This window comes from Pseudoalteromonas sp. SWYJZ98 (genome assembly GCF_015864495.1).
GTDB lineage: Bacteria > Pseudomonadota > Gammaproteobacteria > Enterobacterales > Alteromonadaceae > Pseudoalteromonas > Pseudoalteromonas distincta.
Map to the genome: position 1 here is coordinate 57672 of NZ_JADYXA010000009.1, position 50095 is coordinate 107766.

Annotated in this window: 45 protein-coding genes and 6 tRNA genes (1 of these 51 running past the window's edge); 34 read left to right on the plus strand and 17 right to left on the minus strand. The window is 39.7% G+C overall.

The annotated features are described in order from the left end of the window. The 13 genes from lysS to I6F10_RS08580 form a co-directional block, all read left to right on the plus strand. Window positions 1–485, plus strand: partial view of a lysine--tRNA ligase gene (gene lysS, locus I6F10_RS08520; protein ID WP_002961420.1) — the end only. 1051 nt of this gene lie to the left of the window's left edge; only the last 485 of its 1536 coding nucleotides appear in the window; the start codon falls outside the window, past its left edge; it ends in the stop codon at window positions 483–485. Window positions 486–806: 321 nt separating this feature from the next. Next, window positions 807–989, plus strand: coding sequence for a hypothetical protein (locus tag I6F10_RS08525; protein WP_010553261.1), 183 nt, complete (start codon window positions 807–809; stop codon window positions 987–989). Between the two features lie 128 nt (window positions 990–1117). Further along, window positions 1118–1210, plus strand: a tRNA-Ser gene (locus tag I6F10_RS08530). Window positions 1211–1248: 38 nt separating this feature from the next. Further along, window positions 1249–1325: transfer RNA gene (locus tag I6F10_RS08535), tRNA-Arg, on the plus strand. Between the two features lie 138 nt (window positions 1326–1463). Beyond that, window positions 1464–1540 (plus strand) — tRNA-Arg (locus I6F10_RS08540). Window positions 1541–1591: 51 nt separating this feature from the next. Further along, window positions 1592–1668 (plus strand) — tRNA-Arg (locus I6F10_RS08545). Window positions 1669–1719: 51 nt separating this feature from the next. Next, window positions 1720–1796, plus strand: a tRNA-Arg gene (locus I6F10_RS08550). A 115-nt stretch (window positions 1797–1911) separates the two neighbouring features. After that, a tRNA-Arg gene (locus tag I6F10_RS08555) sits at window positions 1912–1988 on the plus strand. Between the two features lie 1038 nt (window positions 1989–3026). Next, the gene (locus I6F10_RS08560; protein ID WP_165744131.1) at window positions 3027–5711 is read left to right on the plus strand and encodes a TonB-dependent receptor; all 2685 of its coding nucleotides are present in this window, start codon (window positions 3027–3029) and stop codon (window positions 5709–5711) included. Between the two features lie 76 nt (window positions 5712–5787). Then, complete coding sequence (locus I6F10_RS08565) at window positions 5788–6564, plus strand: family 16 glycosylhydrolase (protein ID WP_165744130.1); 777 nt, start codon at window positions 5788–5790, stop codon at window positions 6562–6564. A gap of 50 nt (window positions 6565–6614) precedes the next feature. Beyond that, the gene (locus tag I6F10_RS08570) at window positions 6615–9143 is read left to right on the plus strand and encodes a glycoside hydrolase family 3 protein (protein ID WP_165744129.1); all 2529 of its coding nucleotides are present in this window, start codon (window positions 6615–6617) and stop codon (window positions 9141–9143) included. 133 nt (window positions 9144–9276) lie between these two features. Beyond that, window positions 9277–10260 carry a sensor histidine kinase gene (locus tag I6F10_RS08575; RefSeq protein ID WP_165744128.1) on the plus strand — a complete coding sequence of 328 codons (984 nt, stop codon included), beginning with the start codon at window positions 9277–9279 and terminating at the stop codon, window positions 10258–10260. Then, on the plus strand, window positions 10260–11054 hold the full coding sequence (locus I6F10_RS08580) for a LytR/AlgR family response regulator transcription factor (RefSeq protein ID WP_165744127.1): 795 nt from the start codon (window positions 10260–10262) through the stop codon (window positions 11052–11054). Before I6F10_RS08575 ends, I6F10_RS08580 begins: the two co-directional genes overlap by 1 nt. Window positions 11055–11144: 90 nt before the next feature. On the opposite strand, the gene I6F10_RS20455 is transcribed toward I6F10_RS08580, so the two are convergent. Further along, window positions 11145–11369, minus strand: coding sequence for a hypothetical protein (locus tag I6F10_RS20455; RefSeq protein WP_331461825.1), 225 nt, complete (start codon window positions 11367–11369; stop codon window positions 11145–11147). A 72-nt stretch (window positions 11370–11441) separates the two neighbouring features. Between I6F10_RS20455 and I6F10_RS08585 the strand changes: the two genes are divergently transcribed. The 4 genes from I6F10_RS08585 to I6F10_RS08600 all read left to right on the plus strand — a co-directional run bounded on the left by I6F10_RS08585 (window position 11442) and on the right by I6F10_RS08600 (window position 17833). Then, complete coding sequence (locus I6F10_RS08585) at window positions 11442–12617, plus strand: exo-beta-N-acetylmuramidase NamZ family protein (RefSeq protein WP_165744126.1); 1176 nt, start codon at window positions 11442–11444, stop codon at window positions 12615–12617. A 9-nt stretch (window positions 12618–12626) separates the two neighbouring features. Next, complete coding sequence (gene pbp4b, locus I6F10_RS08590) at window positions 12627–14285, plus strand: penicillin binding protein PBP4B (RefSeq protein WP_165744125.1); 1659 nt, start codon at window positions 12627–12629, stop codon at window positions 14283–14285. A gap of 191 nt (window positions 14286–14476) precedes the next feature. Beyond that, on the plus strand, window positions 14477–15853 hold the full coding sequence (locus I6F10_RS08595) for a Na+/H+ antiporter NhaC family protein (protein WP_165744124.1): 1377 nt from the start codon (window positions 14477–14479) through the stop codon (window positions 15851–15853). A 237-nt stretch (window positions 15854–16090) separates the two neighbouring features. Next, window positions 16091–17833 carry a potassium/proton antiporter gene (locus tag I6F10_RS08600; RefSeq protein WP_165744123.1) on the plus strand — a complete coding sequence of 581 codons (1743 nt, stop codon included), beginning with the start codon at window positions 16091–16093 and terminating at the stop codon, window positions 17831–17833. 277 nt (window positions 17834–18110) lie between these two features. Here I6F10_RS08600 and I6F10_RS08605 read toward each other — a convergent pair whose 3' ends face one another. From I6F10_RS08605 to I6F10_RS08615, 3 genes are read right to left on the minus strand one after another with little or no spacing between them, the layout of a single operon-like run. Further along, window positions 18111–18734, minus strand: a complete 624-nt coding sequence (locus tag I6F10_RS08605; RefSeq protein WP_165744122.1) for a hypothetical protein — start codon at window positions 18732–18734, stop codon at window positions 18111–18113. Beyond that, window positions 18721–19329, minus strand: a complete 609-nt coding sequence (locus I6F10_RS08610) for a sigma-70 family RNA polymerase sigma factor (RefSeq protein WP_165744121.1) — start codon at window positions 19327–19329, stop codon at window positions 18721–18723. The genes I6F10_RS08605 and I6F10_RS08610 overlap by 14 nt, the downstream gene beginning before the upstream one ends. A 13-nt stretch (window positions 19330–19342) precedes the next feature. Beyond that, window positions 19343–19972, minus strand: coding sequence for an energy transducer TonB (locus I6F10_RS08615; RefSeq protein WP_165744120.1), 630 nt, complete (start codon window positions 19970–19972; stop codon window positions 19343–19345). A gap of 156 nt (window positions 19973–20128) precedes the next feature. Here I6F10_RS08615 and I6F10_RS08620 point away from each other — a divergent pair, with 156 nt between their 5' ends. Beyond that, complete coding sequence (locus tag I6F10_RS08620; RefSeq protein WP_024606258.1) at window positions 20129–20635, plus strand: DUF3087 domain-containing protein; 507 nt, start codon at window positions 20129–20131, stop codon at window positions 20633–20635. A gap of 34 nt (window positions 20636–20669) precedes the next feature. Beyond that, window positions 20670–21119: a low molecular weight protein-tyrosine-phosphatase gene (locus I6F10_RS08625; RefSeq protein ID WP_165744119.1), complete on the plus strand. Its 450-nt coding sequence runs from the start codon at window positions 20670–20672 to the stop codon at window positions 21117–21119. A gap of 50 nt (window positions 21120–21169) precedes the next feature. Here I6F10_RS08625 and I6F10_RS08630 read toward each other — a convergent pair whose 3' ends face one another. Continuing rightward, window positions 21170–22282 carry an energy transducer TonB gene (locus I6F10_RS08630; RefSeq protein ID WP_197098724.1) on the minus strand — a complete coding sequence of 371 codons (1113 nt, stop codon included), beginning with the start codon at window positions 22280–22282 and terminating at the stop codon, window positions 21170–21172. 249 nt (window positions 22283–22531) lie between these two features. On the opposite strand from I6F10_RS08630, the gene I6F10_RS08635 reads away from it, so the two are divergent. From I6F10_RS08635 to csrA, 6 genes are all read left to right on the plus strand, one after another. After that, window positions 22532–23155, plus strand: a complete 624-nt coding sequence (locus I6F10_RS08635) for a GTP cyclohydrolase II (protein WP_165744117.1) — start codon at window positions 22532–22534, stop codon at window positions 23153–23155. 81 nt (window positions 23156–23236) lie between these two features. Beyond that, on the plus strand, window positions 23237–24025 hold the full coding sequence (locus I6F10_RS08640) for a BPSS1780 family membrane protein (RefSeq protein ID WP_024595741.1): 789 nt from the start codon (window positions 23237–23239) through the stop codon (window positions 24023–24025). Continuing rightward, on the plus strand, window positions 24025–24477 hold the full coding sequence (locus I6F10_RS08645) for a regulatory protein RecX (protein ID WP_002961933.1): 453 nt from the start codon (window positions 24025–24027) through the stop codon (window positions 24475–24477). Before I6F10_RS08640 ends, I6F10_RS08645 begins: the two co-directional genes overlap by 1 nt. Before the next feature lie 19 nt (window positions 24478–24496). Beyond that, window positions 24497–27097, plus strand: coding sequence for an alanine--tRNA ligase (gene alaS / locus I6F10_RS08650; protein WP_165744116.1), 2601 nt, complete (start codon window positions 24497–24499; stop codon window positions 27095–27097). Window positions 27098–27103: 6 nt separating this feature from the next. After that, window positions 27104–28321, plus strand: a complete 1218-nt coding sequence (locus I6F10_RS08655) for an aspartate kinase (protein ID WP_024597680.1) — start codon at window positions 27104–27106, stop codon at window positions 28319–28321. A 91-nt stretch (window positions 28322–28412) separates the two neighbouring features. Then, the gene (gene csrA / locus I6F10_RS08660) at window positions 28413–28604 is read left to right on the plus strand and encodes a carbon storage regulator CsrA (RefSeq protein WP_004587515.1); all 192 of its coding nucleotides are present in this window, start codon (window positions 28413–28415) and stop codon (window positions 28602–28604) included. A gap of 50 nt (window positions 28605–28654) precedes the next feature. On the opposite strand, the gene I6F10_RS08665 is transcribed toward csrA, so the two are convergent. The 3 genes from I6F10_RS08665 to I6F10_RS08675 form a co-directional block, all read right to left on the minus strand. Then, a complete protein-coding gene (locus I6F10_RS08665; RefSeq protein WP_165744115.1) occupies window positions 28655–29122 on the minus strand; it encodes a YcxB family protein in 468 nt (155 codons plus the stop codon). Between the two features lie 133 nt (window positions 29123–29255). Beyond that, the gene (locus I6F10_RS08670; RefSeq protein ID WP_002961938.1) at window positions 29256–29447 is read right to left on the minus strand and encodes a hypothetical protein; all 192 of its coding nucleotides are present in this window, start codon (window positions 29445–29447) and stop codon (window positions 29256–29258) included. A 57-nt stretch (window positions 29448–29504) separates the two neighbouring features. After that, complete coding sequence (locus I6F10_RS08675; RefSeq protein WP_002961939.1) at window positions 29505–29678, minus strand: DUF1328 domain-containing protein; 174 nt, start codon at window positions 29676–29678, stop codon at window positions 29505–29507. A gap of 518 nt (window positions 29679–30196) precedes the next feature. Here I6F10_RS08675 and I6F10_RS08680 point away from each other — a divergent pair. The 5 genes from I6F10_RS08680 (at window position 30197) to I6F10_RS08700 (ending at window position 34683) form a co-directional block, all read left to right on the plus strand. Further along, on the plus strand, window positions 30197–30442 hold the full coding sequence (locus tag I6F10_RS08680) for an OadG family protein (RefSeq protein ID WP_165744114.1): 246 nt from the start codon (window positions 30197–30199) through the stop codon (window positions 30440–30442). Window positions 30443–30453: 11 nt separating this feature from the next. Next, the gene (oadA, locus tag I6F10_RS08685; protein ID WP_165744113.1) at window positions 30454–32235 is read left to right on the plus strand and encodes a sodium-extruding oxaloacetate decarboxylase subunit alpha; all 1782 of its coding nucleotides are present in this window, start codon (window positions 30454–30456) and stop codon (window positions 32233–32235) included. Between the two features lie 13 nt (window positions 32236–32248). Then, window positions 32249–33379, plus strand: a complete 1131-nt coding sequence (locus I6F10_RS08690; protein WP_008134608.1) for a sodium ion-translocating decarboxylase subunit beta — start codon at window positions 32249–32251, stop codon at window positions 33377–33379. Window positions 33380–33521: 142 nt separating this feature from the next. Beyond that, window positions 33522–34493, plus strand: coding sequence for an aldo/keto reductase (locus tag I6F10_RS08695; RefSeq protein ID WP_165744112.1), 972 nt, complete (start codon window positions 33522–33524; stop codon window positions 34491–34493). Between the two features lie 13 nt (window positions 34494–34506). Beyond that, a complete protein-coding gene (locus tag I6F10_RS08700; RefSeq protein ID WP_165744111.1) occupies window positions 34507–34683 on the plus strand; it encodes a hypothetical protein in 177 nt (58 codons plus the stop codon). A gap of 74 nt (window positions 34684–34757) precedes the next feature. Here the strand turns inward: I6F10_RS08700 and I6F10_RS08705 are convergent, their stop codons facing one another. After that, on the minus strand, window positions 34758–36071 hold the full coding sequence (locus tag I6F10_RS08705) for a peptidoglycan DD-metalloendopeptidase family protein (protein WP_002962558.1): 1314 nt from the start codon (window positions 36069–36071) through the stop codon (window positions 34758–34760). 323 nt (window positions 36072–36394) lie between these two features. On the opposite strand from I6F10_RS08705, the gene tyrS reads away from it, so the two are divergent. Further along, window positions 36395–37594, plus strand: coding sequence for a tyrosine--tRNA ligase (gene tyrS / locus I6F10_RS08710; protein ID WP_007585427.1), 1200 nt, complete (start codon window positions 36395–36397; stop codon window positions 37592–37594). 64 nt (window positions 37595–37658) lie between these two features. Here tyrS and I6F10_RS08715 read toward each other — a convergent pair whose 3' ends face one another. The 4 genes from I6F10_RS08715 to folE2 form a co-directional block, all read right to left on the minus strand. Further along, the gene (locus I6F10_RS08715) at window positions 37659–38603 is read right to left on the minus strand and encodes a cobalamin biosynthesis protein CobD/CbiB (RefSeq protein WP_165744110.1); all 945 of its coding nucleotides are present in this window, start codon (window positions 38601–38603) and stop codon (window positions 37659–37661) included. After that, window positions 38604–39311 (minus strand): 5'-methylthioadenosine/S-adenosylhomocysteine nucleosidase, encoded by a 708-nt coding sequence (gene mtnN, locus I6F10_RS08720; protein ID WP_024597687.1) that lies wholly within the window; start codon window positions 39309–39311, stop codon window positions 38604–38606. It abuts the gene before it with no gap. A 122-nt stretch (window positions 39312–39433) separates the two neighbouring features. Next, window positions 39434–40030: a DUF2726 domain-containing protein gene (locus tag I6F10_RS08725; RefSeq protein WP_165744109.1), complete on the minus strand. Its 597-nt coding sequence runs from the start codon at window positions 40028–40030 to the stop codon at window positions 39434–39436. 116 nt (window positions 40031–40146) lie between these two features. Then, on the minus strand, window positions 40147–41067 hold the full coding sequence (folE2, locus tag I6F10_RS08730; RefSeq protein ID WP_024605360.1) for a GTP cyclohydrolase FolE2: 921 nt from the start codon (window positions 41065–41067) through the stop codon (window positions 40147–40149). 231 nt (window positions 41068–41298) lie between these two features. On the opposite strand from folE2, the gene arcB reads away from it, so the two are divergent. After that, entirely contained in the window at window positions 41299–43617 is a 2319-nt protein-coding gene (gene arcB, locus I6F10_RS08735; RefSeq protein WP_165744108.1) for an aerobic respiration two-component sensor histidine kinase ArcB, read from the plus strand. Between the two features lie 16 nt (window positions 43618–43633). On the opposite strand, the gene arcA is transcribed toward arcB, so the two are convergent. From arcA to trmB, 4 genes are all read right to left on the minus strand, one after another. Beyond that, window positions 43634–44350, minus strand: coding sequence for a two-component system response regulator ArcA (gene arcA / locus I6F10_RS08740; RefSeq protein WP_002962549.1), 717 nt, complete (start codon window positions 44348–44350; stop codon window positions 43634–43636). 490 nt (window positions 44351–44840) lie between these two features. After that, entirely contained in the window at window positions 44841–46445 is a 1605-nt protein-coding gene (locus tag I6F10_RS08745) for a sensor histidine kinase (protein WP_197098725.1), read from the minus strand. Between the two features lie 151 nt (window positions 46446–46596). Next, the gene (gene rsmC, locus I6F10_RS08750) at window positions 46597–47622 is read right to left on the minus strand and encodes a 16S rRNA (guanine(1207)-N(2))-methyltransferase RsmC (protein WP_165744106.1); all 1026 of its coding nucleotides are present in this window, start codon (window positions 47620–47622) and stop codon (window positions 46597–46599) included. A gap of 62 nt (window positions 47623–47684) precedes the next feature. After that, window positions 47685–48410, minus strand: coding sequence for a tRNA (guanosine(46)-N7)-methyltransferase TrmB (gene trmB, locus I6F10_RS08755; protein ID WP_007582957.1), 726 nt, complete (start codon window positions 48408–48410; stop codon window positions 47685–47687). A gap of 161 nt (window positions 48411–48571) precedes the next feature. Here trmB and mutY point away from each other — a divergent pair, with 161 nt between their 5' ends. After that, window positions 48572–49633, plus strand: coding sequence for an A/G-specific adenine glycosylase (gene mutY, locus I6F10_RS08760; protein ID WP_165744105.1), 1062 nt, complete (start codon window positions 48572–48574; stop codon window positions 49631–49633). A gap of 35 nt (window positions 49634–49668) precedes the next feature. Further along, window positions 49669–49941, plus strand: coding sequence for an oxidative damage protection protein (locus I6F10_RS08765; RefSeq protein ID WP_002962543.1), 273 nt, complete (start codon window positions 49669–49671; stop codon window positions 49939–49941). Window positions 49942–50095 lie beyond the last annotated feature (154 nt).

Genomic DNA, 50095 nt, shown 5'->3' on the forward strand with positions numbered 1-50095 from the left:
TTGAAGAGTTAAAAGCGTACGCTAAACAAGTGCACGTTAAAATTCCTGAAAACTGTGTTTGGGGTCCAGGTAAGTTTCTTTGTGAAATATTTGAAGAAACAGCAGAGCACATGCTTATTCAACCTACGTTTATTACTGGTTACCCGTGGGAAGTATCACCACTTGCACGCCGTAACGACGAAAACCCATTTGTTACCGACCGTTTTGAGTTTTTTGTTGGCGGTCGTGAACTTGCAAATGGTTTCTCTGAGCTTAACGATGCACAGGATCAAGCTGAGCGCTTTACTCGTCAAGTTGAAGAGAAAGACGCAGGCGATGATGAAGCAATGCACTACGACGAAGACTACATACGCGCACTAGAGTACGGCTTACCGCCAACGGCTGGTGAAGGTATTGGTATTGACCGTTTAGTAATGTTGTTTACTGATTCATCAACAATTAAAGACGTTATTTTGTTCCCGCATATGCGTCCACAAGCTGACTAATCTTTAGTAGAACAAAGTAAGTTAATAAACGCCGCTTAATAGCGGCGTTTTTTTGCTTATAATTAGTGTTTTAATTAATAAGTACTACACTAAAAATTAAAGGTAATTATTAGTGCTGATTAATGTGCAATTCAGCTTCACTAACTTATTGTTATTGGAAGTTTTTAATATTAAAACTAACAGTGCTATAACTTTTTAGTATGATTGTTTTTTAAACATATGTTGTGTTTATACAAAGATTTTAGCTAGAATACGCACGAAATTTACACTGCTGGTATTTAGCAGTTAAATATAGATTCTTAAAGGACTTAGAATAATAGTATGAAAGACAAACGAGTAGATGATTTATCAGAAGAATGCACATCAGAGCAAGAACGAAACGCTTACTACCGTGCTTGTATCGCTGAATTTCAACAATTAGGTTACCAAGAACAGTATTTGGCTCAGTTAACTGATGACTTAGTTCCCGTGCTAGGTGTTAATCCTTCAAATAAAAATACGTAACCCGCTTAAATTTCAAACTAATTACACTTTTAAACCAAGCATATGTGCAATCTGTAACCATATAGTCGTTTTTGGTAGAAAAGTGTTTGACATATTTTCTGAAATCTTTATTATACGCCCCACAAGACGGAGAGGTGTCCGAGTGGCCGAAGGAGCTCCCCTGCTAAGGGAGTATAGAGTTTGTAGCTCTATCGAGGGTTCGAATCCCTCCCTCTCCACCATTTCTTTTAATGGCGTGTTTTGTAAAATTTTAAAGTATGGGTGCATAGCTCAGCTGGATAGAGTACTCGGCTACGAACCGAGCGGTCGGAGGTTCGAATCCTCCTGCGCCCACCANAGCTGGATAGAGTACTCGGCTACGAACCGAGCGGTCGGAGGTTCGAATCCTCCTGCGCCCACCATACTTTAATAACTCGCTTAGAGTCTAAATAAGCAAAAGCTCTACTTAGAGTTAAAATAAGTAAACTATAAAGTGGGTGCATAGCTCAGCTGGATAGAGTACTCGGCTACGAACCGAGCGGTCGGAGGTTCGAATCCTCCTGCGCCCACCACTTTATAGACTCTCACTTAGAGTAAAAACAAGTAATAGTAAAAATGAAAGCGGGTGCATAGCTCAGCTGGATAGAGTACTCGGCTACGAACCGAGCGGTCGGAGGTTCGAATCCTCCTGCGCCCACCACTTTATAGACTCTCACTTAGAGTAAAAACAAGTAATAGTAAAAATGAAAGCGGGTGCATAGCTCAGCTGGATAGAGTACTCGGCTACGAACCGAGCGGTCGGAGGTTCGAATCCTCCTGCGCCCACCACTTTCATGTTTTCATACACTTTTAAGTGTAAGAAAAATAAGCCGATGGAAATCGGTTTTTTTATGCCTGAATTAATACGCTCTGCTTAGAGTTTAAATAAGCAATCTATGAAAGTGGGTGCATAGCTCAGCTGGATAGAGTACTCGGCTACGAACCGAGCGGTCGGAGGTTCGAATCCTCCTGCGCCCACCACTTTCATAAACAAGCCGACATTAAGTCGGTTTTTTTGTGCCTAAAATAAAGTGAAATAAAGTGAAGTGTAGGTTTAGGCGAATTGAGAACCAAGCAGTCGGAGGTTCACTCTTACAAGATACGTCCTGCGCCCACCACTTTCATAAACAAGCCGACATTAAGTCGGTTTTTTGTGCCTGAAATAAAGTGAAGTGTAGGTTTAGGCGAATTGAGAACAAGCAGTCGGAGGTTCACTCTTACAAGATACGTCCTGCGCCCACCACTTTCATAAACAAGCCGACATTAAGTCGGTTTTTTTATGCCTGAAGTGTGAGAAAGTCTTCAGCTATCAGTTAAACCGAACTAAACACCACAGTTAAAATTCCAAGACGCACAGGCAAGCTCACTGACTTCGATGTGATAAATGATAGCTAATCATTTATCAATGAGAGATACAAGACGTAGGGCTTGCTTACGTTAGAAGCGCAGCTTCTGATTTATAATGTTTTAATCACTTCTCTAAAAGCGCAGCGCCTCTTAACCTCTTTGTGAATAACGCCCTTAAAAACTAAAATGCACAAAGAAAAGTGAAAGAGGAGTAAATGAGAAGTCCAAAATCACCATGAGTATTTAAACGCCTTTAAGCTACGATCTACAAATAATACCACCGCCAACTTTTCAATGTAGGCGAAGAGCTTACTCACGTAGAAGTGCCGCTTCTTCTAGCTACGAATCAGACGGTCATAGGTTCACTCTTACAAGATACGTCCTGCGCTTAGCATTTCTATTACTAATTAGGTTAATAGAAAATAAACCGATGAAAGTCGGTTTTTTATTCAAAGTAAACTGTAAAATAAGGCGTAAGTTCGCTTTGAGTTCATAAAATTGAAGGTCTACTGTTTAAAAACTCTAATCCAATACGTTCTAATATCGGCTTGTATTATATCTAACTCGCTTTGGCGTATTTGACTAGTATTCAAAAAAGACCCTATGGATACTGTGAAGCTGTTACATAAAAGTTACAAAATTAACGTTCACACACACATCAAAAGGTCGAACATGCACACAATAAATAAAACAGCATTATCAATAGCCGTTGCATTGGCTTGCTCAATGCCACTTCATGCTCAAGAGGCTTCCACTGAAGAAATACAAACACCAGAGAAAAAAGCTAGCTCGTTAGAAATTATTTCTGTAACAGCAACTAAACGTAAAACTAGACTTATGGAAACCCCAGTTGCCATTACGGCATTGACTGAAGCAGAACTAAGACAAAATGGGGTTAACAGCGTTAAAGATATAGCTAACCTAGTGCCAGGGTTAGATATCTCCACAGCGACGGATCAATCAGCTCCAGTTATTTCTATGCGTGGTGTACGCTCTACTAATATTACCGAGCTTGGCGACCCTGCTGTTGGCGTTCATCTTGATGGTATTTACTCACCAAGAATGCAAGGTGCACTTGCTTTAATGTATGACATTGAACGAGTTGAGGCATTAAGGGGGCCACAAGGCACGCTATTTGGTCGAAACTCTACAGTTGGTAGCATTAATGTTATTTCAGCAAAACCGGAGTTTACTCACTTATACGGCAATGTGAACGTTGAAGCAGGTAAATACAACAGCAAAAATATTGATGGCGTAATTAATATTCCAATTAATGACGAATTTGCAGTACGGTTTTCTGGCAAAGGATTAAAACGAGATTCTTACCTTGAAGGTTACTACGATCCTAACCAATACGACTCAAGACGATTAAGCGACGATATACTCAATGCTCCTGTTATCTCAGAGGATTCTTATCAAGGTATTGGCCAAACAGTCACGCAGCGAGAAAACTGGTGGATTGATGGTGCAGGCACAAATCCAGAGGCGCAAAAAGTTCGCCAATTAACCCCCGCAGAAAAAGACGACTTTTATAACAACGCTAATGAATACTCTTTCAGAATTAGTACGCTTTGGGAGCCGTTAGATGGTGGCTTTTCAAATCATACCGTTTTTCAAAAGTACGTAAATAACAGCAACAATAATCTCGATTTAGTTAATTGCGATAAAATTCGCGGTAGAAGTGAAGAGCTGGGCGGCGATTGCGCAAACTTTTTACCTAGTGACAATACATATCAAGCTGTTGTAAATGTGCCAGGTAAGCTTAATTTAGATATCACCTACCTTAGAAATACCCTTAACTACGATATCAGTGATGAATATTCGCTTGTATGGCTACTTGGGTATGAGGATATGGAACGCTCTTCAGCACAAGATAGCGAAGTCGGCCTCGATCCTTGGGATGGGGCAACGTACTTTTTAGATGGCACTGGTGCTGAATCTTTTTCTACAGAAGTGCAATTACAATCTGACGAATACGGCGATTTTATTTGGATTGTTGGTGCTAACTATTTCCACGAAAAAACCACGACCTTAGGTTATTACGATAACCCAATGGACGATAAAGCCTTTTGGGATCAACCTGATCGCTCTACAGACGCATTCGCTTTGTTTGGCCAAGGTACATACAATTTAACTGAAAAATTACATCTAACACTTGGTTATCGTTTTAGTGATGAAACGAAAGAAGATAAAGGAGGCAAAACATACCGCTGCTCTAATGCCGATGGTTGCGCTGTTGGTTGGTTAAATAGAACAGATCTAAATAACTTACCAGTTGATTACTACGAAGATCCTTCAATTTATGCGTCATACTTTGCAAACGATAATAAAGGAAGTTGGCAGCATCATGACTTTCGTGTTGGTTTAGACTACGACATTTCACCTGAAACGATGGTTTATACCTATCTTGCCAGTGGTTTTAAAGCCGGCGGAATTGGTGATGTATATGAAGTCGTAAATGATAGAACGGGTGACGTAACACGCTTTGAAACTAAGTTCGACCCAGAAGAAGTACTTACATGGGAGCTTGGCGCTAAATCGAGCTTTTTTGATAATTCATTAAACTTAAAAGCCGCGTTTTTCTACACAGATTACACCGACATGCAATACGCATCAGTGGGCTCAATCGGTAACGTAGAGCGCTTATCTGTGGTAGAAGATGAAGATGGCTCTCCCGTTTTAGATAGCAATGGCGAGCCTGTACTTGATTTTCAAAACAAGCCTGTGATTGCTTATTACACACAAAATGTTCCTAGTTCAACAATCAAAGGTATTGAGCTTGAGTTTGATTGGAAGCCATATCCAAGCGGGCGTATCACCGGTTATGTAACCTGGACCGATGCCAAAGTGACGGACGATTGGAATACTAAGTGGGATTACGATGCTGAGTATCTTTTTGATATTTCTTATGAGGAATCAAAAAATCCTGAAAATACACTGCTATCAACCAATCTTAAAGGCAATAACCTAGCGATGACGCCTAAGTTCACGGCAAACATCAGCTACACACATACATTTGATTTAGGTGAATATGGTTTTATCCATAGTTGGCTTAATGCGAGCTGGAAAGATGAATCGTACTCAACAGTATGGAATGTTGATAAACACTTAGATGATATGGACTTTAGCGTGTCGGACGAGGCGACAAAATACATTGACGATAGCCGAGATGCATTTGCAGTCTATAACGCGTCAATTAAATATGAGCCGCAAGGACAAAGCTGGTACGCAGAAGTATTCGTTAATAATGCCTCTGATGAAACTATTCAATATTGGAATAATACTAGCAAAGGAATTCCAAAAGGCAGCTTTGGCATGCCAAGGTATTACGGTGTAAGAGCTGGTTTTTCATTCTAGATAACCTAACCACAATTAAACTTCCCACAGTCAATATACCACTGTGGGAGGTGTACAATTTAAATAAGGATCAATAATGAAAACTAAGCTTATTAGCTCGTTAGTTGCAGGTTGTGTGTTTATCTCACCTTTTACATATGCCAATTATTTTAAAGATAATTTTTCATGGGGTTACGATAATACCATTTGGAATGCGCGAAGTGGCGACAATGGCTCGCCTTTTGGCTGTGAATTTTCCCCTGCAATGATTAACCCAAGCCAACAGGGGATCACGCTTTCATTATCGCAAGGCGCATGTGCCGAGCTGCAAAGTAATAATTTTTATGGCTTTGGCAAAGTGCAAGGCAGTGTTAAGTCAGGAAATACACAAGGCACTGTGTCTTCCATTTTTACTTACACATCGTGGTGGGATTCACCCGGCAGAGCATGGCAAGAGATAGATATTGAGCTTTTACCCTCCCTTGGGAACGTTGTTCATACCAATGTGATTTATCAGCCGCAAGGTGGCACTTATCAAAGCTGGGAAAAGGACATCGACTTAAGTCAGTTTGGGCTTGATTACAGAGAAAACTTATTAACTATTGGCTTTGATTGGTCTAGCAACTCGATTCGTTGGTACTTGTACGACGCTCAAGGAAATGAGCAAACATTAAGAGTGCTCTACAAAGACAATGGCGATGGTCATTTAGCTGAAAATGAAATTCCCGCGTATGCATGGCCGATGGATAATACAAAAATAATGATTAACCAATGGAATGGTGATAACTCAACCGAAGGCTATTACTTCCCAGGTCAATACTATGGCAGTCCGTCGTGGGCCTATTATGATTTTATTGAATATATTCCAAATTAAATCAATCGCTTCATGTTTTTTAAAACGATATTTTTACTCGAAGGTTTTTAATGTTTCAGATCAAAAATTCTAAATTATTACGTTGCCTATTTTCGTTAGTTGCCGCGTTAACATGTCAGTATTCATATAGTGCTGAAAATGTGCAGGTAAAATGGCCGAATGTGAACACTAAGCTCAAACGCGATCCCGCTGTAGAAGCGCAAATTGAACAGCTGCTCGCAAAGATGACCATAGAGCAAAAAGTAGCACAAATGATTCAGCCCGAAATTGGTTACTTAAGTGTTGAGCAAATGCGTAAATATGGGTTTGGTTCATACCTCAATGGTGGTAATACAGCGCCCTATGGCGACAAACGCGCTGATCAGGCCACATGGTTAAAATATGCGGATGAAATGTACCTAGCATCAATGGACTCAACGAAAGACGGTATTGCAATACCGACTATTTGGGGAACCGATGCCATGCATGGGCATAGCAATGTTTATGGCGCTACGTTATTTCCGCACAATATTGGCTTAGGAGCTGCGCATGATGCCGATTTAATTAAACGCATAGGCCAAGCAACAGCGAAAGAAGTGTCAGCCACTGGGATTGAATGGAGTTTTGCTCCTACTGTCGCTGTAGTCAGAGATGATCGCTGGGGCAGAACCTATGAAAGTTACTCAGAAGACCCTGAATTAGTTAGGCTGTATGCGGGTAGTATGGTGACAGGTATTCAAGGTGATATAGGCGCTGACTTTTTAAAAGGCAGTAACCGTATTGCCACCGCAAAACATTTTGTGGGCGATGGTGGCACTGAGCGAGGCGTTGATCGCGGAAATACGCTTATCGATGAAAAAGGATTAAGAGATATTCATAGCGCAGGTTACTTTTCGGCTATTAATGAAGGTGTGCAATCAGTGATGGCATCCTTTAATAGTTGGAATGGCAAACGTGTGCATGGCGATAAACACTTATTAACGGATGTACTTAAAAACCAACTTGGTTTTGATGGGTTTGTAGTCAGTGATTGGAATGCTCACAAGTTTGTAGAAGGCTGCGATTTAGAGCAATGTGCGCAAGCAATTAACGCCGGCGTTGATGTGATTATGGTACCAGAGCATTTTGAAGCGTTTTATCATAATACTGTTAAGCAAGTGAAAGACGGTGTAATAGCCGAATCAAGAATTAACGATGCCGTTAGACGTTTTTTAAGGGCTAAAATCCGCTGGGGTGTTTTTGTTAAAGGAAAGCCATCTTCACGACCTGAATCACAACACTCACAGTGGTTAGGTGCCTCCCAGCATCGTACGTTAGCAAGAGAAGCGGTTCGTAAGTCACTCGTTCTATTAAAAAACAACGAAAACGTGCTGCCAATCAAAGCGAGTAGCCGCATCTTAGTTGCCGGCAAAGGCGCGAATGCAATTAATATGCAAGCGGGTGGCTGGAGTGTTTCTTGGCAGGGCACAGACAATACCAATAGTGACTTTCCTAATGCGACCTCTATTTATGCAGGTTTAAAGTCGCAAGTATTAAAAGCAGGCGGTGAAATAAGCTTAAGTGAGTCTGGTGAATATAAAACCAAGCCAGATGTAGCCATTGTTGTTATTGGTGAAGAGCCTTATGCTGAGTGGTTTGGTGATATAGAAATGCTAGAGTTTCAGGATGAAAGCAAACATGCCCTTGCACTGCTGAAAAAACTTAAGGCAGACAATATTCCGGTAGTTACCGTATTTTTAAGTGGTCGCCCGCTTTGGGTCAGTAAAGAGCTCAATGCATCGGATGCCTTTGTTGCTGCATGGTTACCAGGCTCTGAGGGTGAGGGGGTTGCAGACGTATTATTAACAGATAAAAACGGTAACAGCCAGTTTGATTTTACCGGTAAGTTGAGTTTTTCGTGGCCTAAATACGACAATCAATTCAGCCTTAACTTAGGGGATGTAGATTACGACCCGCTCTTTGCCTACGGCTACGGGCTAACTTATCATGACGCAATAAATATGCCTATTGTGAGTGAAGCAACGAGCCCTAAAAAAATCGTTAAAAGCGATGCACATCCACTGTTTGTAAAAAGTTTAGCTAAAAATGTCACATGGGCGTTGGCCGATACAACAGCAAAGGTTTTAACTAGTGGTTCATCGGCCACCAGTGGCGATAAAAAAAGTTTGTTAATGCAATCGGTTAATTTATCGTATCAAGAGGATGCAAGGCAGTTTAAGTGGCAATCTCAATCCTCAGATGCAACGCTTAGCCTAAGTTACTTAAAACCTACGCTACTCGAACGCAAATTTAAATCAGGTTACCTTGAGCTAAAAATGCGATTAGATAAAGCTCCAGAGCAAGGTGCACAGTTACAAGTAATGTGTAATTTAGATAACTGTTTAAGAAGTATTGATTTTTCATCGTTTGAAAAAACAATGGTAGATAAGCGCTGGCATACTTTATCAATCGCACTCAATTGCGCCGATAGCGAACTGATTGAACAAACCATGTCAGATGTAATTCGTATTTCAGCTCAGCGTTTAAGTTTAGCAGTTGCAGATATCGCGTTGACTGCAAAACCTAATAATGACGCATTATCAATCACGTGCTCAAAATAAATAAGGCAAAGGCAGTTGATAATAAGTAAGCTATTCAACTGCCTTTAAAGTTGGACGTATTAATTTGAATTCCAAAAATCCCAGAAGTCATCTTTTCTGGTTGTTTCAGAGCTGCGGTTGGATTGTGTATGCAATGTTGACCGAGCTAATGATAAAAATACCAAGCGACGAGCCATGGTCGATACACATTCCGCATTTAATTATTGATGTAGCGTGTGGCTTTTTAATCACCTTACTTTTAAGAAGGGCTTATAACTGCTCAAATAGGCAAGGGATTAAAGTTAAAATAGCACTGCATCTGGTGCTGCTGTTAACTGCCACATTCATTTGGACACAAATTAAATGGGCGTCTTTGCAGTGGTTATATGGCAATTGGTGGCTTTCAATGACATGGTTTGACTTTGGTACATGGACGTCTGCATCGTTAACTATGCTCTCAACGTGGACTGCTTTTTATTACGGGATCAAAATATATCTCGACAATTTAGAGCAAACTCAAAAAGCCGCTGAAGCGACACACCTAGCGAAAGAGTCACAGCTAAAAATGCTTCGATATCAGCTTAATCCGCATTTTATGTTTAACAGCATTAATGCTATTTGCACCTTAATCTTAAAAAAAGAAAGTTTGCAGGCAGTTAATATGCTCGAAAAGCTTTGTGATCTACTGCGCCATAGCTTGTATACCGATCCACTTGAAAAAGTAGCGATTAAAGAAGAAATTGCCATATTAAAAACCTACTTAGATATAGAGCAATGTCGATTTGCCGACCGGTTAGAGGTTAATATTAGCGTTGATGAACCATGCAACGATTTATTAATACCTTCTTTATTAATTCAACCATTGGTAGAAAACGCGTTAAAACATGGTATGCGAGCAGATCAAAAAATGGTGATCACAATTAATGTTGAAAAAACAAAATCCGCATTGCTCATTAAAGTTGCAGATACTGGTAAAGGGTTTGACGACAATAAAAAATCTAAAAGGGGCATTGGCTTGGCTAATTGCGAGCAACGCTTAAAATTAATGTATGGAAATAGTCATCGCATTGAAAAAGGCAATGCCAAATCAGGCGGCGCATGGCTTTGTATTTCTCTTCCTATTAATGGTTTGCAATAATGATTCAATTAAAAACATTACTTGTTGATGATGAATACAGCGCTATTGAAGGCTTGCGTATTCGTTTAGAAGCCTTTGCTGAAATTGAAGTGATTGGCAGTGCACAAAGTGTTGATGAAGCTATTAACGTACTTAACAAACATGACGTTGATTTAGTTTTTCTAGATATAGAAATGCCAACAAAATCAGGCTTTGAACTAATTAAACATTTTCAACCAGAAAGCTGCCCAGCGGTTATTTTTGTTACTGCGTTTCACCAGCATGCCGTTAAAGCATTTGAGGTAAGAGCCCTTGACTACTTACTCAAGCCCGTTAAATTAGCTCGCCTATCAGAAGCCATAGAAAGAGTAGTAAAAACAGAGCAACTCCACAGAAAAAACACATTGATTGAAGTACACCAATCGCTGATAGAAAACGAGCATCAAGAATTAGAAAGCTCAAAAAACTCAGAGTATAAATTTGAAGCCGAAAACTTGGTCATCCAAGATGCTAAAAACCCAATTCAAATAATTCCGTTTAAAGATATTTTATGGATTGATGCCGCAGGCGATTATATGTGTGTTCATACACTGGCTGAAACCCATGTAATGCGAGCGCGTTTAAAAGATCTTGAAAAAAATACCCTGCCAGAAGACTTCTTACGCATACATAAATCAACGATTGTTAATTTAAGCCACATTAAACAGCTCAACCCATTACGTAATTCTGAATATATGGCGGTGTTAGATAACGAAAAAACACTCAAGGTAAGTAGAACGTACAGTAAAAACTTAAAGAGCTTAATAAAACAATAACGGTGGTTTTTTAGTTACACCATCGTCAACATTATCAATGTGGACGTAGTGCTTACTCACGTTAGAAACACAGTTTCTCATTGCTAAAACCTAAAACCTAAAACCTGCGCGAGGTAAACTCCCGCCTACAATATAAAAATTGCGCTTGCAAAAGGCTCGGTGTTTTATTTTTATTACCTGACCGCTGACCGCTGACCGCTGACCGCTGACCGCTGACCGCTGACCGCTGACCGCTGACCGCTGACCGCTGACCGCTGACCGCTGACCGCTGACCGCTGACCGCTGACCGCTGACCGCTGACCGCTGACCGCTAATTCTTAAAACCTGAGCTGCTCTTTAAACTTAGCTATGTTATTTTAAACGCCTTGTTTAAAAGGATATTGCAGTATGTTTAAAACCCTATTTATTACTTTATTTTTTATTTTTAGCGCCATTTTTATTGCAAGCGTGCACGCCCACGAAGTTAATAACTCACTTGTAGTAGGTGCGCAACAATATGCTAAATATTTACCGCAGTTAAAAAATAAACGTGTAGGGCTAGTCGTTAATCAAACATCAATGGTGGGGCAAACTCACTTAGTAGATGCGCTGCTGACTAAAAATATTAATATAACTAAAATTTTTGCACCTGAGCATGGCTTTCGTGGCGATCACGATGCGGGCACCCATGTGAAAAATGCCGTTGATGGTAAAACAGGTATTCCACTTATTTCTATTTACGGTAAAAATAAAAAACCAAGCCAAGCTGCTTTAGCCGATGTTGATGTGATTATTTTTGACATTCAAGATGTGGGAGTGCGTTTTTATACCTACATAAGCTCTATGCACTACATGATGGAAGCCGCTGCAGAGCAGGGGATAGAATTTTTAGTGCTCGACAGGCCCAACCCAAATATTGCCTACGTTGATGGGCCAATATTAGAGCCAGAATTTAAATCGTTTGTAGGAATGCACCCAATTCCTGTTTTACACGGCATGACCGTTGGCGAACTTGCCAAAATGATCAAGGGCGAGGGCTGGATCAATAAAGCGCCCGATTTAAAATTAACGGTGATCCCTGTTGATCATTACACTCGCAAAAGTACATACAGCTTGCCTGTAAAACCCAGCCCTAACTTACCTAACGATCAAGCCATTGCGCTTTACCCATCACTTTGCTTTTTTGAGGCAACGCCTATTAGCATTGGTAGAGGCACCGACTTTGCATTTCAAGTAATTGGCTATTCGCCAGTAGCATTAGGTGATTTTAATTTTACACCGCGCGCAATTAAAGGCGCTGCTTTAAACCCTAAATTTAAAAACCAAACCGTGCAAGGGCTCGATTTAAGACAAGCAAATATTACAGGTTTAAATTTAACTTACTTAATAAATGCGTACACGGAGCTTAGTAAAAATAACATCTCGTTTTTTGAGCGTGCTGACTTTATGGATAAGCTAGCGGGTACTAATAAATTGCGCTTAGCTATTGAAGCAGGGCAATCAGAAGCGCAAATAAAACAAAGCTGGCAGGCGGGACTTGCACAATTTAAAGCGCAAAGAGCGCCTTACTTGTTATATAAATAAGGGCTAAGCATGTTTATTGCTTTAAAAAATCAAAGGTATGGTTATATCAAACAAGCATTTATAGTGGCATTGAGCTTTATTATTGTGGGTTGTAGTACACCACCTGAGCCTATTAGCTCGGTGCTACCACTTACAAAAAGCCAGCTTGTAGAGCTGCCTAATGCACAAGTGGTTGTAACGTTTCCTGAGGTAAATCCAAGTAGCCGGTTTTATGTAAATAACCGAGGAACGTTTAAAGCTTACAAAGGGCGCGGGCAATTATTAATACAAAACCACAACGCACAAAGCGCCGATATTTACATTAATAATAAAAAGCTCGACGTTAACCAACTAAGCGCCAACACCTTATACAATTACAGTTTGGCAAAAAATACTCACAACGGTGTTAATACCTTTAAAGTTGAAAATATTCTCCCTGCTGGCGCAAGTTTAACGCTGCGTTTTGCATTTCCTACTTTAAGCGATGAACCAAAAAAGCATATAGATTTCAATGAAGTAGACACATTAATTGAACGCGATGTAAAAGCAGGTTTTCCTGGGGCTGTATTGGCCGTTATTAAAAATGGTGAGCTAATAAAGTTAACCGCCTATGGCGATGCAAAGCAATATCAGCAAAGTGATTTAATGCTACTTCGCCCAGAGCCCATGCAAACTAATACTTTGTTTGATCTTGCCTCAAACACCAAAATATTTGCCACAAACTTTGCACTTATGAAATTAGTAAGCGAAGGGTTATTAAATATTAATAAATCCGTACAAAGCTACCTAAGCGAATATAAAGGTGAAGGGCGAGCAAAGCGCACAGTAAAAGACTTACTCACACACAGCGCCGGATACCCGCCAGTATTTGACTTTCATCGTAAAGATGGCAGCTACGGCGACGCGTTTTATTCGCAAAACAGTAAAACCACCAAACAGCTATTACTTACCAGCGTGCCTTTTAGTAGTAAATCATCTGGGCAGCATGTTTACTCAGATATTGATTACATGATTTTAGGCGTACTCATTGAGCGCATAACTGGGCAGCCCCTTGACGAATACCTAGAGCAGCAAGTGTACGCGCCATTAAAATTAACTAACACGTTATTTAATCCACTTAAAAAAGGCTTTAAGCCGCAGCAATTTGCAGCCACTGAGCTTAGCGGCAACACACGAGACGGGCGTATTAAGTTTGATAATGTTCGCACCAGTGTTTTACAAGGCCAAGTGCATGATGAGCGCGCTTACTATTCTCTTGATGGCGTAGCAGGGCATGCAGGATTATTTAGTAATGCTCATGACTTAGCGGTGCTTTGCCAGCTATTACTAAATAATGGTGGCTACGGCGACCAACAATTATTTAGTGCAAGCGCCTTAGCGCAATTTTTAACGCCGCAACCAAGCGATGAGACCTACGGGCTTGGCTTTAGACTTGCTGGTAACAACCAAGCAAGGCGCTGGCACTTTGGCCCTTATGCAAGCGCGCAGGCTTATGGCCACACAGGTTGGACGGGTACAGTGACCGTAATTGACCCCGCTTACGACTTGGCTATTGTTTTACTTACCAATGCTCGCCACAGTGCAATTAAAGGCTCGCAAAAACGTTACGAATTTACAGGTAAACAATTTGAAACCGCGCAGTACGGATCGGTAGTGTCGCTTATTTATGAAGCGCTACTAAATCAATAAGCTATCGTATAGGTTAAAACGTACTAACAGCATTACTCTAAGTGATTTATTTACAGGTGACTTGAGTAAGGCAATCCATTAAGCTAAGCGGTTTACAAATCTAAGCCAGTTTATGCTGCTAGGCTTAACAAATAAGCGATAAAACGCGTACAAAGCGAGAGTGGCTCGCTAATAATTAAGGTTAACTTTTTATGCATTGGTATTCTATTTTACCGCCGCTAATTGCGATTGCTATCGTGTTTTGGCGAAAAGAAGTGATTATGGCGCTACTTGTTGCTGTTGCTTCTTCTGAGTTTTTACTTGCCTTTCAGGGCGAAGGTAATAGCTTGTTTGACACTTTTTTAAATACCATTGAACGTATTATTTCGGTTGCCAGCTCGCCAGGTAATACACGCATATTAATATTTAGTATTTTAATTGGTGCACTGCTTGCCTACATTCGCGAATCTGGCGGCGTTGCAGCAACTGTTAATATGCTAATGAACAAAGGAATTGCAAAAAGTAAGCGCCAAGTGGGCTTTTTAACCATGTTTACCGGCATTGCAGTGTTTATAGAATCTAACTTGAGCGTACTTACCTCGGGTATTTTATCGCGTGGCTTATTCGACAAATTTAAAATGAGCCGAGCGCGTCTAGCGTACATTATTGATAGCACCAGTGCGCCAGTGTGTATTTTAATACTACTCAATGGCTGGGGTGCGTTTGTACTTGGTTTGTTAGGTAACTACGAGCTAGGTGAGTCGGCTGTATCGGTGTTATGGGGCAGCGTAGGGTATAACTTTTACGCCATAATTACCCTTGCCATTGTTTTTTACACCATCGCGTTTGATAAAGTGCATGGCCCAATGAAAGAAGCCGAAGAAAAACTAGAGCTTCAAACAACTGACTTAAAAGAAGAAGTAAAAGGCTCTAAAGCGCGTTACATGTTAATCCCGCTTATTACGCTTATTACCAGCATGGTTGGCTTTATGTACTACACCGGTAATGGTGTATTAGCCGAGGGCAGCGGCTCTAAATCAGTATTATATGCAACGGTTTTAGCCATTGTTGTCGCTTACTTTTTAATGATTGGCTCACGTAAATTTACCCATCATCAATTAGTTGATACCGGCTTTAAAGGTATGGGCGAATTAATGCCACTGGTCGCCATTGTACTGCTTTCGCTTACACTTGGCGCAAGCTTAAAAGAGTTGGGTACTGGTGTATTTGTAGCGTCACTTGTTGGCGACTATTTACCTATTTACTTAATAGTACCGGTGCTGTTTTTAACCGGCGCAGTTATGTCGTTTACTACGGGTACATCGTGGGGCACGTTTGCTATATTAATCCCAATTGGTGTGCCACTTATTCAAGCGCTAGGTTTACCACCGTCGCTTGTGGTAGGTGCTATTTTGGGTGGTGGTATATTTGGCGATCATTGCTCGCCTATATCCGACACCAGCGCTGTATCGGCTATTGCATCGGGGTGTGACTTACTCACCCACGTTAAAACGCAGCTACCATATGCCTTATTTGGTGGCGGCCTTACGTTTTTAGCGTACTTAATAACAAGTATTATTGTTTTATAAAATACAATTACTTAAATAGTCAAAAGCCTGCTTATTGCAGGCTTTTTTGTTTTTAAATTAAGACCGAGGCTAGTAATACCAAACTTAACGACGCTCTAGCTATTAAATAAACTATTTAAATATAGACTGAAGTACCCGTATTTATATTTTTTAGGTTATTGTATAGCATGAGCTTTAAGCTTTTTGGTAGCTATAAATTCTTACTTTTTAACTCATATAAGGCTGTAAACCCACACTATGTTTGTAATTGATAATATCATTCTCGTTAGTGCCATTTTAATTTTACTTGGAGTGATCTCGAGCAAGTTATCTGCACGCGTTGGCTTACCAGTGCTGGTGCTATTTTTACTTGTAGGTATGCTCGCAGGTGAAGATGGTATTGCAGGTATTTCATTCGACAACGCAGAGGCCGCACATGCTCTGGGTACTCTAGCGCTTGCTATTATTCTATTTGATGGTGGCTTACAAACGCCCACCAGTTCAATTAAACAAGTGTGGAAACCCGCGTCTGCTTTAGCAACCATCGGTGTGTTATTTACCGCTGTAATTACAGGCCTTGTGGCCACTTATATTTTAGACCTACCCATATTACAAGGTGTATTACTGGGCGCCATTGTTGGTTCTACAGATGCTGCAGCCGTGTTTGCACTTTTACGAAGTGCGGGTATTCACTTGAATAAAAAGCTTAAATCGACCCTTGAAATAGAAAGCGCCTCGAACGATCCAATGGCTATTTTTCTAACGGTTGGTTTGCTCGAAATGCTCGTTAATGACATGCCAGTAGGGCTGGGTTTACTACAGTTATTTGCTCAACAAATGGGTGTTGGCGCTATTTGTGGTCTTTTAATTGGTAAAATATCGGTTTGGTTTATTAATCGAATTAAACTAAATGCATCGGGTTTGTATTTAGTAATGGTAACCGCATTTGGACTGCTTTCATTTGGCCTTTCTGCAACGCTCGGCGGCAGTGGATTTTTAGCTGTTTTTATAACGGGTGTTATTTTAGGGAACAGTAAATTTGTATATAAACGCGGTATTTTTCTGTTTCATGACGGCTTAGCATGGCTTGGGCAAATAACCATGTTTGTTGTATTAGGCCTCCTTATTAATCCGTCGTCATTGGTTGATGTATGGTTAGAAGGACTGCTTATTGCACTGGCACTCATTTTTGTTGCTCGCCCATTAGCGGTAGCGCCTATTTTAAAACTGTTTGGCTTTAATAATCGCGAAACCTTGTTTGTATCTTGGGTTGGCCTTAGAGGCTCAGTACCCATTATTTTAGCTATATTCCCATTACTATTTGGCCTTTCAGGGGCAGAACTTATTTTTAACGTTGTTTTTTTCGTGGTGTTAATTTCAGCCACGTTACAGGGCTCAACAATGCCGTGGATGGCTAAAAAACTAAACTTAGTAGAGCCGCCACCTGATTTGGCTGCTGCAACACTCGAAATCACAGCACTAAACGATATTGATATAGAAATTGTAGAATACACTTTAAGTGACGTTTCTCGGGTTTCTGGGCGCAACTTGTCACATGCTGCACTTCCTGAGAGTGTGGTTGTTGCTATGATTACACGGGGTCCGTCAATCATACCGCCTCGAGGCTCAACTAAGTTAAAACCAAACGATCATTTATTTGTTGTTTTAAAACCAGATAACAGACCTTTTGTTGATTTAGTTTTTACAGCAACTGATAAAACAAACCATCAAGATAGCCACTTAGCGCACAACGAACTTAAAGTGAAAGGGGTAACGTTGGTAGGCGATATATTTTACTCTTACCATATGCACATAGACGCCCCAGAGGGCATAAGTTTGGAAGAAGTAATTAACCAAAAGCTTTCAGGAGAAGTCAGTAAAAGCGATATTGTTGTTATTGGTAATGTGCAAATACGCGTTATAACAATGGTGCATACACGCATAGTTACCATTGGCTTAAAGTACTTAAATAATCCAGAAAAGCGACTTTTAAAGCAGTAATCATTAACAGTGATTTGTTTAGCTGTACTAGCTCAGACTTGATCTGACAGTTACCCATTTTTCTAATGGTGACTGTTAGATTTGAGCTAATACAATCTATATCAAAGATGAATACAACAAAATTACTAAAGAGCAATATCGTGATTTTATAGAGCTTTCCTCACTATTAGATTACATGGGCGATAGTTAACTATCTCTGTGCAGCGCGTAGCGCCTCTGTGTTCTCGGTGGTAATATTTATCTAAATTACCACCAACCTTAACTGAGCCAAACCAACCTAAGCCCCACACTGCCTAACCCCATTACCCGCATGTTTAAGCGCAATAATTTGCCCTTTGCTGTTATGCGCCATGGCGAGCATATCACCGGTATTTATATCGCTTTCAACCGCGTGTTTACCCTTTAAATCACTCAACAGTGAATGCTTAATTTGCACTAGCACCTCGTCATTACAGCTGGCTATGTACCAGTCGTTATCTACCTTCACTAGAGTGCCGTATTCTATGTGGCGTTGTTGGTGGCGGCGTAAATCGTTAGCTAATTGACTATCGAGCGCGTGTTTTTGCTCTGTAATAGAGCTTGCGTAGCTACCAGCTTGGTTTATTTCGTGTGTTTTAATAATTGAATAGTCGTGAATGTCTATAGTGTTAAGTGCGGTGTTATGTACGGTTTTAGGCGTGGTATTTATGCTGTTGTTATTATCAAACACAATAAAAGCAAATACACTCAGAGCGCAGGCAAGGCTGTTTAGCTGCAGCGTAAAGCCGAACTTTTTAGGCTTTGTGTGCGTGGCCTTTTTAACTAGCGCTTTTTGCTGAGTGCTTGTAAGTGTTGTGCGCGCTTTTCGCTCTTTGTAATGTTGTGTGAGCTTTTGATCAAACGGCTCATCAGGCTTGTTCATTGTTTGCTCCTAATAAACGTTTAAGGTTTTGCTTGGCATAGCGCAGCCTTGTTTTAATGGTCTCGAGGCTGCTTTGCGTTATAAGTTCTATGTCGGTGAGCGAAAAGCCTTCTTGTTGTAATGTTATGGCTTCACGCTGTACAAAGCTGAGTTGTTTTAGCGCGGCGTCGAACGCGTCATAACTAATATTTGAGCTGCCTATATGCGAGTCTCCACTAGTTAAGTCACCACTATTTAAATCGCTTTCGCTTTTATCATTTTGTGCTGCTAAATGCGTGTTTTCGTCAAGCTCTACAAAGTGCTGTTGCCTGCGGTATTCGTCAATGAGTGTGTTGCGGGCAAGTTTAAATAACCACGCTTTGGGTGTGGTTTGGGATTGGTAAAGGTGGCGTTTTTCGATTACTTTTAGCCATGTTTGTTGGCTTACGTCGTATGCTAAATGCGTATTAGATTGCGTAACAAGGTAGTGGTATAAGTCGTTACTGTAGAGGGCAATAAGCTGCTCTAAGTAACGATTGTCGCCACTTTTTGCGTAACTTGCCATGCAGTCCTTGCTTGGCGTTTCAAATAACCATGACTTAATACTTAGTAGCATAGGCTCATCGCTTTTATTGTTGTAATTTAAAATCGAGCTGTACAGTTTGACCTGTTTGTAATTGTGCCACACCTTCAATTACTTTGGGGCGATATTTCCAGCGTTTAATAGCTCTTATTGCTTCGCGGTCAAAGGTGCGTTTTGGCTCGGCGTTAATAACTACCGGGTCGATTACTTCACCCGTTGGCGAAATACTAAAGCTTAGTTGTACCCAACCTTCAATACCATCGCGCGCGGCTGTAGTTGGGTATTTAGGGTTTATGCGCACTATGGGTGTTGCATCCCCTGTAGGGCGATTAATGGTATTGTTAATGTCGCCACCAAAATCGTCAATTGTAACTGGCGTAAGGTCGCTAATTGCCAACACAGGATCGGCTGATGCATCAAGCGGTGGAGCTTTTTGCGGCACTTTAGGCATTGGCGGTGGCGGCTGTATTTTTTGTATATGCCTGACTTTTGAATCCTCAGGTGCCTGAAAAATCTCTACTATAATATCGCCCCCTGGTTTAACCGGTGCGCGTTGCTCGCCACTTATTAAATATTGCATAAACGCAAAAGCTGCAAAGGTCATTGCGGCGCCGCCAATAACGGCGCTCGATGTTTTAATAAATACTGGGTTGTTAGGTGCTTCAAGTGTGTGCATAAGCCGCTCCAAATTTTATTGACCACTACTATTAGGGTGTTTTCAAAGCTATAACGGGTGGCAAATCAAAAAGGGGTGAAATAATTTTATAAAAAATGTGGGGTTTAGTTACAATAGCCATTCGCATTCTTTTACTTATTAACTTTTTAGGCTGTTATGCAACTCATTGAAATAAATAAAGCGCGTTACCGTAAACATTTAAACCGTGTTATTGCAGGATGTGGTATTGGTTTGGCTGTAGGCAGCTTGGCTATATCGCAAACGCTGATTGCTTTATTTCCTGATGAAAGTGGCAGCCACTTTCATTGGAACTTAATAGGCGTTGCTATTACAAGCGTTGGGCTTGCGTGGTTACTTAATAAATACCGTACACATAGCTTTATGACTGAAGTTGTTTATGTGTGGGAGCTTAAAAAAGCACTTAATAAAATAACCCGTAAAATGGCTAAGTTAAAAGCCGCTGGCCGTGAAGGTAATGCTGATGCGTTATTAGCGATTCATTATAGCTACGCGGGCTCTCGGTTATTGTGGCAGCTAGACGATAACCTAATCACCATGGACGATTTAGCCATTAAACAAGCTGAGCTTGAATCTGTTGCAGCGCAACATAACGTAACGCTTAATGTTGAAGATTACGATGAAAGCATTTTAAAACAGTTTTAAAGCTTAGGTTTTTAAATTAGTTGGAGGAGCCTTAATGAAAAAAGTACTCATAGTGTGTTTAGGTAATATTTGCCGCTCGCCAACCGCAGAGGCGGTATTAAAAGCCCGCGCTAAAAAGCTAGGCGTTAACGTTAACGTTGATTCGGCAGGCACTATTGGTTATCACGAAGGTAAAACGCCTGATGGTCGCTCAATGGCAGCAGGGGAGAAGCGCGGTTACAGCTTTAAAGGTATTTATTCACGTAAAGTGCGTACAAGTGACTTTACTGAGTTCGATTTAATTTTAGCGGCCGATACGCAAAACTTAGCTGATTTAAAAGCCCAGTGCCCTGAGCATCTACAGTACAAATTAGCGCTGTTTTTAGAATATGGCGAGCAAGCCCAAAGCGCTATTCCCGATCCCTATTACGGCGGCGATGGTGGCTTTGAAAATGTGCTCGATTTAATAGAAGCGGCTAGCGATAAAATACTCGCTAAAATTTAGGACTAATTTATAAAGTTAAAAAGCGCCAAATGGCGCTTTTATATTTTAGCTTAGCGGTTAATTTTAAAGTCGAGTTGTACCTGAGAAATAGCGCTAACAGGTTTGCCATTTTCAAACTTTGGCGCGTAACGCCATTGCTCAAGCGCTGCTTTGGCTGATTTTTCAAATGCTCTACCGCCTTCTGAGCTAAGTACTTTTGGGTTTTTTACAAAGCCAGCTGCGTCTACCTCAAACTCCATAACAACGCTACCATCGGTACTAGATCTGGCTTTGTTAACTGGGTATTTAGGATTAACACGGTAAAGTGGTGTTTGCTCTTGCGATTCTTTCCATGGCACCATTTTAGCAATGGCTAGACAGTGTTTAGTTGCTTCTTCGCTTTTACCTTGTTTTTCGTACAGGCCAATAAGCTTAGAGTGAGCGCTTAGCTCTGCGCTGTGATCAAAGTTTAAGTTAGTATCGAATACAGTAACTATACGGTTTAGCCTTTCAATCGCTTGATTGTATTTTTTACGACCTTCTGCGAATGAGGCCATTAAAAAATCGGCTTTTATGCGCTCTAGTGAGTTTTCGGGTAAGTTTTCTTGGTAGTACTCGTCGGCTTCTTCTAGGTAGTTTTTAGCTTCTCGATATTTTTTAGAGCTATGCTTTCTAGCCAGTAGCGTTGCCGCTTCTAATTTCATATCGGCTACAAACTTAGGGTTATTTTGTGTTTTAGCTATTTCGATTACTTGTTCTAAAAGGTTAGCGGCTTGATATGCTGATGTTGTGTAGTTAGCTTTTCCGAGCAGTGCATCAACTGTTTCTATTGATTGTTTGCCGTGGTTTGCAGCTAAAATAGTATGGGCTTCGTTATAAAGGGTATAACGCTGCTCATTTAGCTCATCGGCGAAGCCTTTAATGGCTTTAGCGTAGTTAATAGCTAAGTTAGCGGTGTTATCTGAGCTTTTGCCATAAACAGTTTTACCCGATGTGTAAGCAAGCTTAGCAGTTTGTTGTACGTTTTTATTTGCTTTAACTGCTGCTAAATAGCTTTGGTATGCTTGGTTAAATACCGCTTGAGGATCGCTTGCTTGGCTTGCAAGTGCTGTAGTACTTAAAGTTGTTGCGCACAAAGCAGATAAACTTAAGCCTATAAATAAAGCGAGTTGTTGACGTTTCATAATAATCCCTATCGTTGTTTAAAATACAAAATACCAAACGCGTCTGTAGGTGTCACTGATTAAGGTAAATCAACGTAAATAACATTGGCTGTTATTTGTATTAATTTATTGCTTAACAATCATTGAAAATAACGCCTGTCGTCGCCATATATTTGCCATAAACAGTCTTGTACTACGGTGTATTCATCCTATCTTGTGATATTATCACTTTATTGTCGTGTCGTAGTTATTTAAATATTTGGATTTGTCGTGGCGCAAGTAAGAGCAAGAGTCCAGCTTAATGTTGGCAGAAATAGTGATATCCCTGCAGAAATAATCTCATTTACTGATTTAAATGATGGTAAAGAACATATTGCTATGGTGTTTAACAACGCTGATACAAAGCAAGATGTACCGCTTATTCGTATGCATTCAGAATGCTTAACGGGCGATGTATTTTACTCATCGCGTTGTGATTGTGGTGAGCAACTAAATGAATGTATTGAAATGATGCACCAGCAAGGCGGTATTTTATTATATTTACGCCAAGAAGGCCGTGGCATTGGTTTATACAACAAAATTGATGCTTACGTATTGCAATCGCAAGGTATGAACACCTACGAAGCCAATAATCATTTAGGCTTTGCTGATGATTTACGTGACTTTTCGGATGCGGTATTAATGCTCAATGCGCTTAATTTAAGCCACGTTAAATTAATGACCAATAATCCTAAAAAGCTTAACGCATTAAAAGATGCCGGTATTAATGTTGACTCGGTTGTGGGCACACATGCGCACATTAAAGCGGGTGTTGCTGGTAATAAATCGTACCTAGAAACAAAAATTAAGCATGGCGCGCATATGTTAGATATTAAGAAAATTAAAAAACCTTAATCATTTAATTACGTTTCGTCTATTAATACCCCCTCACGCCAAGTTATACTTGGCGTGTTTCGTTTTAAATTAAGAGCAAGTATGTCTACACAATTACGAATTTTTAAAGCCGATGCAGGGCTAAAGTGGTTAAAAGCCGGATGGCTTATTTTTAAAACCCAGCCAGCAACCTTTATTTTTATGCATTTATTTATTGGCATTGTAGGGCTGCTATCTTTATTTTTACCGCTGCTGCAAGTTGTGGCAGCGCTAGCTACGCCATTTTTAACCGCAGGGTTTTACCAAGCGGTGCTTAGTAAGCAGCAGGGCGGAAAAATTATGCTAGCCGATATTCTCAAGCCATTTACGGCTAAGGGAAATCGTTTAGGGTTATTACGTTTGGCGCTTTACCAAATGGGTGCGGGCATTTTAATGGCGTTACTTGCTAATGGCTTATTTGCCGATGCAGTGGCTGTTATGAGCCAGCCAGGACTTGATCCAAACGTAGCGCTAGAACAAATGCTTGAGAGTATTTCGGGCGCGAATGTAATTTTATTTTTTATGGCAATGCTAATTTATTTAACGGCATTTGCGTACGCTGTGCCACTTGTTTATTTTAGTAAAGAAACACGCATTTTAACGGCGCTTAAAAAATCGTTAATGGTGTTTTATCATAACATTTTGCCACTTGGCGTTTTTGGCCTTATTTGCGCATTATTTATGGCGCTTTCGATGTTCTTATCGTTCTTACCACTGTTGATTTTAATGCCGATTTGCTACATTAGCTTTTTTGTATCTTATCAAGCCATTTTTATGCCTGTTGTACCATTAAGTGACGACATTAATGTTAAGCCACTTAGCAGTGAAACAAGCGGACGTTTTGACGCTTAATGGATGATAAATTAAAGCAAAAACTAAAAAACTATGTACTTTGGTTACTAGGGCGCCAAGAATATTCGCGTCGTGAGTTAACGCTCAAATTACAGCAAAAAGAAGCGACAGAAGAGTTTATTGAAACGCTGCTTGATTGGTGCGAAAAGCACAATTTTATTAACGAGCAGCGATACTGTGAAGGCTTTGTAAGAAAACACATATTTAAATGCCACGGGCTTAAGCGAATACAAAGCGAAGCTATGGGCAAAGGGATTGATCGTTCGCTACTTGAAATGGTAGTTGAAGAGCTTGAAATAGATTGGTTTGAGCTTGCGCAGGATGCGTACAATAAAAAATATTCGAATACACCGCCAGACCTCGATTACAAAGATAAAGCTAAGCGCGTGCGCTACTTAATGTATCGGGGTTTTAGCTACGATGAAATTAATTTTGCAATGCAAGCACAGTAAATACAGGTGAGACTTTCAAATGCAGCACATGACTACCGCACAAATTAGGCAACAGTTTTTAGACTTTTTTGCCAGCAAGCAACATCAAATAGTACCTTCTAGCTCGCTTATACCGGGTAACGATGCCACGTTGTTATTTAATAATGCCGGCATGGTGCAATTTAAAGATGTATTTTTAGGCGCAGAAAGCCGCCCTTATACACGTGCGACAAGTTCGCAGCGCTGTGTACGTGCTGGCGGTAAGCATAACGATTTAGAAAACGTAGGCTACACTGCTCGCCACCATACATTTTTTGAAATGTTAGGTAATTTCAGCTTTGGTGATTACTTTAAGCAAGATGCAATTAAATTTGCGTGGGAGTTTTTAACTGAGGTTGTAAAACTACCAAAAGAAAAGCTGTTAGTAACTATTTACCATGATGACGAAGAAGCCTTTGGCTACTGGGCTAACGATATAGGCTTACCTGAAGATCGTATTATTCGTATTGCAACTAGCGATAACTTTTGGTCTATGGGTGATACCGGTCCTTGTGGTCCATGTTCTGAAATATTTTATGATCACGGCGAGCATATTTGGGGCGGTCCTCCGGGCACACCTGAAGAAGATGGTGACCGTTTCATTGAAATTTGGAACTTAGTATTTATGCAATACAACCGTCAAAGCGACGGGACTATGGAGCCACTTCCTAAGCAATCTGTTGATACAGGTATGGGCCTTGAGCGTATTTCAGCTATTTTACAAGGTGTGCATTCAAACTACGAAATCGACTTATTCCAAGGCTTAATTGCGGCCGCTGCAAGCGTTACCAATGCACAAGATATGGATGATAAATCACTTCGCGTAGTGGCGGATCATATTCGTTCGTGTGCATTTTTAATTTCAGATGGGGTTATGCCTTCAAATGAAGGCCGTGGTTATGTATTACGCCGTATTATTCGTCGTGCTGTGCGCCACGGTAACAAGTTAGGTGCTAAAGGCGCGTTTTTCTATAAATTGGTTGCTGCACTTATTGAGCAAATGGGTCAAGCGTACCCAGAACTTGCTAAGCAACAAGAAATTATTGAAAAAGTACTGCGTATTGAAGAAGAGCAGTTTGGTAAAACGCTTGAGCGTGGTTTAGCTATTTTAGAAGAAAGCTTGAGTGATTTAACCGGGGATGTGATCCCAGGTGACTTAGTATTTAAACTTTACGATACCTATGGTTTCCCTGCCGATTTAACAGCCGATGTAGCGCGTGAGCGCCAAATGACCATTGACCATCAAGGTTTTGAAGCATGTATGGCAGTGCAACGTAAAACAGCACAGCAAGCAGGCAAATTTGGTGCAGATTATAATGAGCAATTAAAATCAGATAAGCACACTGATTTTAAAGGCTATGATAGTAATCATTACCGTGGCACTGTGGTAGAAATTTTTGCCGGTGGCGAATCGGTATCGTTACTTGAAGATGGTCAACAAGGTATTATTGTTTTAGACCGTACTCCGTTTTACGCTGAATCAGGCGGCCAAATTGGTGATAGCGGAACAATTACTGTTGCCGGTGGTGAGTTTAATGTAACGAATACCACTAAATTGGGTAATGCTTTTGCTCATCATGGAACAGTTCAAGGACGTATTGGCGTTAACGATAAAGTGGATGCGACTATTGACGATGCGCGCCGTGACAGTATTAAGAAAAACCACACCGCTACGCATATTTTGCATGAAGCACTGCGTCAGCTTTTAGGTGAGCACGTATCGCAAAAAGGCTCACTTGTGCAGCCAGATCGTCTGCGTTTTGACTTCTCACATTTTGAAGCGGTGACCAAACAAGAACTGCGCGAAATTGAACGCGTAGTGAATGACGAAATTCGTCGTAACTTTGCTCTTAACACTGAGCTAATGGCAATTGATGATGCTAAAGCCAAAGGTGCAATGGCACTGTTTGGCGAAAAGTACGATGACGAAGTACGCGTTGTGACTATTGGTGATTACTCAATCGAGCTTTGTGGTGGTACACACGTAGAGCGTACGGGTGACATTGGTTTATTCAAAATTGTATCTGAAAGCGGTATTGCTGCTGGTGTTCGCCGTATTGAAGCGGTAACAGGTGCAGAGGCAATTGCTTATGTAAGCGAGCAAGAGCAACAATTACATGATGTAGCTGCTTTAGTTAAAGGCGATAGCGCATCGGTACTTGAAAAAGTTACTGCGTTACTTGAAAAGTCTAAAGGTCTTGAAAAGCAAATTGCGCAACTTAACGATAAGTTAGCAAGTGCAGCTGGCGCGTCTTTACTTGACTCGATTGTTGAAATTAACGGCGTTAAGCTACTTGTAGCAAACGTTGAAGGTACTGAATCTAAAGCGCTTCGCGGTATGGTTGATGACCTTAAAAACAAAATTGGCTCAGGTGTTATTGCACTGGGTGTTGCCAGTGGCGACAAAGTAAGCCTAATTGCTGGTGTTACTAAAGACTTAACAGGCAAAGTAAAAGCCGGTGAGTTAGTTAACCACATGGCAGGCCAAGTAGGTGGTAAAGGTGGCGGTCGTCCAGATATGGCACAAGCTGGTGGTAGTGAGCCACAAAACCTTGCTGCTGCACTAGATAGCGTTACAGCTTGGTTAACTGAGCGTACTTAAGCCTAAGTGGCGCTTATTGTTCAAAAATTCGGTGGCACTTCGGTCGGCTCAATAGAGCGAATTGAAGCAGTCGCCGACCTTGTTGTAAAAACCAGACAACAAGGACATCAAGTGGTTGTGGTGCTCTCGGCTATGTCGGGAGAAACCAACCGCTTAATTAATCTCGCCAAACAAATTGATACTCGCCCGAGTAGCCGTGAACTAGATGTACTAATTAGCACCGGAGAGCAGGTTTCTGTATCACTACTTGCTATGGCTATTATAAAACGTGGCCACTCTGCTGTGAGCCTATTAGCCGATCAAGTCAATATTTTAACCGATAACATGTTTGGTAAAGCTCGTATTGCAGAGGTTGCTGCTACGCGTTTAAAGCATGAGCTTGAGCATAATCGTATTGCTATTATTGCTGGGTTTCAGGGGCGTGATGTTGAGGGCAACATTACAACGCTTGGGCGCGGCGGCACCGATACATCGGCTGTAGAAATAGCAGCGGCTATAAAAGCTGACGAATGCCAGATCTATACAGACGTTGACGGCGTATATACTACAGATCCTCGTGTTGAACCTAACGCGCGCAGAATGAGCCAAGTTACCTTTGCCGAAATGCTAGAGCTGGCAAGTTTAGGGGCGAAAGTTTTGCATATTCGCTCAGTAGAAGCCGCAGGAAAACATAATGTGCCACTTAGGGTGCTTTCGAGCTTTAATCCCGATGAAGGTACATTAATAAGTTTTGAGGAGAACGATATGCCAAGCAAGGTTGTATCGGGGATTGCGTTTAATCGTGACGAATGTTTAATTAAGGTACAAGGTGTGCCAACGGGCACGCAATATCTTTCAAAAATATTGAAACTTTTTGCCGAAAATGGCATCGAAATAGATATGATTAATCAAGTTAATCATAACTTTGAAAAAATAGACTATGCTTTTACTGTGCACTCGAATGATTATCTGCAAGCACTTGAATTATTGAGTGAAGATCAAGCTCAGCTCAGTGCTCAAAATATAAGCGGATTGCAAGCAGTAGCTAAAGTTTCTGCTGTTGGCATGGGTATGAAATCACATTCTGGTGTCGCTAGTTTATTTTTTGATGCATTAGCGCAGGAAAATATTAATGTGGTTTTAGTCTCGACTTCAGAGATTAAAATTTCAGTTTTAATAGATGAAAAGTACTTAGAGTTGGCTGTTCGTGCATTACACAAGGCATTTTTAACAGAAAATGGATAGATTGCGAGTTTTTACTTACTTTTCAGTCTAATTTTCATTAGTATGTTTAAGCGGAATCTTATAATTTTTATTGGAACATGGGAGCAAGAGAATGCTAATACTAACTCGTAGAGTAGGTGAAACCCTAATGATTGGTGACGAAGTAACAGTTACTGTTCTAGGTGTTAAAGGAAATCAAGTTCGAATCGGTGTTAATGCACCAAAAGACGTATCAGTGCATCGTGAAGAGATTTACATGCGCATACAAGCTGAAAAGTCGAACCCTAATCCGGGCAATGCTTAATCAACACGTATACGTAGTTGAGTAATTAACTCAACTAGACTAAAAGCCACTCACTGAGTGGCTTTTTTGTTTATAAAAGCGAGTGTTTCAGGACTAAGTATTTGTTTTGATATGTACTGCATGCCGCTTTTGTTTTTAATAATAATACCTTGCTGGGTGTCAATTACTTCGCTTATATTTTGCCATTCTAATTGATAGCTTTTGTAATGATTAGCAGATTTAATACCTTCTTCATCAAAGGTAAGTGTTACCTCAGAGCCTGATGCTCTGCTGAGCATTTGTCTGGTTACCCACCATGGTCTGCGATAGTAAAAAGCGACGCATTCGAGTACCGCTAACATGATCATAAACGATCCTAAGTAATGATCATCTAAAACATAAATGCCAAATAAACCAAGCGCAACTAACAACACAAGTAAAAAGTATTTAGGTTTTGCACGCTTACTATAAGGGAGTGACTCATCAAAACACTCGTAAAAGTAGGGTTTATCTAATGTGTAGGTGGTTGTGAATGCCATTTTGCCTTGCTTTAAATATCGTTTTTTTTATTTTAACAAGCTAACTGCTAAATGAGCAGCTTTATAGTCAGTGATTTTATTACTGGCACAAAAAAACGGCTCGAAAGCCGTTTTTTTAGCGGTACAAGAAGAATTAACAGTTAGTTTCTTCAGCGTTCACGCCTTCTTTAACATTTTCACATGCATCTTCAACAGAGTTTTGCACGTCAGTTACTGCTTCGTCGATACGTTCGCCAGCGTCTTCTGCATGGTTGTCTTCACAACCCATCATGAAAAAACCTGCAAATACTGCGATTAGTGCTGCTTTTAAAGTTGTAGAGTTCATAGTGTAATTCCTTGTAAGTATTAATTAATTTTAGTGTTTGTTAGTTGAATGCTTTATCTACCTGGGTGATTTACCACGTAGTGCACCTGAAACTAATGAAATCACTAAAAGTACTAAAAAGATAAAAAATATAATTTTTGCTATACCAGCTGCGGCACCTGCGATGCCACCAAAACCTAACACTGCAGCGATTAAAGCAATAACTAAAAATGTAATTGTCCAGCGTAACATTGTTTTCTCCTTGGTTATCAAATTTGCTCATAACAACTAATGCCAGTTATATGCCAAAGTTTATTTTTTATAAATATCAATTGGTTATGGTTTTTTACTGTTGTTCTAGTTATTAGTTGGTTAGTAACTTTTACGCTTTGTTATGTAAGTTATTCACACTGTTGCAAATAACTGCTAAATATTCACTAAATAGGGTTTATTTGGTAAGACCAATTAACAAGTGGCAATGGCTTTGCATTTAATATTAAAAGTTGGTGTTTATTTTTACTTAGCTTGATAGTTAATTAACAACTTCCATATAACTATTAGCTATAGTCGTTATTTCTTGTATGTATTGTAGGGCGCGTGATTGCTGAGTTATAGCATGTAAATTAATTGAGTGTTATGTTGTGTATTGTTTAATTGGTTTTACCAATTTACAAGATGTAGACAAAGCGATTAGTTTTGTTATTATCCAGTGAATAAATATTTAATTAAATCGATTTTTTATTTTCGATATGGGTTTCAAGGGGAGAAAAATGGATATAGGTGCTCTACTCACAACGGCTGGTAACTTAATGCTTACTGGCATGGTTGGGGTGTTTGTATTTCTGTCGATATTAATTGGTGCAGTAACGCTTATGTCTAATTTGGTGACGCGCTTAAGCGAACCTGACGTGGCGACACCAGTTAAATCACCATCTTTTAAATCTCAAGGTGTGCCTAATGAGCACGTCGCTGCTATTAGTGCTGCCATTGCTCAGTACAAATCAAATAATAAATAAGGGGCACACACATGGCTAAATTAAAATTAACAGAATTGGTATTACGCGATGCTCACCAATCATTATTAGCAACGCGTATGCGCCTAGACGATATGCTACCGATTGCTAGCAAATTAGACGATGCGGGTTATTGGTCTATTGAATCGTGGGGCGGTGCTACATTTGACTCGTGTATTCGTTATTTAGGCGAAGATCCTTGGGAGCGTATTCGTGCACTTAAAAAAGCGATGCCTAATACTAAACAGCAAATGCTATTACGCGGTCAAAACTTATTAGGTTACCGCCATTACGCTGATGACGTAGTTGAAAAGTTTGTAGAACGTGCACATAAAAATGGCGTTGACGTATTTCGTATATTTGATGCAATGAACGATGTTCGCAACCTAGAAACAGCTGTTAAAGCGGCTGTAAAAGTAGGCGCTCATGCTCAAGGTACTATTTCGTACACAGTTAGCCCAGTTCATACACTTGATATGTGGCTAACTCTTGCAAAACAGCTTGAAGATATGGGTTGTCATTCAATTTGTATTAAAGATATGGCGGGTTTATTAAAGCCGTACGATGCTGAAAAACTAATTAAAGCACTTAAAGAAACTGTATCAATTCCAATTGCTATGCAGTGCCACGCTACAACAGGTTTAAGTACTGCTACTTACCAAAAAGCAATTGATGCTGGTATTGATATGCTCGATACCGCTATTTCATCAATGAGTATGACTTATGGACATTCCGCAACTGAAACTATTGTATCGATAGTTGAAGGGACTGAGCGCGATACTGGGCTTGATTTAAACCACCTAGAAGAAATTGCTGCTTACTTTAGAGATGTACGTAAAAAATATGCGGCATTTGAAGGTAGCTTAAAAGGGGTTGATGGGCGCATTTTATTAGCTCAAGTACCTGGTGGCATGCTTACAAACATGGAAAACCAACTTAAAGAGCAAGGCGCAGCCGATAAGCTTAATGAGGTTTTACTTGAGATCCCACGTGTACGTGAAGATCTTGGCTTTTTACCTTTAGTAACACCAACGTCGCAAATTGTTGGCACTCAAGCGGTACTTAATGTGCTAACGGGTGAGCGTTATAAAACCATTACTAAAGAAACTGCTGGCGTATTAAAAGGTGAATATGGCTTAACACCAGCACCAATGAATAAAGAGCTACAAGAGCGCGTGCTTGATGGAGCGGAAGTTATTACTTGTCGCCCTGCTGATAACATTGCACCTGAGCTTGCAACGCTTGAAGCTGAGTTATTAAAAGAAGCACAAGAGCAAGGTTTAACACTTGCTGATGATCAAATTGATGACGTATTAACTTATGCATTATTCCCACAAGTTGGTTTGAAGTTTATTAAAAACCGCAACAACCCAGATGCATTTGAGCCAGTACCTTCTGTTGAAGATAAAAGCAGTAAAGCACCTTCTAAATCAGTTTCAAATAGTAACAAAGTGAAGGCTGAGCAATACAGCGTAAAAGTAGATGGTAAAGTTTATGACGTAGTAGTAGCGCAAGGTGGTGAACTTAAGGAAGTAACATTAAAAGACTCTGAGCACATTCCTCAGTCTGCTTCGGTTGCATCAGGTGAAACACTTAACGCGCCTCTAGCCGGTAATATTTTTAAGATTAAGGTAAAAGCTGGGCAAGTTGTTAACGAAGGCGATGTAGTGATTATTATGGAAGCCATGAAAATGGAAACTGAAATACGCGCTACGCATACCGGAACAATTGCTGAAGTGTTAGTTAGTGAAGGCGATGCTGTAACTACCGGCGACGCTATGATTGCATTAGCTTAGGAGTAAATAGAGGATGGAAGGTATTTTAAACCTCTGGAATGCGACAGGCATTGCTAACTTTACAATCCCATCGTTAATAATGATTGCGGTAGGGTGTTTATTACTGTTTTTAGCGATAGCTAAAGGCTTTGAACCACTATTATTACTACCTATTGGTTTTGGTGCAATTTTAACAAATGTACCAGTGGCAGGTTTGTCAGACCCAGGTGGGCTTTTATACTACGTTTATTATGTGGGTATTGATACGGGGATTTTTCCGCTGTTGATATTTATGGGAGTAGGGGCGCTGACCGACTTTAGCGCACTTATTGCAAACCCACGTATGTTGTTATTAGGTGCGGCTGCACAGTTTGGTATTTTTGCTACATTGTTTGGCGCTATATTACTTAACTATGTGCCAGGTTTTGAATTTACTCTACAGGACGCATCGGCTATTGCCATTATAGGTGGTGCCGATGGGCCAACAGCAATATTTTTAGCATCAAAACTGGCACCTGATTTACTAGGCGCAATAGCAGTAGCTGCATATTCATACATGGCACTTGTGCCAATTATTCAGCCGCCAATTATGCGTGCGCTAACCACACCAGAAGAGCGCCAAATTAAGATGCCTGAATTACGTAAGGTATCTAAAAAGGAAAAGATCATTTTTCCTCTTATGGTACTTAGTTTAACGGCAATGTTTTTACCGGCTGCTATACCGCTTGTAGGTATGTTTTGTTTAGGTAACTTAATGCGGGAGTCGGGTGTTGTTGATAGATTAAGTAACAGTGCTCAAAACGAAATCATCAATGTTACAACTATATTTTTAGGCTTAGCTGTTGGTTCAAAGCTTGCTGCAGATAAGTTTTTAACTGTTGAGACGATTGGTATTTTAGTGCTTGGCGCACTGGCTTTTGCAATTGGTACGGCATCTGGCGTATTTATGGCAAAAGGACTTAACCGAATATCTAAAACGCCTATAAATCCATTAATTGGGGCGGCAGGTGTATCGGCTGTGCCAATGGCGGCACGAGTAGTTAATAAAGTTGGCCTTGAAAGCAACCCACATAACTTTTTACTTATGCATGCAATGGGACCCAACGTAGCGGGTGTACTTGGTAGTGCAGTTGCTGCGGGTATTTTATTAGCACTTGTTGGCTAAAAATGTAATTTAAAATAGATTAACCATTAAGCGCAGTTTACTGCGCTTTTTTTTGTTCTTAATTTGTTCACCGCTAAATGGTTTCTTGTTCAGCACTTTTTGTTTACAGTAACAGCTCTTCAACATTTTAAGGATAGTTATCATGCTTCACACGCCTTTAGCAAAGCACTTGCCTCACGTTAGTAAACTTGTATTTGGATGTATGGGTCTGGGAGGCGGTTGGAATAAAGACGCAATCACTGATGCACATGTTAAGCAAGCTCATGAATGTATAGATAACGCCATTGAAGGTGGTATTAATTTTTTTGACCATGCTGATATTTATACTTTTGGTAAAGCAGAGCTGGTTTTTGGTAAAGCATTAAGTGAGCGACCAGAGCTTAGAGAGCACATGTATATTCAATCTAAGTGTGGGATTCGTTTTGAAGATGACTTAGGGCCAAAGCGTTATGATTTTTCATCAAAGTGGATTGAGCAATCAGTTGAAGCATCATTAAAACGATTAAATACAGATTATTTAGACGTACTTATGCTGCATCGCCCTGATCCACTCATGGAAGTTAACGAGATTGCTCGTATATTTAGTTGCTTAAAAGAAAGCGGTAAAGTGCGCAATTTTGCAGTGTCTAATATGCAGCAGCACCAAATGAACTTTTTACAACATGCGCTTGATATGCCAATTGTGGCTAACCAAATTGAGGCTAGTTTGCAAAAACATCAGTTTGTTGATGAAGGTGTATATGCCGGTAACAGTGACGGTAAAGATCTTAATTTTACGCCAGGTAGTATTGAGTACTGTCGTCATTTTGAAATTCAAATTCAAAGCTGGGGCAGTCTATGCCAAGGATTATACAGCGGTAGTGATTTATCAAACGCATCTCAGGCTGATATAAACACCAGTCTTTTAGTTAATAAGCTGGCTGCACTTTATGATACTTCTGCTGAGGCTATTGTTATTGCATGGTTACTGCGCCATCCCGCATCTATTCAGCCTATTATTGGAACAACTAATGCCAAGCGTATTAAAGCCTCTTGTGATGCTGTAAACGTACAACTAACTCGTGAGCATTGGTATGCACTTTATGTAAGCGCTAAAGGCCATGAGCTACCATAAGTAGGGCATTGATATGAATATATTCGTTATTTTAATTGGTTTGTTTGCTGCGCTGGCGATACTTATACCCTTGCTTGAAAAGTATCAAAGTAAAATAGGGCTCAACAGCGCAACCAAATACAGTAAATATATTTGGCCATTAGTGATGGTGTCTTTAGTGATTCAGCTCATTTATGTACTGATGTACTAATGGTTTTTAGCGTATACAAAAAAGCCTTTGCAGGTTTAACCTGCAAAGGCTTTTTTAATGTTTATTAATAAACATTATTTAAGTGCTAACTGTAGCTCGCGATTGCGCTCAAGTTGGGCAATAAAGTTATCTGCAATCGGTTTAAACTTAGCAAGTTCTGAGCGAGGTAGTGGCTCTGACTTAGGAAGTTTTACTGTTTTAGGATTACGGTGAACGCCATTTACTAAAAATTCATAGTGTAAATGCGCGCCAGTAACACGACCCGTAGAACCTACAGTACCAATTTGTTGGCCCTGTTTAACTTTTTGGCCCGTTTTAACTAGTTTCTTATTTAGGTGTAAGTACTTAGTTACATATTGTGTGCCATGGCTAATAAATACGTAGTTACCGTTGTACTTGCTGTAACCCGCTTTAACTACCTTACCGTTACCTGATGCAACCACCGGTGTGCCAGTGCGTGCCGCAAAGTCGATACCACGGTGCGCTCTAACTTGCCCAGTAACTGGGTGTAAGCGACGAGGATTAAAGCTCGAACTAATATACTTAAAGCTTACAGGTGCACGTAAAAATGCTTTTTTCATGCTACGCCCTTCAGGCGTATAAAAATTGCCATCGGTATGTCGAATCGCTGCAAAGCGCTGACCTTGGTTTACAAATTCAGCGGCAATAATTTTACCGGTACCAATAAACTCGCCATCAACATAGTGAGACTCGTAAATTAAGCCAAACACATCGCCTTTACGAATGTCGTTTGCAAAATCAACATCCCAACCAAATATGTCAGCAAAGTTCATTATTTGACGTTCGCTTAAACCAGCCGCTATTGCTGAGGTCCAAAAGTTGTTAGATATTTCGCCGCCAGCGGTTTTGGTTAGCGTTTCAATTTCTTTACTATCAATAGCTGTATCGTAGTTACCTTCTTCATTTAAGGTAACAAATAAAGTATCGGTTTTTGAAATTACATAGCGCAGTTGAGCCAAAGAGCCATCTTCAGCTGTCGCAAAGCTAAGTATTTCACCGGGGTGAATTTTAGTTAGCTTGCGCGTTTCTGCGTTAGTGTTAATTAGTTTATGGAGCGTTTGAGCTGAAAAACCAGCACGTTTGAAGATAATTGCTAAATTGTCGCCATTTTTAACTTTATGATCGACAAAGTCGTATTCTGGTAACTTTTCTGCTGCTTGCTCTGAATTTAGCTCAGTTAATTTTTCGTTGTTATCAACTTTAACTTGTAACTCATAGCGCTTACCAATTTCTAGTGCATTTGCACTATTGTCTTTGGATGCAGTGGCTTTTTCAGAAGGAAGAAAGGCTAAGCCAACAATAGCAGAAACCAAACCTAGAATAAGCAATTTGTGTTTTTTGGGGAGCGTGTGAACCACGTGAACCATAACGTGCCTTTTTCTGCTGTCAAGATAATAAATACATAATATTGCAGGATATACTTAATAATGTACGAATACTAGTGTTTTGTAGATTTAAACTGACCTTAAACTACGCTAAAATCGGGCTTAGAAAGCCTTTTTTAACGCTCTATCTAGCTAAGACTCAATTGATTTAGTTTAGTTGCATGAATCACTTAAAAAGTTGTTTTAATTAGGTAGAAATTTGTTATGTTAGCTACATCTATTTATTCGGTTTAAACCTTTATTAAACCGTGACTACGCAAGTAACTAGTCGCCCCTTCGTCGGCAGAATTTTGGAGTAATACACAGTGGATTTACAAACCGCTCTAGCAGAGATAAAACGCGGTGCAGAAGAAATATTAATTGAAGACGAACTAGTTGAAAAACTAAAGTCGGGCAAGAAGCTAAAAATAAAAGCAGGCTTTGATCCTACAGCGCCTGATTTACACTTAGGACACACTGTACTAATTAATAAAATGAAAACCTTTCAGGATTTAGGTCATGAGGTTATTTTCTTAATTGGTGACTTTACCGGCATGATTGGTGACCCAACGGGGAAAAACGTAACGCGTAAACCACTTACTCGTGAAGACGTACTAGCCAATGCCGAAACATATAAAGAACAAGTATTCAAAATTCTAGATCCTGCTAAAACCACTGTTGCATTTAACTCTACTTGGATGGAAAAGTTAGGCGCTGCAGGCATGATTAAACTTGCTGCAAACCAAACCGTAGCACGTATGCTTGAACGTGATGACTTTAAAAAGCGTTATGGAAGCGGCCAACCAATTGCAATTCATGAGTTTTTATATCCACTGGTACAAGGTTGGGATTCGGTTGCACTAGAGTCAGATGTTGAACTAGGTGGTACTGATCAGCGCTTTAACTTGTTAATGGGCCGTGAGCTACAAAAAGTAGAAGGTCAAAAGCCGCAAACAGTATTAATGATGCCATTACTTGAAGGTACTGACGGCGTTCAAAAAATGTCTAAGTCGCTTGGTAACTACATTGGTATTACTGATGCACCTAACGATATGTTTGGTAAAATAATGTCAATTAGTGATGTGCTAATGTGGCGTTACTACGACTTATTAAGTGCGCTTTCTATTGAAGAAATTGCAGCTCAAAAAGAACGTGTTGAGCAAGGTACGAATCCGCGCGATATTAAAATTGAACTAGCTAAAGAGCTAATTGCTCGTTTTCATAGTGAAGCTGATGCACAAGGTGCACATGATGATTTTATTCAGCGTTTTCAGAAAAAAGCGTTACCAGATGAAATCCCAGAGCTAACAATCACTATTGCAGAAGATACTATTTTAATTGCTAACTTGCTTAAAGAAGCAAATTTAGTAGTAAGTACATCAGAAGCAATGCGTATGATTAAGCAAGGTGCAGTTAAACTTAACGGTGAAGATAAAATCACTGATACCAAACTTGAAATAGCAAAAGGCACAACGGCTATTTACCAAGTAGGTAAACGTAAGTTTGCAAACATCACTGTAGCTTAAGCACAGTTTAAAAACTAAAAAACCAGCCTCGGCTGGTTTTTTTTGTGCTCGTATTTTGAGCCCTTTAAATCAATTTTAATATTTCAATGCTGGCTATTACTAACAACCAAAATACACGGGCCTGATTTAACCTATTAATTATTACAGGTACATCCTCGGGTGTAGGTAGTCTATCAGTGCCAATACGCATTTTATTAAAGCGAGTACCTAAATAAACTGCAGGCCCGCCCAGCTGCACGCCAAGTGATGCAGAACATGTGCTTAAGAGCCAGCCTGTATTTGTTTGATAAAAATGCCTGCCATAATGCTTTATATAATGCATGCTTTGTTTGCTTGCTCGACTTGCTGCAATAGTTAAAGCGAGTAAGCGCATCGGAATGTATTCAATAATAAACAAGAGTGTTTTAAGCGGTTTTAAAAAGTAACTATTTGGGGGGATATCACTACGCCATGCTTGTTGTATTAAGGTAAGTAACCGATAGGCAAGGGCAGCAATAGGACCAAATGCTAAAAATATAAATATGACTACGAAATAGTATCGAGCGGTGCGCAGTATTAAACTCTCAATTAATGCTTTGATAATACCAGCAGATGAAAGTCTATTAACTTCACGGGCAAGCAGTGGTTTTAGTAATTCGCGTGCTGTGGATTTTTGATTTTGTTTAGTTAGCTTTGCAATGCGAAGTGCTTTTTTATCAATGCTATTACTTTCTAGGCATAAATATAAAATAAGGCCAGCGAGTAATTCAGGATAAAAAGCAAACTCGAGTAGTAACACTACAACAATGAGAATAACACTTAAAATAAGTGAGCTTGCGAGGATAGCTGCCAAATATTGATAGCTTTTAGGTTCTTTGCTTTTGTATATACGTTTGCCAATAGCACTAAAAACAGCATTTAACGCCGTATTAGGATGATACCAGCTAATAAGGGGAATAAAGCGCTCAGCAAGGAGCGCTAGTATAAAGGCAATAAAGTCCAAGTGATTTTGAACAATATTGCTAAGCATTTACAGAGATACTGCTGTAAGCTTTTCTAAAAGTGCAACAACCATTTTAGATGAGTTGATTGATGCTGTTTCTAGGTATTCTTCAAATGATTGTGGTGACTCTTTACCAGCAATATCAGACATTGAGCGAATTACAACAAATGGTGTGTTTAGCGTAAAACACGTTTGTGCAATTGAAGCACCTTCCATTTCAACAGCAAGCATTGTAGGAAAATCACTACGTGCTTTATCAATGCGTATAGGGTCACACATAAATGTGTCACCAGTACAAATTAAGCCAACGAGTGTTTTAACATCACTGATTTGTTCGATAGTTTGCTGTGCTGCTTCAACTAATTTAGGGTGTGCTGCAAAGCCTGCCGGCATTTGTGGTACTTGGCCAATTTCGTAGCCAAAAGCAGTTACGTCTACATCGTGGTGACGTACTTCTGACGAAATTACTACATCGCCTACACTAAGAGAAGGATCGAATCCACCGGCTGAGCCTGTGTTAATTATGCAATCAGGTTTGAAGTTATCGATCAGTAAGGTAGTTGCAATAGTTGATGCGACTTTACCAATACCAGATTGAACAAGTGTCACCGTGTTACCAGCCAACTCGCCAGTATAAAAAGTGAAACCTGCTTTAGTTAAAATTTGTGGGTTTTGCATAGCTTCACGTAAAATTTTAACTTCTGGCTCCATTGCGCCAATAATACCAACATTCATAAAGTTTAATTCCTGTGTTTGAATCACTTGATTATACGTGAAGTTAGCAATAAAAAACAAAAAAGCGAGCTTGTTTATGAGCTCGCTTTAAATACTTTTTAGGAGAGTATTTAATTCAGTTTTTAAATTTCAGCTAACGCAGTGGTTTGCGCTTTAGCCTGAGAAGGTGAAAGTACCGCTGGCTTATGTGAGCGATTACGAACAGGACGCTGAGTTTGTGCTGCTGCAGGTTTACCAAGTTTAAACATAATTGCATCGCGTACTTCAGAAGGGCGGTAGCCCGATTTAACTTTCATACGAATATGTGGAATGCCCGCAGACTCTAGTGCACCGTTTACAAACCAGTCGCGTTGAGCTTTGTGGCCATCTTTGTTGGCATTGTTAACTAGGTCAACAGCAGCAATGATTGTTAGTTTTTCTTTATCGATTAAAACAAAGTCGAGTTGCTTATTTTTAGCTTTAGCTAAAGCAGCACGTTTAGACTTTACTGAAAGGCCTTGCTTACAGTCAATAACGTCGATTAACTTAACGCGACTAACAATTTTATATTGATCGCCAACAGCACGCTCTAGAAGATTTAAAAAAGCGCCTTCAACCTGCGTAAAAACAGTTTGCTTGCGAGTAAAAGGATACGGGTTTCCGCCATCGTCATTAAATTTTGACGCAACAACAGAGGCCCCGACAACTAATACTAGGATTAATAATAAAGCGAATTCCATACGGTAACTCCATAACAACAAATTGACACTGCTCAAAACAAAGCAATTTACGTGCCTAAAAAGTATGGGTTATAAAATAATTACCGGCTGGTTTACAAGCAATAGCTACACAGCGATTAAGCTTTGTAGCCTCCTTTAATACCTTTTACTGCAATAGCTACAGCATCGTGTGCATGCAGTGACTCATAGTGGTTTATTTGCAGCCAATAATCACTGTAATGGTTTGCCTCTAGCAATGCTTTAATTTTACGCGCTGCATCTTCACAAAACATAAGGTTTTGACCATTCAAACGGGCAAATTCTTGCTCGTCTTCACGTTTTACTGCTGCTTGTACTGGTGTTTTAAGCTCAGCTTCAAGGGTGTTAATTAGCGTAACTACGTCAAATTCTTGAATGTTGCTATCAAGCTTTACTTTTACGTTGGCAATAGAGCGCTGCGAGTGAGGAGTCGCTACAATGCCTTGTGTAGTGCCTAGCCATTCGTGCACATCTTTTTGGCTTAACGTTTCTTGGTTAAACTTTTCGTTAAACGCGTTTTGTATAAGCTGGCGCGCAAGTGCAGCAGAGCATGGGCACGTTGAAGAATAAGTAACATCTACGGTTAGCTCGTAGCTAATAACGTTATTTTCAATTGTACTGGTAAGTACAACTGGGTAGCTTTTCCAGCCCGCTTTACCACTTAATAGTGACTTACGGCGTAGCGGTAATTCAAATTTAAATTCAATTTGTGCTTTATCGCTCAACCCTTCGTGGCTAGTTATAAAGGTATCGAGTGCCTGCGCTATTGTTTGCGGATTGACTTGCTGCTCGGTTGAAAGCAGGTCAAGTGCCAAAAATAGACGTGACATATGAATGCCTTTGGCATCTTCTTTATGTAAATTTACAAATGCACGAGCTTTGGCGTTTACTGTAACTGGAGATAAGTCTCGGGATTCAAAAATAAATGGCAGTTCTATTTCGCCCATGCCAACCCAGTCTAATTTACCTGTTTGTAAAGCGGGTGCAGTGTCTGCTATATCTGGCATATTGGTTTGCATGTGCGCTACTCGTATTTTGGGGATAATAAAGCGGGGCATTTTACACTAAATAATTTATTGCTGAAATGATGAGTTTAATAGATGAGCTAAATCAAACATGAAAAATTCTGTTTTTATCGCACAACGTGAGTAGTGGTAGGAGAAAAATGCTAAAATCTGGGAAAATGGTATGTTTATACATACGCATTGCCTTCTTTATATTAAGTACACAGCTAAGAGATAAAATTACGTATGACCGATTATTCTTTGAGCCCTTGGGCTCGGGTACTTTCCAGCTCAATAACGCGATTTGGTGAATTTAAAACCGCTGCTATTTGTTACACTTTATTTTTAACTGTATCTCTTATTTTATCGAGCATGTTTTATTATGTGGCGATAGGCGAATTACACCTGGTTGATATTTTAGCCGTTGTATTTTTTACGGCTGTGGTTTCTCCTTTAATTATAAGTGTGTTGCTTAATTCAATTCGACAACTAGATGCCTCATATGCTTATTTAGATAGCGCCACCAAACAAGAAAAGCTTTTAAATCAAACCCTAAAAGATAACATTAACCGTCTAAACATCGAAATTGATGAGCGTAAAATGGCATTTCATGCCAAGCACCGCGCTATCGAAGAACTACGACGAGAAATTGCTGAGCGTAAAAAAACACAACAAGAACTTGCTCAACAAAGCATGCTGCAGCGCTCAATAGTTGATTCATCTCCTGACTTATTTTATTACCGCGATAACAATGGCGTGTTTGCTGGTTGTAATAAAATGTTTGAAGAAGTAATGGGCAAATCAAGTAGCGAACTAATTGGCAAAACGGTTGAGCAAATATTTCCTAGTCACTTTTTATCTGAAGTTTTGAAAACCGATAAAGAAGTAGAGCAAAGCCATAAAGCACTGACCATTGATGTCGGTTATGAAGTAAATGGCGAAACGCGTTGGTTTGAGCTGCGTAAATTACCTTTTATAAATGATGAAGGTGATTACATTGGTCTACTGGGTTTTGGTCGTGATATCACAAGTCGTAAGGAGGCCGCTCAAGCGCTCGAAACGGCCTATAAAGACAAAGGTAAGTTTATTGCCACATTAAGCCATGAACTACGTACACCACTCAATGGTATTGTTGGTTTAACACGAATGCTGCTTGATACTGACTTAAACAAACAGCAGCGTAGTTGGGGTAATACTATATTTTCGAGCGCTGAAACGCTCGGCAATATTTTTAACGATATTATTGATTTAGACAAAATAGATAGAGATCAGCTCGATATAGTGACTAACTCTATTAATGTGTCAGACTTTATAAATGACGTTGTTAACTTTGCGGGCTTAATCGCGGAGCAAAAAGAGCTAGAGTTTGATATTAAGCGCAATGGGGTGCTGGATATTTACGCACAGCTCGACCCAACTCGCTTACGCCAAGTTGTTTGGAATTTAATTAATAACGCCGTTAAGTTTACACAGCAAGGAAAGGTAACACTTGAATGTAGCCGAGAAAACAGAGTTGAAGGCCCATGGTTAGTTATGAAAGTATCGGATACCGGCCAAGGTATTCCGCCAGAGCAGCTTGCTCATATATTTGATATGTATTACAAAGCGCCAGATTTAAAAGGGACTAACGCAATAGGTTCCGGTATTGGTTTGGCTGTAACTAAGGCACTTGTAAGTGCGATGAAAGGGATAATTACAGTAAATAGTACTGAGGGCGAAGGAAGTTGCTTTACAGTTCAAATACCGCTTAGTCTATGTGTAGCACCAACAGAGCAAAGTTATGTTGGTCGTGGTTTGTATATTTTACTAGTAGAAGATGTACCTCTTAACGCCGAAATTGCTACAAACTTATTAGAGCAACGCGGGCATGAGGTGTTGTGGGCTGAAACCGGTGAAGATGCACTCTCGTTTGTCGAAACTGAAGATGACTTAGATTTAGTATTACTTGATATGCAATTGCCTGATATAAATGGTGACGTAGTTGCCAAGCAAATACGCTCAGATAGTCACTTTGATAAATTACCTATCGTGGCACTTACGGCCAATGTTCGTAGTGCTGAAGAAGAGCTTGAAGGCATATCAATACAAGGGGCGCTTGCTAAACCAATTAACACAGTGAAGCTTGATAAAATGCTGGCTGATTTATTTGGAATTAAGCAAAGTGAATGCACAGAGCCGCTGTTAAAAGTAAGTGAAGAAGCCCTTAAAGGCATTGATGCACACTTATTAGATATGGAAACAATAGAAGACTTTGTCAATTCGATGGGCTTAGTTGTGTTTAGACGCAGTAGTCAGCTATTCGAAAAGCTAAGTCCACAATATCAGCAAGAGTTACTTACTTCATTAAATACTGGTGATAGAGAAGAGTATGAATCAGTAGCGCATAAACTCAAAGGTGCGGCTGGCTCAGTAGGTCTTAATGATGTGCAGCTTCATGCCAAAATAATGGAACATGGTGCGATTGATGAATCTGATGAGGTGTTAAAGCAGTGGTTAGATATTCTGGCAGATAAAATAAATGAAGGACAAAAAGCCCTTCATTTATTTTTACAGCAATTAGAGTGAAACTAATTAGCTCTAATTAAGCGTCAATTTTACCAATGAAACGGTAACCTTCACCATGGATGGTGCTGATTAACTCAGACGTTGAGTTATCACTTTCAAAATGCTTACGAATGCGACGAATAGTAACGTCAACAGTACGGTCATTTGCGCGAAGCTCACGGCCTGTCATATGCTTAATTAATTGCTCACGGCTGAAAATGCGACCTGGAGAATCAAGCATTAAACGAAGTGCTCTGTACTCACCTTTAGGTAAACGCTTAGCGTCGCCATTTGGAGAAGTAAGACAACGGCTGTTTTCATCAAGTTCCCAACCATTAAACGTAATAACACCATTTGTTTCTAGTGCTGACTCTTCACCACCTAAGGCAGTACGAGTAATAAGGTTGCGAGCTCTGATAGTTAATTCACGCGGGTTGAACGGTTTAGTAACGTAGTCATCTGCGCCAATTTCAAGACCTAAAATACGGTCAACATCGTTGTCACGACCAGTTAGGAATATAAGACCTACTTTACGCTTTTGGCGTAATTCACGGGCTAAAATAAGACCGTTTTTACCAGGAAGGTTGATATCCATAACTACAAGATTAACGTCATCGTTATTTGTAAGCTTGTCATGCATATCATCGCCATCAATGGCTTCAATAACTTTGTACCCTTCAGCTTCAAATAAACTAACTAGGTTCAGTCGAGTTACGTCTTCATCTTCTACGATTAGAATGACTGGCGTTTGCATTATTAATTAACCTTTTGGAATATATTATTTATAAAAAATCGGTGACTAATTTATAACCGATTACTAGAGATTATAGGATTATACCCATTTGTTAACAAGGAAAAAACAAATTGGATAAAAATAAAACAGTAGGGTGTCCAAAGTCTACTAAAAAGGGCAGTGCAAAAACTACTGTTTAATTGATATATACATGGATGTAGCTATTTGAATCATAAAGTCGAAGCCATTTTCCTTTGATAATTGACATATCATTCAATCAAACAAGGTACTTAAAATAATCAGACTAATTCAAAGCAAAACTATATCACTTTTTAACCTTTCATCAATGTATGTGATACAGCAAAGATAAAAAAGTTCATAAATCGCTTGATAATATTTATTTAAAGCAATTAAATAATGTTACGCACTTATCACATGCCTCATTAATGAGGTCATTAAATGCTAATTCAAGGATAAATTTTAAATATATGCACTTTTTAATGATCTTTATTTAAGGAATAGTAATTATAAAGCGAGCACCGCGTTTTTCTTCAAGATCAAACATCACTCTTCCGCCAAGTGCTTGTGTTACTAGGTTATAAACTAAGTGCATGCCTAAGCCACTTGCGCCTTGCCCGCGCTTTGAAGTTACAAATGGGTCAAAAATTCTATTTTTAATGTTTTTGTCAACGCCCTGACCATTGTCAGAATAAACGATTGTTAATTTTTTCCCGACGAGTTCTACGTCAAAGCGAATTTCATTGTTTTCTTTACCTATAAATCCATGAATTACAGAGTTCATAAGTAACTGCTGAAAAACTTGTTGTAGAGGTTCAGACTTACTATGAATAGCCAAGTCGGTCGGACAGTTGATAGTTACAACAGGCTTTTTGGGCAATAATTCAGATTGAATCGACGTTAAAACATCACTTATTAATTTGTGCACATTAATATAGGTATTTACACCGTCATCTTGAATAACCGCTACCTTTTTAAAGTTAGATATAAGGTCAGCTGCACGATTTAAGTTGCGGTAAATTAAATCTAAGTTTTCAATACCTTCATCTATAAAGCGTTTTAGATGGCTTGAGGTTAGTTTTTTGTCATCAAAGCTTTGCTGTATGTCTGCTAGTTTATCTCTAAGTAACGTAGAACCTGTAATACCTAGCCCTATTGGTGTGTTAACTTCATGGGCAACACCTGCAACCATTTGCCCTAAAGATGCCATTTTTTCGTTTTCAACAATTTGTGTTTGGTATTGATGCATCCGCTCAAGAGTTGACAAAAGCTCTTGATTTGCCTCTCTAAGGGCGATTGTTCGCTGACTTACTTTTTCTTCAAGGCTTAGGTTTAGTTGTTTGATTTCTTGCTTATCTTTTTCGTGGCGTTCAAGTTGTTTTTTTGTACGCGTAAGCATGATATTTAAACTATTTGAAAGAGCACTTATTTCTTTTACATCAGTTACTGGTGCGCGTGCATCGTAGTTATGATTTTTAGACACATCCTGCAATAACATACTTAATTGCTCTATTGGCTTAGCTATACGTCGTTGAACTTTAATAGCAATAAAGTAAACAACCGCCAGAATTAATAATGTTAATAACACGTCTATTAATATTTTTCTCTCAATATAAACCTCTAAACTCTCGAGGCTTCCTCGCATATACACATAACCTACTACTTGTTCGTTATCGTAAATAGGGCGGGTTAACTCAATATGGTCACTCGTAATTCGTGGTGTTATAAGCTCATCTACACTGTCTATCCTCAGTGGTACAGGAGGTGTTTTTTTTGCATTAAAGCTAATAAAGAAAACAGGCTTTTGGGATGCTTTTTCTATTGAGTAAATATGTATGTTTTTTACAAGAGGGATCTTTTCAAATGACTTGAGGCGTTTTTCTTCTGTTTTACGATCATCTTCAATTACCGATTGCCCAGCATCAAAAGCTACAATTTCAGAAAGAATAACAAGCTTATTAACTATTAATTGCTTTTGTTCTTTCACGCTTAAATACGTGGAGATAGAAATAGATAACGATAAGCAAATAGCTGTAATAAGCATGATCAAATTAATGAGTGCTTTTCGAATGCTACTTTGATGAACTTTTTTAGGCATTATTTCATTATCGCCTGAGTTAAATTTAATTATTTAGAGTTTTAGTTTAGCAAAGACGTGGAAAAATGAAGGAAAAAAACTAAATTAATTCTTATATTTATTCGAAAGTTAGCTTGAGCACGTTTGTGCTCAATCATTTTACTAATTTAAATTAGCAGCTATATACAGCAAATTTATTGTTCTTAAATACAGTTTGATAGCTTTCAAACTGAGTTTCTAAAATAGGGGGGTATTTTAAAAAGCTGTTAGCAACAATATTTAGCTTCCCTAATTTAGTTAAATGCTGTTTTGCATTAGCTAAAAATGTTTCTGCTACTGTGTAGTCGGTTGCAATACCAGTATGAAAAGGTGGATTGCTAATAATTAAATCAAACTTGCCATTAATGCTTTTAAGGCCGTCACTTAATATAGCCTCACCATTGATGTTGTTAAGCTTTAGGGTTTGCTGTGTTGCATAAGTTGCCAGCGCACTTACATCACTACATACAAACTCAAGTGCTGGATTATGAAGCCCTAAAAAAGTTGCTATTAAACCTGCGCCACAACCAAAGTCGAGAACTTTGCCTTGCTTAATTGTCGGTGCGTTTTCCAGTAGAACTTTCGTTCCTATATCTAAACTACCGTGATTAAACACCCCAGGAACACTAATAGCTGTAAATTCAGAGTCGGCAACATTAACAACAAACTTTTTATGGTAAGTCGTAATATCAAAGTGAGGGTGCTTAGAAATTTCAGCAAATGAGTAAAGAACGCAGTGCTTAGCTGAATCAATCTTGTTACTAAACTCAGCTTTACCAGCTAATTGCTTTTCAATTGACTTAACACCACTTTTGTTTTCACCTACTACTAATAGTTCGGCATCATCAGTAATAGCAGATCGAATATTATCAAGTGCCATTAATAACTCTGGTTTTGATTTAGGGTAGTAAAGAATAACTAAATCGTAGTCGCTACCAGGTATTGTGTGGCTTACATGAACATCAACATCTTTGGTGTTTTTAGCAAACTCTCCGTTAGCATGGTTGTAGCTAAACGCAGTTACTTTGCTTTGCGGATTAAGTCTTTTAAGCTCTGTTAAAAAGCCATCTTGAACAAAGTTGACCACCAAGATAGATTTTCCCGTTAGTGCCTCGCTATTACGAAGTAACAGTAAACTTGGGTTGGTTAGTACGCTCATAAATGGCTTTGCCTTACAGTATATTTAGTTTTATAAAAGTAAAAGTGAGTAATTAAATTTAATTATTCTGTGCGCTCAAACATTAAATCCCACACGCCATGACCTAGGCGATGTCCGCGCTGCTCAAACTTAGTAAGCGGGCGTAAATCTGGACGTGGAACATAATCATTTGTTTCTGATTGGTTTTTAAAACCAGGAGCTACGTTCATTACTTCGAGCATGTGCTCTGCGTAGTTTTCCCAGTCTGTTGCCATATGAAAAACGCCACCCATTTTAAGTTGGGCTCTTAGCTTTTCAACAAACTCAGTTTGTACAATACGGCGTTTGTGGTGACGCTTTTTATGCCAAGGGTCAGGGAAAAATAGTTGTAGTGTTGTTAAGCTTTCATTAGGTATGCAATCTGCAAGTACTTCAACTGCATCGTGTTCAAAAATACGTAAGTTGGTAATGCCTGCTTCATCGGCATCCATTAAACAAGCACCAACGCCAGGGCGATGTACTTCAATACCGATAAAGTTTAGGTGAGGGGCATTTGTTGCCATTTCGACAAGCGACTTACCCATACCAAAACCAATTTCTACTACTACATCGTTGTTGTTGCCAAAAACTTCGCTTAAATCAAGCATACCGTTTTTATGCTCTAGGCCCATTGTTGGCCAGCATTTTTCGATTGCAGCGGCTTGGCCTTTGGTTAATCGACCTTCGCGTTTTACAAAACTGCGAATGGTGCGGATGTATTTACCTTCTTGCTTAGCTTGCTCAAGGTTAGTGTTGCTTGATTCACTCATATTATTGGCCTGACAAAAACAATGTGTTTAAAAATGGTTGCATATTATCCCTGACCGAGGCCGCAATCACAAGTATTAGCTGGTTTTACACCCCGTATAGCTTGATCTTTTTGTTAACTGCAATAGACTGAGCCGCCATTGGGCATCAGTAAAAGTTAAAAATGTTGGATTTAAATAAAGAACAGTCACACTGGTTTTCTAATCAAGTTGTTGATTGGTATCACCTTCATGGGCGTAAAACACTCCCGTGGCAGCTAGGTAAAACACCTTATAAAGTGTGGGTGTCTGAAGTGATGTTGCAGCAAACCCAAGTTATTACTGTTATTCCATACTTTGAAAAGTTTATGCAAAGCTTTCCAGATATTATCGCTTTAGCTGATGCGGATGAAGATTTAGTACTGCATCACTGGACCGGCTTAGGGTATTACGCTCGTGCGCGTAACTTACACAAAACAGCTAAAATAGTGCGTGACAAATACCAAGGTGAGTTTCCGAAAACACTCGATGAAGTAATGGATTTACCTGGAATAGGGCGCTCTACTGCAGGGGCTGTTTTATCATTGTCGCTTGGGCAGCATCACCCTATTTTAGATGGGAACGTGAAGCGAGTTTTAGCGCGCTATTTTATGATTGAGGGCTGGTACGGCGTTAAAAAAGTCGAAAACCAGCTTTGGCATTTATCAGAGCAGTTAACGCCTAAAGATAATGTTACTGAGTTTAATCAAGCTATGATGGATTTAGGGTCTAGCGTTTGCTCACGCAGCCGGTTTGATTGCGAGGCTTGCCCATTAAACTCAGGCTGTGGTGCTTTTAATACAGGTAAAGTAAAAGAGTTTCCACATTCAAAACCTAAAAAAGCAGTTCCTAAAAAGAGTTGTCATCAGTTAATTATTCAGTGTGGTGATAAAGTGCTTATGGAAAAACGTCCTAACAGCGGTATTTGGGGCGGATTGTTTGGCTTTTTTGAATTTAATGAGTACGAAGAGCTTCAAATGTTTTTAGCTCAGCAAGGCCTAGAGGCTAGTTTAGTAGAGCTTGAAGCGTTTATTCATGTGTTTTCACATTTTGAGCTGAGGATTAACCCGCATGTGCTCAATGTTAAGAAAACTCCTGATGTGGTAAACGATAAGCAATTAATCTGGTATCCGCTTGATCAATCAATAGAGGTTGGCCTAGCAGCACCAACTAAAAAGTTGGTTAAACAAATTACAGCAATAGTATAGAATAGCCCCATATTTAGCGTTAGAGAGAATCAATCATGGCACGTACAGTATTTTGTCAAAAGTTACAAAAAGAAGCCGAAGGGCTTGGCTTTCAGTTATACCCTGGTGAAATTGGTGAAAAGATTTTTAATAACATCTCTAAAGAAGCGTGGGCTCAGTGGCAACATAAACAAACAATGCTTATTAACGAAAAGCATTTAAATATGATGGACCCAGAACACCGCACATTTTTAGAAGAGCAAATGGTTGGTTTTTTGTTTGAAAACAAAGATGTAGAAATTGAAGGTTATCGACCGCCTGAAAAGTAATGTTTTAAACATAAGAAAAAGGGCTATTTAGCGTAATGCCGATCAGTTAAGAAAATGACCGGTTGACCGATCCAAACGATCATGCAAAATCCGTAGTTAGGAAACTAACTACGGATTTTTTGTGAATATAGAACAAGCACTGCAAGCAACACTT

Bases quoted from the DNA above. Each gene is read 5' to 3' on its own strand.
- I6F10_RS08525 (WP_010553261.1), top strand. From the start codon at position 807: ATGAAAGACAAACGAGTAGATGATTTATCAGAAGAATGCACATCAGAG.
- I6F10_RS08560 (WP_165744131.1), top strand. From the start codon at position 3,027: ATGCACACAATAAATAAAACAGCATTATCAATAGCCGTTGCATTGGCT.
- I6F10_RS08565 (WP_165744130.1), top strand. From the start codon at position 5,788: ATGAAAACTAAGCTTATTAGCTCGTTAGTTGCAGGTTGTGTGTTTATC.
- I6F10_RS08570 (WP_165744129.1), top strand. From the start codon at position 6,615: ATGTTTCAGATCAAAAATTCTAAATTATTACGTTGCCTATTTTCGTTA.
- I6F10_RS08575 (WP_165744128.1), top strand. From the start codon at position 9,277: ATGTTGACCGAGCTAATGATAAAAATACCAAGCGACGAGCCATGGTCG.
- I6F10_RS08580 (WP_165744127.1), top strand. From the start codon at position 10,260: ATGATTCAATTAAAAACATTACTTGTTGATGATGAATACAGCGCTATT.
- I6F10_RS08585 (WP_165744126.1), top strand. From the start codon at position 11,442: ATGTTTAAAACCCTATTTATTACTTTATTTTTTATTTTTAGCGCCATT.
- pbp4b (WP_165744125.1), top strand. From the start codon at position 12,627: ATGTTTATTGCTTTAAAAAATCAAAGGTATGGTTATATCAAACAAGCA.
- I6F10_RS08595 (WP_165744124.1), top strand. From the start codon at position 14,477: ATGCATTGGTATTCTATTTTACCGCCGCTAATTGCGATTGCTATCGTG.
- I6F10_RS08600 (WP_165744123.1), top strand. From the start codon at position 16,091: ATGTTTGTAATTGATAATATCATTCTCGTTAGTGCCATTTTAATTTTA.
- I6F10_RS08605 (WP_165744122.1), bottom strand. From the start codon at position 18,734: ATGAACAAGCCTGATGAGCCGTTTGATCAAAAGCTCACACAACATTAC.
- I6F10_RS08610 (WP_165744121.1), bottom strand. From the start codon at position 19,329: ATGCTACTAAGTATTAAGTCATGGTTATTTGAAACGCCAAGCAAGGAC.
- I6F10_RS08615 (WP_165744120.1), bottom strand. From the start codon at position 19,972: ATGCACACACTTGAAGCACCTAACAACCCAGTATTTATTAAAACATCG.
- I6F10_RS08620 (WP_024606258.1), top strand. From the start codon at position 20,129: ATGCAACTCATTGAAATAAATAAAGCGCGTTACCGTAAACATTTAAAC.
- I6F10_RS08625 (WP_165744119.1), top strand. From the start codon at position 20,670: ATGAAAAAAGTACTCATAGTGTGTTTAGGTAATATTTGCCGCTCGCCA.
- I6F10_RS08630 (WP_197098724.1), bottom strand. From the start codon at position 22,282: ATGAAACGTCAACAACTCGCTTTATTTATAGGCTTAAGTTTATCTGCT.
- I6F10_RS08640 (WP_024595741.1), top strand. From the start codon at position 23,237: ATGTCTACACAATTACGAATTTTTAAAGCCGATGCAGGGCTAAAGTGG.
- I6F10_RS08645 (WP_002961933.1), top strand. From the start codon at position 24,025: ATGGATGATAAATTAAAGCAAAAACTAAAAAACTATGTACTTTGGTTA.
- alaS (WP_165744116.1), top strand. From the start codon at position 24,497: ATGCAGCACATGACTACCGCACAAATTAGGCAACAGTTTTTAGACTTT.
- csrA (WP_004587515.1), top strand. From the start codon at position 28,413: ATGCTAATACTAACTCGTAGAGTAGGTGAAACCCTAATGATTGGTGAC.
- I6F10_RS08665 (WP_165744115.1), bottom strand. From the start codon at position 29,122: ATGGCATTCACAACCACCTACACATTAGATAAACCCTACTTTTACGAG.
- I6F10_RS08670 (WP_002961938.1), bottom strand. From the start codon at position 29,447: ATGAACTCTACAACTTTAAAAGCAGCACTAATCGCAGTATTTGCAGGT.
- I6F10_RS08675 (WP_002961939.1), bottom strand. From the start codon at position 29,678: ATGTTACGCTGGACAATTACATTTTTAGTTATTGCTTTAATCGCTGCA.
- I6F10_RS08680 (WP_165744114.1), top strand. From the start codon at position 30,197: ATGGATATAGGTGCTCTACTCACAACGGCTGGTAACTTAATGCTTACT.
- oadA (WP_165744113.1), top strand. From the start codon at position 30,454: ATGGCTAAATTAAAATTAACAGAATTGGTATTACGCGATGCTCACCAA.
- I6F10_RS08690 (WP_008134608.1), top strand. From the start codon at position 32,249: ATGGAAGGTATTTTAAACCTCTGGAATGCGACAGGCATTGCTAACTTT.
- I6F10_RS08695 (WP_165744112.1), top strand. From the start codon at position 33,522: ATGCTTCACACGCCTTTAGCAAAGCACTTGCCTCACGTTAGTAAACTT.
- I6F10_RS08700 (WP_165744111.1), top strand. From the start codon at position 34,507: ATGAATATATTCGTTATTTTAATTGGTTTGTTTGCTGCGCTGGCGATA.
- I6F10_RS08705 (WP_002962558.1), bottom strand. From the start codon at position 36,071: ATGGTTCACGTGGTTCACACGCTCCCCAAAAAACACAAATTGCTTATT.
- I6F10_RS08715 (WP_165744110.1), bottom strand. From the start codon at position 38,603: ATGCTTAGCAATATTGTTCAAAATCACTTGGACTTTATTGCCTTTATA.
- mtnN (WP_024597687.1), bottom strand. From the start codon at position 39,311: ATGAATGTTGGTATTATTGGCGCAATGGAGCCAGAAGTTAAAATTTTA.
- I6F10_RS08725 (WP_165744109.1), bottom strand. From the start codon at position 40,030: ATGGAATTCGCTTTATTATTAATCCTAGTATTAGTTGTCGGGGCCTCT.
- folE2 (WP_024605360.1), bottom strand. From the start codon at position 41,067: ATGCAAACCAATATGCCAGATATAGCAGACACTGCACCCGCTTTACAA.
- arcB (WP_165744108.1), top strand. From the start codon at position 41,299: ATGACCGATTATTCTTTGAGCCCTTGGGCTCGGGTACTTTCCAGCTCA.
- arcA (WP_002962549.1), bottom strand. From the start codon at position 44,350: ATGCAAACGCCAGTCATTCTAATCGTAGAAGATGAAGACGTAACTCGA.
- I6F10_RS08745 (WP_197098725.1), bottom strand. From the start codon at position 46,445: ATGCCTAAAAAAGTTCATCAAAGTAGCATTCGAAAAGCACTCATTAAT.
- rsmC (WP_165744106.1), bottom strand. From the start codon at position 47,622: ATGAGCGTACTAACCAACCCAAGTTTACTGTTACTTCGTAATAGCGAG.
- trmB (WP_007582957.1), bottom strand. From the start codon at position 48,410: ATGAGTGAATCAAGCAACACTAACCTTGAGCAAGCTAAGCAAGAAGGT.
- mutY (WP_165744105.1), top strand. From the start codon at position 48,572: ATGTTGGATTTAAATAAAGAACAGTCACACTGGTTTTCTAATCAAGTT.
- I6F10_RS08765 (WP_002962543.1), top strand. From the start codon at position 49,669: ATGGCACGTACAGTATTTTGTCAAAAGTTACAAAAAGAAGCCGAAGGG.